Source organism: Macrococcus armenti (assembly GCF_020097135.1).
Lineage (GTDB): Bacteria > Bacillota > Bacilli > Staphylococcales > Staphylococcaceae > Macrococcoides > Macrococcoides armenti.
In genome coordinates, this window is record NZ_CP083608.1 from 1,094,312 (window position 1) to 1,151,982 (window position 57,671).

Sequence of the window (57,671 nt, forward strand, 5' to 3'; positions counted from 1 at the left end):
TAAAGTTACTCAAACCGCATTTAAATAAAGATGCGTCAATAGTAAATATTTGTTCGACTCGTGCAGCGATGAGCCAGGCTCAGACCGAAAGTTATAGTGCTGCTAAAGGAGGCGTTCACGCGCTTACACATGCTATGGCTGTGAGTTTAAGCGGCATAGCTCGTGTTAATGCTATTAGTCCTGGATGGATTGACACTACAAATACAAACTTTGAAGGTGCAAATGCATACCAACATCCTGCAGGACGTGTTGGTAAACCTGAAGATATCGCACAAATGGTCAAGTTTTTATGTTCAGATGATGCAGCATTTATAACTGGTGAAAACATTACAATTGACGGTGGTATGAGTAAATTAATGATTTATCATAATGACCAGGGATGGTCATTACAATAAAAAAACGGCTGAATCAGCCGTTTTTTTATTGGTTTAATTTAATTTTATCAGGTTCAATGATAATACGTTTATTCTTGTATAGTCTTCCAATAGCACGTTTAAAACTACCTTTACTCATATTAAACACTTCTTTAATCGCTTCAGGATCTGATTTATCAGAAAATGGAAGTTCTCCGCCATACTCACTCAGCATCGTTAAAATCATTTCAGAATCATCATCCATTCGTTCATGTGCAAGCGGTAAAAATGAGCCATTTAATGTCCCGTCTTCTTTATGACCGATGATACGAACTTCTACAGCTTCACCAAGACGTGGTTCACTGCGTCGCTCTGATTCATGAACGAAGATTTTATATCCTTCTTTTGATAATAAAAATGTCCCGACGCGTAAAAGTCGGTAAGGATGTGCAGTAATTGTTGTGTGAAGGAGTGTTTCAGGCGCTGCCGTATACATCGTATCTACAATCGTTTCACTAGCAAGACGCCCATATAACTGATCGTTTCTATCAACTCTAAGACATGCAAAAACTTCATCACCTGTTTCAGGCCAAACTTCTTTAAGTTTAGGTAAATCTTCCCACGGAATAATAATTTCACGCGGTATGCCGATATCTACAGTTACACCATCACGGTCTTTTTTTATAACTTTTACCCAATCATAACGATCTGTTGAGATATCCGGTATATTTTGAGTTGCAAATAAATCGCCGGTACGACCTGGATAAACGAAAAAGGAATAATCTTCACCGATTTCCAGTTCATCATCATCTAATACTTCTGATGCATTGAGCTTTACTTCTTCACTGTTTGGTCCTAATAAGTAATACGTAGAACCTTCCAGACGGTCTACACGAAGGAAGTCTATACTTCCTGATAATTGTTTTTGTTCCATATGTCTCTCCTTTAAGGCTTTGCCTTTATCAATTACTTATTATAACATACATTTAAATAATCGTCTGTTATTGTATAAATGAACATGAAAGCATGATATTATTGAATATGGACAGTAAAATACTGATTAAATTATGCTATAATTTATGGGAATAACAATAAAGGAGACTATAAATGTTACAAGTATCTAATGTTAGTTTACGTTTTGGTGATAGAAAATTATTTGAAGATGTAAACATTAAATTTACACCGGGCAACTGTTACGGATTAATCGGTGCTAATGGTGCCGGGAAATCAACGTTCTTAAAAATATTATCAGGTGAAATCGATTCACAGACAGGACATGTATCACTTGGGAAAGATGAACGTTTATCTGTATTGAAACAAGATCACTTCGCTTACGAAGATGAACGCGTATTAGACGTCGTATTACGTGGTAACGAAAAGTTATGGAATGTCATGAAAGAAAAAGATGAAATTTATATGAAAGCGGATTTCTCAGATGAAGATGGTATGCGTGCTGCCGAACTTGAAGGTGAGTTCGGTGAAATGGGAGGCTGGACAGCTGAAAGTGATGCTCAAGTACTCCTATCAGGTCTCGGAATTAAAGATGATCTGCATGAAAAGAAAATGTCTGAGCTTGAGAATAACCAGAAAATTAAAGTGTTACTTGCACAGGCACTATTTGGTGAGCCGGATGTATTATTACTGGATGAGCCGACAAACGGACTTGATATTCCAGCGATCAGCTGGCTTGAAGAGTTTTTAATTAACTTTGAAAATACAGTTATCGTAGTATCCCATGACCGTCACTTCCTTAATAATGTTTGTACACATATTGCAGATTTAGACTACGGTAAAATCAAAATTTATGTCGGCAACTATGACTTCTGGTATCAATCAAGCCAGTTAGCACAACAAATGTTACAAGATTCTAATAAGAAAAAAGAAGAGAAAATTAAAGAATTACAGGAGTTCGTTGCGCGTTTCTCTGCGAATGCCTCGAAATCAAAACAAGCAACAAGCCGTAAAAAAATGCTTGAAAAAATTGAACTTGATGACATTCAGCCGTCAAGCCGTAAATATCCTTTCGTAAACTTTAAGCCAGAACGTGAAATCGGTAATGAATTATTACAAATTCAAGGTTTATCCAAAACAATAGATGGTATTAAAGTGCTGGATAACATTTCGTTTACGATGAATCCAAATGACAAAGCAGTACTTGTAGGAGATTCAGAAATCGCTAAAACTACCCTACTTAAAATTTTAGCAGGCGAGATGGAACCGGATGAAGGAACTTACAAATGGGGTGTGACGACAAGTCAGACTTATTTACCGAAAGATAACTCAGAGTACTTCGATGGTAAAAATAATGATCTTGTTGAATGGTTACGTCAATATGCACCACCTGAAGAGCAAACTGAAACATTTTTACGTGGTTTCCTTGGACGTATGTTATTTTCAGGAGAAGAAGTACGTAAAAAGGCAACAGTATTATCAGGTGGAGAAAAAGTTCGCTGTATGTTAAGTAAAATGATGTTATCATCAGCAAACGTATTATTGTTAGATGAGCCGACAAACCATTTAGATTTAGAAAGTATTACTGCAGTAAACGATGGTTTAAAAGCATTTAAAGGATCTATCATCTTTACATCACATGACTTTGAATTTATTAATACGATTGCAAATCGAGTTATAGATTTAAACGTTACCGGAAGCCTTTCAAAAGAAATCACATATGAGGAATATTTACAGGAAACAGGCGTCCTGAAGTAATTCCCTACCCTCGCATTTAATGATGCGAGGGTCATTTTTTCTCTAAATTTTTAGATTATTTAAAAAAGACTTTACAATTCAGATTTATTTATATAATATATACTTCATAACTTAATAAGTAACATATGCGGCGCATCAATCATCAGTACATCACTTGTATACAAAAATAAGTCCAGAGCATACCCGGACTTGTTTTTTAATATCATTATTTAGGAGTGTATTTTATGTATAAAATTGCAGTTGTAGGTGCTACAGGTTTAGTAGGTCAGAAAATGCTGGAAGTATTAGAGCGAAAGGAAATTCCGTTTGATGAACTTGTGCTCTACTCTTCACCGAGATCGGCGGGTAAAGAAATTTCATACAAAGGTAAAAACTATGTCGTAAAAGCATTAACAGAAGAAGAAGCGAATCAAAAATTCGATTTTGTATTAATGAGTGCAGGTGGTAAAACGAGCGAACAATTCTCCCCTATTTTCGAAAATGCTGGAAGTATTGTAATCGATAACTCAAGTGCTTTCAGAATGCATCAGGATATCGATTTAGTCGTACCCGAAGTGAATCAACCAAAACTAAAAAGAAAAATCATAGCGAACCCGAATTGTTCGACAATACAATCAGTCGTACCATTAAAACCACTTCAGGATAAATACGGTATTAAACGTGTAGCATATACGACATATCAAGCAGTATCAGGTAGTGGCTTCGCTGGTATAAACGATTTAAAAAATGGTGAACAAGGCACTGAGCCTGTGAATTACCCGCACCCAATTTATAATAATGCATTACCGCATATTGATGTATTTTTAGAAAATGGCTATACGAAAGAAGAACAAAAAATGATTGATGAAACAAAAAAGATTTTGGAATTAGAAAATATACGTGTTACTGCAACATGTGTCAGAATACCAGTTCAGGATAGTCATTCAGTTGCGATTAATGTGACATTGGATAAAACTGCAACGGTTGAAGAAATTAAAGCATTATTTGAAAACAACCCACATGTAAGGCTCGTTGACAACATCGAAAAGAACGAATATCCAATGGCCATAAAAGCTACTGGTACAGACGATGTATATGTAGGTAGAATCAGACAAGATGATTCTCTTGATAATACATTTCACATTTGGTGTACGGCAGATAATTTATTAAAAGGGGCAGCGCTAAACGCTGTTCAGATTTTAGAGCAAATTCATCTCAATAAACTAAACTAATTCAATATCAGGAGTGATTATAAGATGTTTTTGAGATCCCCTATTATTATTTGGGATCTTCTATAATTATTAAGTTTACATAATATGATTATATATTAGTTTATAAATAAAAATATGAAGCCCCAACTTATGTCGGGGCTTCATATTAACGTTCATATATAATTTCTTACATTAAAATTATAATTTAACAACGTTAGCAGCTTGTGGTCCACGGTCGCCTTCAACAACTTCGAATTCCACTGCTTGTCCTTCTTCTAATGATTTGTATCCTTCTTGATTGATCGCTGAGAAATGTACGAATACGTCGTTTTCTCCTTCGATTTCGATGAATCCAAATCCTTTTTCTGCGTTAAACCATTTAACTGTACCTTGTTTCATAATAAGAAACCTCCACACTATTTAATTCAATATGTGATTATTCACATATTACAAAATAAACATGGGCGGTGTATTCAGGTACATCAACTTACATTTACTTTGTAATATGGAATAACCATATTGCTTAATTCATATTATAAATTAACAGATTTATATATGCAATACAATATACTGTAAATTTTAACTTTTTACAATTTTAACTCTTTTGTAACATTAGAATGGCATATTGTATGCTTTTTTATCTTTAAATACTATCAGACTATGAAAAATTTGAACATCTTCGCCACAATCTTCGCAATATTCCAGCTCACAGTTATTATAAAAAGCATGAATATTATATTTGCCGATTTGTTCATTTTTATATCTTTCTCTTAGTTTCTCAAGACGCTTCATATAATATAATTCGGCTGATTGGATTGAGCTGAAACACTGATGATCCGTTACACTCTCCCACAAATCATCAAACAGCCACCAACCTTCATATTCAGTACGGATTGTTACGACTTCGAACATACGATTCACCTCTAGTGATTATTATGAATGTGAAGGACAAATAATACAAGTAAATACTATTATCAATGCGATTTACTATGTATTTCACTCATTCTTACATATAATAATATTAAGGGAGTAAATAATGTTATGAACGTTTTTACTTCATAACATTAAGTCTTTTTAAATAAAATAACAAGGATTGATCAATATGAAATATAATACTTCCTATTTTTTAGGAGCAATTATTGCAATTCCAATTGCGATTATAACCGGCATTATTTCAATGAATGTGTTCCAGTTTGAAATGTGGATAGATAGCTTAATCATGTTTTTATCATACGTTGGCGCATATATCCCTATCCAGCATAAATCAGCACAATCATACTTAAAAGAAATCGGTTTAACAAAAAGTGATTATAAATATGTAAGAAAGCAGTTAAAAATTGCATCTCCTAAAATTAAGCAACTATTAATCCAGTATAAAAAGGTTCGTTCAATAAATGAATTAAAAAATGTAAATGAAATTAATAAGCTTGCACGTATTATTTATAAAACTGTTCAAAAGTCACCAGGAAAATTCTTTGTGGTAGATAGCTTTTTCTTTTCTCATCTTGATAATACTGTTAATTTACTGAATGAATATTTATATTTATCACGTATGCCTCATAAGTCAACAGAAGATCAGCAACTTTTAAGTCATGCAAAGCTTACGCTCGATGAATTGAAACGTACATTGCAGGCAGACTTACGCGCATTGAATCGTGATAATGTTGAAACGATGAAAGTAGAAATTGATCTTGCAAATAAGTTTACGTTACAGCCACAACAAAATAGAGAACAAATTGAGCATATGGAAGAAGTTCCTGTTCAATTTAAACGCTCGTCACAATATGATAAAGAAAGGAATTAATACAATGTCAGAAAATAATATTACAGACACATTACTAAATAATCCATTTGAAGAAATTAAGGATATAGATCAAATCGAAAACAAAGTTCCTACTACATACATGACACAGGAGATTTCTCCACAAAAACGTGAACAAATCAACCAGATAAAAAATCAGATTATACCTCTTGATAATGAAAAATTATTACTGTATGGTGCTGGTGCACAACAGAAATTGTCACAGTTTTCTCACCAAATACTGGATGAAGTTCAGAAAAAAGATATCGGTTCAATTGGAAATAATTTAGATCAGCTCATGAAAAAATTAAAAGAAGTTGATCCTGATGAAATACAAAATATTGACAAAAGTAAAGTAAAGCGATTATTTAAACGTGTTTCAAAATCTGTAAACGAACTCATTTCACGTTATCAATCTGTAGCAAGTCAAATAGACAGAATTTCTGTAGAATTAGATAACTCAAAAAATGTATTAATGAGAGATATTCATATGCTGGATCAGTTATATGATCAGAACAAAGCTTATTTTGAAGCGATTGATATGTTTATTATCGCAGCTGAAGAAAAACGTGATGAAATCAATCAAACGCTTCTGCCAGAACTTGAGCAAAAAGCATTACAATCCAATGATCAGATGATTGTTCAGGATGTAAATGATATGAAACATTATATAAATCGATTAGATAAACGTATTTATGATTTAAAACTTTCAAGACAAATCACATTACAATCGGCACCGCAAATAAGAATGATCCAGGACGTTAACCAGACATTAGCAGAAAAAATTCAAAGTTCAATTCTTACAAGTATTCCCCTATGGAAAAACCAAATGGCAATTGCGATGAGTTTATTACATCAGCAAAAAGCGTCTAAAGCACAACAGCAAGTGACAAATACAACAAATGAATTACTGCTTAAAAATTCGGAGATGTTGAAAATGAATACGATACGTACCGCACAAGAAAACGAACGTGGCATCGTGGAGCTTGAAACTTTAAAAATTACGCAACAGAACATTGTAGATACAATAAAGGAAACGATGCAGATTCAGGCAGATGGAAGAGAAAAACGCCGAAATGCCGAAATTGAATTAAGCAGAATGGAACAAGATTTAAAACATCAACTACTTGAATTGCAAAAAAATAAAAATTAGAAACATAAATAACGCCACCAGGTAATTGCCTGGTGGCGTTATTTTTATGTGTATTTAATTTTTTCCTGATTTTTTCCGATTAACAAGCCTATTACATAACCTATTACAGCAAATAAGAGCCATTCCATTGATTCAGCTTTCAGCGGCAGATGGTCCATAAAAGGAGCAATATTAAACTTCAATTGAAGTACAGAAAGTATCGCTACAATTGAGACAACAAATATCGGTATTTGCATCGCAAGCTGTGGTGTTGGGATAAACTTAGCAAGTAACATCGTTAATAATAATGTCATTGCAATTGGGTATAAAATTAACAGTACCGGTATACTCATTTCGATAACTGAACTTAATCCTTGATTTGCTAATATAAAACTAAATACTGTAAAGATGATTACAAATGCTTTATATGAAATTTTAGGTAAAATTTCATGAAAGTATTCAGATACAGCAACGACAAGGCCAGTCGAAGTTGTTAAACATGCAAGCGATACGATTACACCGATTAAAACTTTACCGAACGTTCCAAAAGTTGCATCTGCAACATGCGTAAGTAAGTATGTACCTAAGTCAAGTTTATGTTCAGCAATTGAAGTTAATTCACTTTGTGATAAATGATAATGACTTCCAATCCACCCTAACGAAACATAGATAAAACCTAAAGCAACAGCAGCAATCACTCCGGATAATACAGTTTGCTTAAATAACCCTGTTTCTTTCGTTATACCTTTACCCTTTATTGCAGAAATTACGATAACACTAAAAGCAATTGCTGCAATTGCATCCATCGTATTATAACCGTTCGTAAAACCGTTAAAGAAACTACTTGTATTACTTGTAAATACTTTGCTATCTGCCTGTACAGGAGTTTCACCAGTAAGTAGCATAAAACCTTTAAACACTAATGCTACGATAGATACTAATAATAACGGTGTTAATATCGATCCGATTCTATCAACCATTTTTGAAGGATTTAATGATAACCATAAAGTGACTGCAAAATATAATATTGTAAAAATTAATAATGACATTGATGAAGGTTGTGCTAAAAATGGAACAATTGCCATTTCATAAGACGTTGCACCTGTACGCGGTATCGCAAAAAGCGGGCCAATTGTTAAATAAATTGCCACTAAGAAAATGACACCAAATACCGGATTAATTTTTTTTAGTGCACCTTTATATCCACCTTCATCCAGAGAACCGACGATAATTCCTAGCAAAGGTAATCCTACCCCTGTTAAGACAAATCCAAAAATTGCCGGCCAAAAATACTGTCCGCTGGAAAAACCTAAATTCGGAGGGAAAATTAAGTTTCCTGCACCAAAGAATATTGCAAATAACATAAAACCGACGATCCAAGTGTTTTTATTCATAAGAACCTCCTACTGATTAATGTAAATTATAATAACACTTTAAATCGGTGAAAACAAGTACATTTTGTAATTTTTCTGAATATTTTAAAATTGTTTCATGCTTTGCAGTAATAACGTTTTTAATAAAGGTTGGATAACGCTCGGAAGTTTTTCTACCCCTTCAACAAATATACAGTAATCGTTATAAATATTTTTTACAGTTGCTTTCGTATTCTCATCAATTATGGATTGACTTAAAAATACATTAATAACATATATGTTTTCTTTTCTTAATTCTCCTACCGCATCATGTGTATCAATAATCCCATTGGATTCATAATCAAATGCAGATGGTTCACCGTCAGAGAAAACGATTAAAAACTTTTGTTTTTCCTTGCGCTGCTTAAGCATATGGCCCGCAATACGAATCGCCAAACCATCTCTATTATCTTCGCCATTATGATAGCTTACGATATTTGCGGAATATTTGTCGTTTAAAGAATGATCATAAGGTATGATATGTTCAAAGTAGTTCGGTTGTTTATATTGGTCTGAAGCAAAGCCATCTTCATTAAATGCGATGATTTCATGCTGAATCATAAGTTGCATTAATGTTTCATGGAATAATACAATTCCTTTCATCGTCTCTTCCATTTTATCTTCCATACTAAAAGAAGCATCAACGAGTAACATAAATGTTGCATCTAACTTATAAGAAGCCTGGTCTTCTTTATAAAACACACGTTTTCTATCATCTAAAAACCACTGAGTAAGCTTTCTACTTAATTTTCCTTTACTTAAATTTGTACGTGGCGCTGTCTGTTCGTGCTCAATACTTTTATTGATTACATTTACTAAAGTTTTAATTTCCTTATTTACTTCGTCTTTATATTGATGGTAAATAGCTTTACTATTTTCTGTCTGCACACTATTTTTCCATATAATTTCCGTATAGTAATTTTCTTCTCCGATAATGTCACTAATATCATTACCTTCAGCATCAATTTGTGGTGGTTTAGATTTACCTTTACCCATTACCATTTCCGTTACATCATCTGAAGCATCGCCTTGTCGATCATTTTCTTTTATATTGTTACTATTAGAGCCTTCCGTTACTTCTGTTTCAAGATATGCACCATTTTCAGTTTTGATATCTTTTTGTTTCGTCTGAACGCGCTCAGACTCACCCATATCATCAACATCCTGTTTTGCTTTATCGAGATTCGCCTTTTTATATGCTCGTGCATTCATATAAGCGTTTTTCGGAATATGATAATATTCATTAAGCATATCTTGTTTTATTACAGGTAATATTTGATAGTAGAGTTTAAGTGCCAGATTCATACTATCTTCAGAATCATCTAATGAAAATGCATCCTGCAAAGCGAGTTGAATTGTAAATGATAATTCAGGATTAAAATACGAATGAAATGATAATGAATTCTCAAGCAATAACGCATGTTCTATTTGTAAGAATAATTCATCCGTTGGCATAGCTTTTGTTCTATAAAATTCAATCTGTCCTTCATTATCTTTAATTTTTTCTTTTACGCGTAAATTAAAGAATTTCTTCGTGAATGGACGATTCACACGAATGAGATGCATCAACCTGAATTCTTCAATCAGCATAAATAATTGCTGCAATAATGACTTAAATTGAACATCTTCTTCAATAATTTCTTTAACTATATCAAGATTGATATAATGAAATCCGTAAGCATGTAATACACAATCACTTTTTAATAATTTTATGACATCTTCATCATTTCTGTGTTTCCACTTAAATGACACATTTATCGTATTTTCTACAAGGTCATAATATGCAAATTTCTGAAATCCAACTTTAACTTCATTATCTTCTAATAGAAGTTGTGCAAGGTCAGTTAATGTCATGATTAACGATGGATCAACAACTTCATCATTAAATAATATAAATTTTTCACTCATCAGAAATTCAATTCCATAGCATTAATGATTGCATTTTGTTCACGCTCGTCATCAAGCTTATCGATAATAGCACGTTTTGCAGCACGCTCAACAGGCATAATCGTTGTTAAATCACAAAAATCTAGTAAAGCACGTATAGAACTTGCTTCCTCACTAATTTGACCTTGACTTGCCATCGTAATTAAGTCGCGATTAAATTTAATAATTTGATTGATGAGCTGCTCATCTGAAATTAACGTTTGTTCTTTTATAACAGTTTTTAATATTTCACCTGAAATATATTCCATATCAATTACAACAAATCGATTTTTTAATGCTTCATTCATCGGCAATGTACCAACATACCCAACATTAATCGCCGCGATAACTTTAAAGTTATCGTGTGCTTTAATCACTTCACCAGTGAATGGGTTCGTCACTGTTCTTCTGTAATCCAGCACACCATTTAATATCGGCAATGTTTCTGGTTTAGCCATATTAATTTCATCAATATATAATATATTTCCTTCACGCATCGCTTCAATAACTGGGCCATCAACAAAAATAATCTGACTTTCACCATTAATATTTTCTATAGTTTTATATCCTAGTAAACTTTCAGCATCTAAATCAACAGAACAGTTAATACTGTTCATTTTTAAGTTTAATTCGTGACTTAAAGTTTCAGCTAATTTTGTTTTTCCTGATCCAGTTGGGCCCTTTAGTAACACGTTTTTCTTTAGATTAAGCATTCCAAGCGCATCATTCAATACACTTTTATCATTATTTTGATATTTTATCATTCCTGACATCCTTTCAATCATCTCATAAAAAATAGAGGATTTAGCATCCTCTATTATACTATATTGTATTATTAAGATAAACGAACCTGTTTAATTTATTAAACCTATAAGTCTTTAGTAATTACAATCTGTATTAAAAAAATATTAAAACTGTATTATAGTTCCTTAAAATATGATTTATAATATCCACCGATTTTACCACTATTGTCTTTTATTTGATAATATTCTTCGGTTTCATTTACAACATCATATACTTTGCCAATCGTAAGCATGCTATCAACTTTATATTTTTTTGCATCAACATTTATAACTTCTACTTGTTTAATTGCATTTTTGTTTAGCCATTCTTCATGTAACATATAAAAAAACTCCTTTTTATTTGAAATGCGTTTCTGTACTGATTTCAAAGATGATGCCACTTAAATCCTTGATAAAAATCGTTTCATAATATTTACGATCACTAATTTTTGAATGTGGAATATTCACTTCTTCTAACTTCTGCTTAAACGATGCTAACGCTTCACGAGACACCGTGAATGCTACTTGTTCAATATTTAATGCTTTACTTTTTTCTGTTCTCTCATATGGTATCATATGAATTTCTCCACCGTTCCCTCCAAGTCCCGATTGAAGAACTTGCACTTCCTTATTAAAGGACGGTAACATATATCGCGTAGCTGGAGATAAATTTAACACTTGCGTTAATAAACTTGCAGTCAACATTACATTGCTTAATTTAAGAAATACGGGGCCGAGACCAAGTATTTGATGTAGCGCATCTACAGCGCTATCGGGTGTTGGCTCACCTAACGGAATACCATTGTTTAATTCATCAGAAATTAAATATACTTTACGACCATCACAATCATAAAACGGCAATGCATGCTTTCCATTTATTTTGATGACAGTTTCGTACTTGACATTTGCAGCATCAAATCTCTGTTTAAATACATATAAACTGTAATCGGTTGGAACTCTGAATGAGTATGCATATATTTCGTCACTACAATCTTCAATTGTAAATGGATTTGCCACCTCGAGTACTGATAAAAGTGTGCCCGCATTCCCATTATTATCTCCGAAATATAAATGCTTCATTGCATCATTTTCAATATTCATACTTTCCTTAATAAGTTTAAGACCTAGCAATTTATTATAGAAATTATAAAACCTTTGTATATCATGTGTTGCTACTGTTACATGATGTAAACCAATCGTCTCCATATATGCCTCCAAAAAATAAGTCCACTATACATATTATACAATGTATAGTGGACTGTCGTAAATCAATATTAGCTTTCAAGCAATAAATCTTCAGGGCTTTCAATTAATTCTTTAACTGTTTTTAAGAATCCAACTGCTTCTTTACCATCAATGATTCTATGGTCATAACTTAATGCAATATACATCATTGGACGATTTTCCATTCTTTCTTTATCAATTGCTACAGGTCGTGTAACGATTGAATGCATACCTAAAATTGCAGCTTGAGTTCCATTGATAATTGGCGTTGACATTAATGATCCGAATACACCACCATTTGTGATTGTAAATGAACCACCCATCATGTCATCTAATGCTAATTTCTTATCTCTTGCTTTAACAGCAAGCTCATAAATACTTCCTTCAATTTCAGCGAAGTTTTTCTTATCGCAGTCACGAACAACAGGAACAACTAGACCTTCTTCAGTAGAAACAGCTACACCAATATCATAAAATTGTTTTAAAATTAAGTCGTCTCCATCAATTTCAGCGTTAACAGCTGGGTATTTTTTAAGTGCTGCAACTACTGCTTTCGTAAAGAAAGACATAAATCCAAGACGTGTACCGTTATGATCTTCCTGGAACTTATCCTTTTTGCGTTTACGTAATTCCATAACATTTGTCATATCAACTTCATTAAATGTAGTTAACATTGCTGTATTATTAGAAACTTCTATTAATTTTTTTGCAATTGTCTGACGACGACGTGACATTTTTTCACGAACGACTGGTTTTGCCGGATTTGATTCTGCTTGTTTTTTTGTTTCTGTTTTTTGTGCTGGAGCAGGTGCCGGTTGAGATTGTGCATTTTTAACGTCATGTGAACGAATAAGTCCTCTAGGATCTTTACTGTTTACCTCACTTAAATCAATACCGTTTTCACGTGCATAACGTCTTGCAGATGGTGTAGCAACAATACGTTCAGATTTAATTTCAGCAGTTTCCTGAACTTGTACTTCTTTTTTCTCTTCAGTTTGTACAGGTGCTGCTGTATCTTTTTCAGCTGGTTTGCTTGATGGTGCTGCACCACCTGCCTCAACGATCGCAATAACTGAACCAACTTCAACAGTGTCTCCTTCAGCAGCTTTTAATTCCGTAACAACACCTGCTTCTTCTGAAATTACTTCAACGTTTACTTTATCTGTTTCAAGTTCAACGATGTTCTCGCCCTTTTCAACGCTATCTCCTACTTGTTTAAACCATGTTGAGATCGTACCTTCTGTTATTGATTCTGCTAATTCTGGAACTCTGATTTCAGCCAATTTAATTTCCCCCTTAAATGTTTAACGCTTCGCTAATAAGCTTTGATTGTACAATTTTATGGATTTCGTTATCGCCTTCTGCCGGAGCTGCACGATGTGGACGTCCATAGTAAGCTAATTTTACTTTTTCAGGCTTAATTTCATTTAATAACGGATAAATATAATGCCATGACCCTTGATTTTGTGGTTCTTCCTGAACAAAACCGATTTCAGATAAACCTTTAATATCATCAATAATTGCCTTAATGTCTTCTTTCGGGAATGGATATATTTGTTCCAATCTGATGACATGAATTTCATCATTTGGATTTTTCGATAATTCTGTCATGAGATCAACTGCAACTTTACCACTTGCAATTAATAACTTTTTAACTTTTGTTTTCTTATACTGATTTGAAATAATTGCTTTAAATCCACCTTCAGTGAATTTATCAATTGTATCTGATACGAAATTGTTACGTAATAAGCTCTTTGGACTCATTACGATTAAAGGACGCATCTTATCAGTACCTAAATAATGTGCTTGTCGTCTTAATAAATGGAAGTAGTTTGCTGAGCTAGTTAAGTTTGCGACAGTCCAATTGTTTTCAGCTGCAAGTTGTAGAAAACGCTCTAACCTTGCCGAAGAGTGCTCAGGACCCTGACCTTCAAATGCATGCGGTAATAATACCGTTAAACCACTCTTTTCTCCCCATTTCGCTTCAGCACTACTAATGAAGTTATCAAAAATCATTTGTGCCATATTCGCAAAGTCACCATATTGTGCTTCCCAAACTGCTAAAGCTTGATGATTCTGTAAGTTATAACCATATTCAAAGCCAACTACAGCTGCTTCTGATAATGGTGAGTTATGAATATCAAATGAACTTTTCGCACCTTCAATATTTTGAAGTGGGACATATTGTACACCATTTTCAACATCGTGTAATAATGCATGGCGATGTGCGAATGTTCCACGTTCTGCATCCTGTCCAGTATGACGTACTGGATTACCATCCTGAATGATTGTTCCATATGCTAATAACTCTGCATGTCCCCAGTCGACTAATCCATCTTTTGTAAATGGGTCGTTACGTCTTTCAAGAATCTTCTGAAGCTTGTTAAACACAGTAAATCCTTCTGGTGTCGTCAGCATATTGTCATTAAGCGTTTTTAATCTTTCAAGTGAAACACCCGTATCGATTTTGTCATATCCCGTTTCTACTGTTTGTGGCATTTTCATGTCACTATCAGTATTAACTGTAGATTTATCAATTCTATCATGTGCCTGGCTTAGTTTTTCATTCACTTCTTCAAATATTGCATTCATTTCTTGTTCTGTAATTACAGATGCTTCAACGAGTGATTTACCGTAAAGTAGTTCAATACTCGGATGACCTTTAACTTCTTTATATAACATTGGATTTGTTACAGTCGGCTCATCCATTTCATTATGTCCATAACGACGGTATCCAACGAGATCGATAACAAAATCCTTATTGAATTTCTGACGATACTGCATCGCTAATTCTACTGCTTCAATACAAGCCTCAAGATCATCTGCATTTACATGAATGATTGGCAAATCATAACCTTTGGCAACGTCTGTAGCATAAGTCGTTGAACGTGAATCATAAGGCTCTGTAGTAAATCCTACTCGGTTATTCGTAATGATGTGGATAGAACCACCAACCGAATATCCATCTAAGTTACTCAAGTTCATACTTTCAAAGTTAATCCCTTGTCCAGGAAAGGCTGCATCACCATGAATTAAAATTGCTAATGCTTTATTAAAGTCCTGAACTGGTTTGTTAACGCCTTCAGTCACTTCTTGAACTGCTCTCGTTTTACCTAAAACGACAGGTGCAACGATTTCAAGATGTGAAGGGTTATTTGCTAACGAAATCATCTGTTTGTTACCAAAACGTTCAGTGATTTTAGTACCACCTAAATGATACTTAACATCTCCAGTCCAGCCTTTTGTTACTACGAGAGAACCATCTTCTGGTAAAAACTTCATAGGATCTGTATGCATGAATTCTGAAAGCATCATTTCATATGGTTTTTCAAGAATATGTGTTAATACGTTCAGGCGGCCACGGTGCGCCATTCCAATTTCAATATCAGAAATGTTATTTTCATTAGAAATTTTAATAATTTGTTCAAGCATTGGTACTAATGCATCAACGCCCTCAATAGAAAAACGTTTTGCGCCAACAAAATTTTTATGAATGTACTTTTCAAATCCTTCAACACGCGCAACACTTTTTAAAAGTTCAATTCGCTCTTCAGTTGAAAAGTCACGTTTAACATTACTTTCTATTGTAGTTTTTAACCATTCACGCTCTTCAGTATTATTAATGTGAGAAACTTCATAAGCGATAGGTCCTTGATATGTCTGCTGCATTTCAGTAATTGCTTCAAATGCGTTTGACAATCTTTCACCGTAATGGTCAGAAACTAGAGATGCCGGTAACTGTTTCAAAACTTCTTCAGTTAAGTTGAAATCTTCAAGTGTTAATTTAATTTGCTGATCACGCTTAGGTTTATATAAAGGATATATATCTGCCTTTAAATGCCCATATTGCCTGATATTATCAACTAGCCTCATTAAGTTTTTAACGACTGTTGCATCAGCATTACTTACCCCTTTTAAGTTGCTGTTCCCACTTTGAATGTTTGAAAACAGTACTTGTAGTTCATCAGAGACTGATGATGGATCATTTTGATATTCATCAAACATTTCAAGAAGAATTCCTAAATTTGTACCAAATCTAGGAGGTGCTTCCTCTAGGTTTTTACCTTTTGTCATGGTTCCACCCTCCATTTTTTATAAAACGTTTACATTTTTATTTTAACAAAGCAAAGTATGAAATTAAAGAGGTAAAACATAACTTTGTGAAATATTATGGCCTAGATGGAAATTGAATAATCACTTTAGTAAAAACATCTACTTCACTCTCTATTCTTACATTCCCAGAATAAGATTCTATAAGTTTCTTTGCAATGGATAAACCGAGCCCATTACCGCCTTTCGTTCGTGCTCTAGATTTATCAACGCGGTAAAACCGATCAAATATATTATTAAGGTCATGTTTTGGAATGCCTTCTCCATTATCAATGATTTCAATTTGAATCATCTTGCTTTTTTTACTAGTCCTGATTGTAATATGTTTATTCGTTTGATCATACTTAATTGCATTATCCAGGAAAATCGTTAATATTTGTTCAAAATGATATCTGTTTATAATTAATTCTATTTTGTCCAGCGCACTATGAAATTCAAAATTATAATCCGGCTTTAATTGAGAAAAAGCATTCATTCTGGATTTTATTTCCCCATTTATATCAATCGCTTCTATATTTGATTGGTCAACATATGAAAGGTCTTTCGACAATATTAACAACTCTTCAACGAGTTTATTAATACGATTCATCTCCTCTATAGAAATCGAGAGTGATTCTTCTAATATATCTGGATTATGCTTACCCCATCGTTTAATTAAATTAAGGTGCCCATTAATAATTTGTAACGGAGTTCTTAATTCATGTGATGCATCTTCAACAAACTGTTTTTGCTGATCAAAAGATTGTTCAAGTTGGGACATCATACTATTAAACGTATGAATTAAATCATTCGTTTCATTGTATTGTGTTTCAAGTTGCAACTTTTTCTGAAAGCCGTCACGTTTAATTTGCTGCATTTTTAAAGCAATCATTCTGATTGGTTTAGTAATCTGTCCAGAAAAAATATAACTTAATAAAGCAGTTAAAAGTAATCCCATCAAGCTTGAAAAAGTACTGATTATAATTAAAAATTCGATTATATTATTATAATTGGATAGTGAGTGCACTAATACTAAGTAACCATTAAAGTTGGCATTTCTAAATGGTGTGTAAATGGTAACATATGATTTATCATGATACCTTTCATCCCGTATAACACTTTTAGTTGTTGGATTAAATTTTACATCCACAGGATTAAGTGCATCTCCACTTATTTTAAATATTTCATCACCTTTTCTATTGAAATAAATTAAAGTATCTTCTTTCGGAAGTGCTTTAACAATATCCTCTACTTTTAATTCTGCAATGTTGCGCGACTCTAATATAACTGATATATCAGATAAATTTTTGTAAGCACTCTTTTCTTCATGTTCTTTCTGATAAACACTAATGAGGAAGATAATTAAGCAGCTAAACAACATAAAAACTACAAACGATATTGTTGTAGTCAGTAACATCCATTTAATTCGAAGAGATTGAGGTTTAATCATCGTATTACATACCCTACGCCTCTCACAGTTTCAATACGTTTATGATAACCGACTGGCTTTAACTTATTTCTTAAATAGCGAATATATACATCTACAACATTTGTTTCCACTTCGCTATCAAAGCCCCATATTGTAGTTAATATCATTTCTCGTGTCATGACGTGATTTTTATTTGCTGCAAGTAATCTCAGTAACTCAAATTCTGTCTTCGTAAGCTCAAGTGGTTGACCTTCAAAAGATACAGTAAATGCCTCCTGGTTAATTTCAAGTTCACCAATGTACAATATATTATCTTGTTCCTGATGATTTCGACGCAATAATGCACGTAACCTTGCAAGTAATTCTTCTATATCAAATGGCTTTACAATGTAATCATCAGCACCATAATCCAGTCCTTTAACTTTATCAACCGTATCTCCTTTTGCAGTTATCATGATGATTGGGGTGTTCTTCTCATTGCGAATTTTTTTACACACTTCTAATCCACTTAACTTCGGTAGCATTAGATCTAGTAATATACAGGAATATGAGCCATTAAGCGCTTCATTTAATCCACTTTCACCGTCATATACTACCGTGACATCATACTGCTCATAAACAAGTTCTAATTCTATAAATCGAGCGAGATTCACTTCATCCTCTACAACTAGAATTCGTTTCATATAGACACTTCCTATTTATTATATTTCTGTTGAATCTCAAGAATTTTTTTCTTCACATCCGGCCATTCATCATCAATTACAGAATATATAATTAAATTACGGCGCACGCCATGTAAATTACGTTCCTTTCGTATTACGCCTTCTTTCTGAAAACCCAGACGTTCTATTGCACGGTTTGAGCGCTCATTTCTTTCATCAGCCTTTATTTGAACTCTAACCATATTTAAAGTTTCAAAACAGAATTCAAGAAGTAAATATTTACTATCTGTGTTTACAAATGTTTTCTGTGCTTTAACACCAAACCATGTCGTACCTATTTCACATGCATTATTATCATAATCAATATCTTTTATTCTTGTTGAACCTACGACTTCATTTGTCTCTTTTAAGACTACGATAAAAGGTATGGTTTTTAAGGTTTCTCGTAAATGAATCGCATCAATGACCCACTGCTCCATCAGATCCATATTTGTCGCTTGAAATAGCATATAACTCCATATTGATTCATGGTTAATCTCGTGCAAATCTTTCGCATGTTCAATTTGCATTGGAATGAGTTTAATTCTGTCGTTTTCAAGTACAAGTGATTCAAAAGTATGTAAGCTCAATTCTATTATCTCTTATCATTTATTTATAAAAAAATCATACCACAATTCCTTAATTTTTATCTATATTTAAGAATTGTTCATACAAAAAAGCACCTGACCGGGCAAGTCAGATGCTAATGGGCATAAAAGGGGGGTGAAAATGCTCATCAGAGGGGGAACTCTTGTAAATGAGAATCATTTTCATTTATTATTATACCTTATTGAGAACGATTGTCAATTACTTTATTTAAAATTAATTGAGATAATAAAACACAGACGATGCCGCCAATTATACCTGCAATAATATCAGTAGGATAATGTACACCTAAATACACTCTGCTTATTGATATCATTAATATTGTAAACACACATAATCCTATAAAATAAGGTTTAAAACTACTTGAAGTGTTTTTACTTATTAATATTGCCAGACTTCCAAAAAATGCACACGATCCCATCGCATGACCGCTCGGAAAACTAAAACCTGTAATATCTATTAAGCGTAGTAATGTAGGACGCTCTCTATCAAAAATATTTTTAAGTAACGGGTTAAGAATACCAGATAATATCATAGATAATGCAAAGAAAAGTGCTTCAATTTTCATGCGTTTTAACATTAAATAACAAACGATTAATAAAGATAATAGTATCATTGACCACACTTCACCAATCTTTGTATACCCAAGCATTATTGATGTTGTAATAAAACTTTCTGACGAGTATATAAACTCATATACTTCGTTATCAATCCACTTTCCTAGTCTTGATTCATGAAAAAATGCAATAAGCCCGAATATAAAGCTGAATATTAATATAAGTGAAATTCGCTTCGCTTGTGACATAAACTACTCCTTATTTAGCATCTTGTATAATTTTATTTAATAACTCATGTGCTGTATACCTAGTTGTCATACTATTCATTGCCTGTAGAATTTCATGCTGATGATTTTTAATATAATCCAGTTGTTTAGTAAGCGTTGCATAACTAAATAATGGCTCATCAATTACTGATGCATAACCTTGTGATTTAAATTGTGCTGCATTATCAATTTGATCTCCTCGGCTCTGATCTTTACCAAGTGGCACTAGAATCATCGGCTTTTTCAAAGCTAGAAATTCGAAAATCGCATTAGATCCAGCTCTTGAAATAACGTAATCCGTTATTTTAAATAAATGCATCAGTTCTTCACCTGCATATTCAAGCTGGTAATATCCTTCTTTTTTTATTTGGTTACGATTACCTTTACCAACTAAATGTATTATTTGATATGAATGGAGCAGTTCATCAATATGGTTGAATATTATATCATTAATTACTTTAGAACCTAATGAACCACCCATAATTAATAAAATAGGTTTATTGGAATTAAATTGCGTTAATGCATAACCTTGTTGTTTGTTTCCTGCAAATAATTCATTTCTTATAATACTACCGACATAATCTCCCGAACCGTCAGGAATGTAATCCAGAGTTTTTTCAAATGTAGTATACATTTTATGTGCAAATTTAAGGGCAATCCTATTAGCAAGACCTGGCGTTACGTCTGATTCATGAATGATCGTTTTTATATTAAGTATTTTTGCAGCAATCGTTACAGGAACAGCGACAAATCCCCCTTTAGAAAAAACGAGATCAGGCTTTTCTTTTTTTAATATTTTAAGTGCATCTAATACACCTTTTTGTACTTTAAAGACGTCTTTTACGTTCTCAACAGAAATGTACCTTCGTAATTTTCCGCTCGAGATACTATAATATTTCACGTCAGGAAATTGTTTTGTAATAACTTCCTGTTCAATTCCATTTTTTGAACCTATATAAATACAAGTAATATTTTCGCGCTGTGCTTCAGGTATGATCGCCATATTTACAGCAACATGTCCGATAGTACCTCCACCGGTAAATGCTATTTTCACTATAATACCTCCTATTTTTTCTTAGCTTGTACAATTGCTTTTTTCAACTGTGTATCGTCATTTTTTATTTTATCTCGAAGTTTCGTCATAAATGTATCTGTTGTTTTCCCTGTCATTACGCCATCTACATATAATGCATTATCATTCTGAAAAGCCTGAACTGCAATTAATGTTTGTTCATCAAATGTTTCGTCTACTTTTCCTGGCTCATATCCTAACGCTTTTAATCCTTGTTCCATAGATTTAACTTTTGCACTCTTTTCATGAATTGAAATTGCATCATCAGGATCAAGAATTTGCCCTTTCGTATACGCAGGTAATTCAACAGTTACATCCGGCATGATGCCTTTTTTATGAATCCAGTCACCAGATGGTGTTAACCACTTTTGTTCCGTAAACTTTAACATTGATTTATCTTTAAATGTTGATGCTGTTTGTACGATTCCTTTTCCGAACGACTTTGTACCTACAATCTCAGTTTTATCATTATCTTTTAAAGATGCAGCAAAAACCTCTGATGCACTTGCAGACCCTTCATTCAGAATGATAACTATATGAAGCTCGCTTGTCGCACTGTCAGAATCATTTTTAGCTTTAATTGCTTCTTTATTACCCTCTTTATCCTCAGTTTGAACAATGATTTCACCTTTTTCTAAAAAAAGTTCAGCCATTTTTCTTGCCTCTTCTAAGTAACCACCAGGATTATCACGTAAATCTATGACAAGTCGCTTCATCCCTTCGTCATGCATCTTATGTAACGCTGTTTTAAATTCATCCGCCGTACCTTCCTGGAACTTTGTAACTGTTAATATTGCAGTCCCATCTTTATTTAACTTACTTTCTACACTATTCATATGTATTTTGTCGCGAATAATTTTTACATCAAATGGCTCTGCATCTCCACGTTTTAACGTTAATGTTACAGCAGTCCCTTTTTTACCTCTTACAAGCTTTACAACTTCCTGAGTTGATTTGCCTTCTACAGATTTATTATCAACAGCCTGAATAATATCACCAGACTTTACACCAGCTTTTTGAGCAGGTGCCCCTTTAATCGGACTACTTATCATAATCTTTTTATCTTTTTCTACTATTTCAGTACCAATACCTTGAAAATCTCCTTGCATTGATTCAGTAAAATCAGATTGTTCATCTTTAGTCATATACTCACTATATGGATCGTCTAAACCATTCACCATCCCTTTGATTGCACCATCGATTAACTTTTCTTTATCTACTTTCGTATAGTATTTATCATTCAAAGTATCATACACGGCGTAAAGCTTTACAAAATCCGAACGCTTCTGAGCATTATCACTAATGATCTTATTATTGCCGCTCAATATCGCAAATGCTGTCACAGCTGCAGTTATGATAATAGTTGATATTATCATCATAATAAATTTAAATGGTGATATTACGTAATTTCTCTTATCATTTTTCTTTTCGTATTTATATTGTTCGTATTCCTTATGTTCAGTCATCATTTCACATCCAAATCATCGTTATATTATTTTAGTATATAAAAAATAATATAATAAAGCACGTATCATATATGATACGTGCTAAAATTTTTGCCATTCAGTATACTTTTCATATAATTGATCAAATATTGAAAGTGACATATCTCCACTCCCATATTCTTCGATATATGTTGAAATCACATGAAAATCACTCGTATCTTTTGGGAACATTAAATCATTGAATACAGCTTCAGCAAATGTGCCGTATTCATTTTTAGCGCCTCTTTCATTTAATACGAAGTGATAAAATGATGCTTTGTTCATTACTTCATCTCAACTGTCATAACAGGTGTCTCACCTTTTGTTAATAAAGTTTGATTTTCAAATTTAATTTCAGATAATACATCTGAGTTTGTAATGATAACAGGAGAAATAATTGAAGATGCTTCTTTTTCAATCAATGCGATATCAAACTCTAATAAAGTATCTCCTTTTTGAACAATATCTCCCTGGCTTATGTGCGTTTTGAAACCTGCCCCTTTCATCGCAACCGTTTCAAGTCCAACATGGATTAATAGTTCAACACCATTTTCTGCCTTAATACCAATCGCATGCTTTGTAGGGAATACATTTACAACTTCTCCTGAAATCGGTGCAGCTACAATACCCTCAGTAGGCTTAATTCCAAAACCTTCACCCATCATTTTTTGTGCAAAAACTGGATCGGGAATATCTTCAATTGCTACATATTCACCAGTAATAGGTGAAACGATTTCTATTTTTTTACTTTGCGGCTCACTTTTACCAAACATTTTTTTAAACATAGTCTCTCTCCTTTATTTTTCGTTAAACAATTTCGTGTATTGATCATAACCGAGCTCAGTTAATTTATTATACGGTATAAACTGAATGCTCGCAGAATTTATACAATATCTTAGGCCGCCCTTATCGATTGGACCATCATTAAACACATGACCTAAATGGCTGTCGCTTATTTCACTACGTACTTCTGTCCTCGTCATACCATGTGATTTATCAACGAGTTCAATAATCTCATCATTACTGATTGCCTTAGAAAAACTTGGCCACCCACATGATGAATCGAACTTATCCTCTGAAGTAAACAACGGCTTTCCACTCAGTTTATCGACATAAATACCTTTTTCAAAATGATTCCAGTATTCATTCTGAAAAGGTGGCTCTGTACCATTTTCTTTTATTACATAATACTCAATATCATTCAGTTGTGTTACATCCTTTTTCAATTCGTATCCCCCCAGTGCTGCTCAATAAACGCCCTTCTTCCTGAACCGATTTGATAGCGTTCATAATATAATGGTGCTTTTTTATAATAATATTGATGTCCTTCTTCTGCTGGATAGAAATTACGATAAGCTATGACTGGTGTATTCACACGTTCTTTAAAAATTTTCGCTTTATTTAATTCGTCAATATATTGAATCGCCGAACATTTCTGTGAATCATCATGATAAAAAATTGCAGGAGCATAACTTTCACCACGGTCAAAAAACTGTCCTTCATTATCAGTAGGGTCAAATGTCATAAAGAAGATTTTTAATATTTCCTCAAATGATATCTTATTCTCATCAAATGTTATTTGAACCGCTTCTCTATGCCCTGTTGTATTCGTACATACTTGTTCGTACGTAGGATTTTCTACATGACCTCCACTATATCCACTAATAACACTTAATACGCCGTCAAAAGTGTCAAATGGTTTAACTAAACACCAGAAGCAGCCTCCTGCGAGTGTGGCTTTCATAATATCACTCCCCTAACTCTATATCAAATACCCACTTATTATCATCTGTAATCGATTTTAATACTAATTTCGTACCATTTTTCTTTATTATGCCCATATGATAGTATAGAGCAGATTGTTTTACACTAAGTGTTACGTCGTCCGGTAATTTACCAAACTTTTTAACGAGTTGTAATTGCTGCTTTTTGTTTAATGGCAATTGACCAATACTGATTTGTTCAATATGTAATTTTAATGTACCATCAACTTCCACATCCGGCTTCGTTATCATCGTCGTCTTTACTTCTTTGTTAAGCATATTTGTCGTACTGACAATTTTAATTTTATGGTCTTCAATAGAAAGTTTCGTATAACGATCATCTGGCAAATATTTAGCAATCGTTGACTCGTTTAAAATTAATTTATCATTAAATTGTACAGAAATCTTTTCTGAAAGAACGCTCTCTTCCTCATTTTGCGTTAGTTCATGGTTTATCAACAGGAATAAGAAAATATTACAAATTGCTAGTAATATAAATAGAACGAACCAAATCGGTTTTTTTATTATGTTAATCATTATAACCGAATACGGATAAACCAATTGCACCAGGACCTGTATGCGTTGAAACAATTGGTGTTGTTGTATGAATCGTAATTTTCTCATCTGTAAATGGAGAAAGGGCCGCTTCAACTTTCGTTAATAAGTCACCTGCATCTGCTTCAGATATACCTATTTTTAAATATTTGTATTGTTCACTCATTGCTTTAACTTCTTTCGTTAACAGTTTTACGACTGCATTTTGAGTTCTTGCATTTTGAAGCACTTGAATTTCTCCATCAATGACTTGAGCGACAGGTTTCAAATTCATTAAGCCCCCGATAAATCCTTTACCACGAGAGATTCGTCCACCTTTGCGTAAATAATCAAGTTGTGATATTACAAGAAATAATTTAGATTGTGATTTCATTATTTCAATAGCAGCGACAATTTCATCCATAGATTTATGTTTTATAATCAGTTCCACTACATTTTGAATAATAAATCCATATGATTGTGCGATAAATCCAGAATCAATGACAGTAACATTCCCATCTACCATAGATGCGGCAGTCTGCGCGCTGTTTAATGTTCCACTTAAGCGATGTGTCATATGCAGACTCAATATTTCATATCCTTCATCTATATACTTCTCATATGTTTCTACAAATTTACCAGTTGCAGGCTGGCTCGTTTTTGGGATTTCTTTAGATGCCACCAATTTATTTAAATATTCCTGTGAAGAAATTTCTTCCTGGTCTAAATAAGTTTTGCCATCCATCACGATATTTAATGGCACTTGCACAATCCCATGATCCACTAAATATTGTGCGGGTAAGTCGTGTGTTGAATCCACAATTAATTTTATTTTACTCATTTTTCATCCCTCATATTTAATTCATCTTGTATTAATGCTTTTACATAATCTGCAACTTCCTGCAAGGACTTTTCTTTAAATATTTCTGGTTCAATTGCCGGTAAAATCGATACATTCACTTCACCAGGGACCATTTTTTTATTGTTGTATTTTTCCATGATGTTTGAAGTACCACTTATTGCAACTGGAATAATCTTTACTTGTGCACTTTTAGCAAGTTTTAAAGAACCTGCCTTAAATTCATTCATTCCTTGTCCTTTACTTCTCGTCCCTTCCGGAAATATCATAATACTGTGTCCGGATTTCAATGAATTGATACCATCTTTAATCATCTGAAGTGATGAGCGACGATCTGTTCGATCGAGATATATGCAATTCATAAGCCCCATCCATTTATCTAGAAAAGGGATTTTTTTCACTTCTATTTTTGAGACAAAGCCAAAAGGTTTGTCAATGGCGTGAATCATAACGGGTATATCAAAGTTCCCTTCATGATTACATACAAAAAGTACACTTTCTTTTGGTAGTTCCTCTTTTTTTGTCACATTAACCGTAACACCAGCAGTCTTTAAAATTGCATGCGCCCACTTTTTCGGTGCTTTAAATGCTACTACATCCCTTGTATAAACATCATCATACCGATTTAGTTCACGCTCGATTTTTTTAAAACTAAGTGTGACAATTGCTGCATATCCAATAATCACACCGATTGTTTTTGCCATTCTAAACATTTTTATACCTCTCTAAATGCATAAAGTGATGTGGAATTGTATTTTTTTCATCAAGTACCCCTTCTTCAATTGACAGTACTTTAAAATCTTTAAATGTATATTCAGGGAAAAAAGCATCACCAGGATAACTTTCTTCAATCACCGTTACATACATATCGTCCACTTTATCAATCATCTGTTCGTAAAAATTCTGACCACCGAAAACAAAAACATGGCCTTTTAAATCATAAATATCATCAATATTATGAATGACCTCTGCATCTTCAGGCTGAAATGATTTATCTCTTGTTAATACAACATTTTTACGGTTCGGTAACGCTTTACCGAGTGACTCGTAAGTTTTTCTTCCCATCACGATAGTATTACCTGTTGTCAATGCTTTCACACGCTTTAAATCATTTGGTAAGTGCCATGGCATTTTATTTTCAAATCCGATTACTCTATTTTTATCATGACATACAATTATAGATAACATTTTGATTCTCCTTAAACCGCTATTGGCGCTTTTATCGCTGGATGTGCAGTATAATTAATAATTTCAAGGTCTTCATATTCTAGATTAAATATATCTTTATCAGAATTTATCTTTAATGTTGGTGCATCATAAGAATCTCTCTCTAACTGTGTTTTTACAGCATCAATATGATTCGAATATATATGTGCATCTCCAAATGTGTGGATGAATTCCCCAACTTCTAGTCCGCATTCTCTAGCAACAAGGTGTGTCAGTAGACTATAGCTTGCGATGTTAAATGGTACACCAAGAAATACATCCGCACTCCTTTGATAAAGTTGGCAGGACAATTTATTATCAATTACATAAAACTGGAACATCGTATGGCATGGCGGCAATGCCATCGTATCAATTTCGCCTGGATTCCATGCAGATACGATATGTCGTCTACTATATGGATTGTTCTTGATTTGTTCTATGACATCTTTTAATTGGTCTGTCACACGATTCTTTGTTTCAAATTGACGCCACTGCTTTCCATATACGTTACCTAAATCACCGTATTTTTTCATAAATGATTCATCTGTTAGTATCTTTTCTTTAAAAATTGCAAGTTGCTGCTGATACTGTTCATTAAATGCTTCATCTGTTAAAGCTCGGTGACCGAAATCAGTCATGTCTGGCCCATTGTAATCATCGCTTTCAATCCACTTTAAAAATGCCCACTCATTCCATATATTATTATTATATTCGAGCAAGTATTTAATATTTGTGTCACCTCGAATAAACCAGATTAATTCTGTTGCGATAAGTTTAAAGGAAACTTTCTTAGTTGTAAGTAATGGGAATCCTTTAGATAAATCAAATCGCATCTGATGACCAAATATCGATAAAGTACCTGTATTGGTTCTGTCATCTTTATCTTTACCGCTTTCTAAAATCTTTGTTAATAGCTCATGATAAGCTTGATCAAAAGAATTCATTGCGCCACCTCTTTCTATTTTTACTTATATACATTATAATACATTTATATAAGTTACATTTAAAGAATTACATATTGTAATATTAAACATGTATGTATAAAGAACGAAGGAGTGAATATGATGGATGCTTCAATTATGGTAGTTTCAGGACTATTTCTTTTATTATGCTATATGATTAGTATGTGCATTACAGAATAATCTCATTTAATAATAAACAGCACTGAAGTAAACACTTCAGTGCTGTTTATTTATTAAGTATCCATAATGTGTCACAGTATTTCGTCTTACTGACATGATAAACCCATAATCTTTAATAATTGGTGAATTATATTCTGCACGTAAAACGACTTTACCATACTTTGACGTAACGTAATCTAATAAAACATCATCATTTTGTTCATCATTATTAACAAACTTTACTAAATGGTTAATGTTCGATGTTTCAATCGTATTGTGGTAAAGACAATCGACATAATATACATCATATGCTACTTTCGAATGAACAACTGATCCATATTGAAATTGAATTCTGTCAAATGCTTGCTTTAAATCTCTATTTATATGGTTACAGTAATAGTGCATACTCCACTTTATAGTAAAATGAATATAAAAATTTTGTTCAAACGCTGTAAATTGAGCATGCGGTAACGTTAATGCCATTAACATTAAGTCGTTTCCTAACCCCATCGTACAGTCTGCAATGCGCTGTGTACAATTTTCATCTTCAGCTATCATCTGAACTAAAGGTGGCAATACGCCATTTTTTTTATATTCCTTAAATTTTATATTCATCGTACTTTCCTGATAGCTAATTTTTTCATCAGGTGAAATATATAAATATATACCGTTTTTCTGGATGATGAGTACTGGCGTTGTTGAATTTGTAAAAAGTGATTTGATTGTACGTTTTTTTCTTTCTGTTAACTGGAATTGAATGTTATATTGTTGTAAATCATTACGAATGTTTTCAACATACATCAAAACATTCGCATCAGGCTTTACACAAGTTGTAACACGCAGAAAATTAACAGTTTTCATCAAATTGTTCTTTTATGTCCATACATAGCTCTTCAACAGGACGTCCTTCTATATGCTCTCTTGGTATAAAGCCAACTAAAGTCTTTCCTTTAAATAGAGCCATTGAAGGACTTGATGGTACTTGTGCGATATATTCCCTCATCGTATCTGTAGCTTCTCTATCCTGACCCGCAAAAACTGTAACAACATGATCAGGTTTAATCGGGTTCTGAGTAGCGACTGTAACTGCAGCTGGTCGTGCAAGTCCAGCTGCGCAACCACATACTGAATTCACAACGACAAATGTCGTTTCTTCTCCTACTGAATTAAAATGGTCATTAACCGCTTCACTCGTTTCAAGTGAAATAAATCCGTGATTCGTTAATTCACTTCTCATTCCTTCAGATAATTGTTTCATATAAGCTTCATATGCATTCATAGTTATTCTCCTTTATTTCTATTTGATATTTGTTTCCATACAGATCCAACAGCTTTTTCACCATTCATTATGCGTTCATATGCCATTTTCACCTGCAGTCGTACTTCAAATGCAGCATCGTCTAAGTGAGCTTTTAAGTAAGGTAAACTTGTCTCATCACCTTCATCATATATAAACATGGCCGCACGCCATCTTACTATTGGAGATTTATCACTTAATGCATCATGCATTACTGGCAAACTTTCTTTAAATCCAAAGTCACTCAATGTATCACCTGATGTTCTTCTAACGGCGATATTTTTATCGTGCATCGCAAGATGAAGAAGCGGCAAAACGCTTTTATCCTCTATCATTCCTAGAAACATAACTGCAAGTCTTCTTAATTGAGGCGCTTCATCATTTAACACAACTTTGAAAAATTCAATATCTGTTTCATCTGGTGTTGGATATGCATCGAGCATACGATAACGCGCTTTCCAGTCTTCAGTATTTAAGTATGTCTCAATGGAAACACGACTTAATCGCTTAGTTAAATCCTCATGTTTATTTTCCTGACCTATTACAACAAGTTCTGCAAGTCGTTCATCTGTATACAAAGCATCAAGTTCATCTTTTATCGTTTTAATAATTTCTTCATCTGTACCGTAACGAACACCAAAATCAACCCATTTTCTAAGTAATATGACATTATCGTCATCATTCTGACTGTTTAACATCGCATCGATAAAACGAACATCGAGTTGTTTTCTTGTCTCATTTTCATGAGATGTTACTTTAATTTGATAAGGGATATTTTTAAAATGCAGCACTTCAACCGATTTTTCACCTGAATCAATCGTTTCTTTCATCATTTCATTCATTTCATCTGATTGATCAAACACGTTTTTTATTTGAGGTAATAACATCTCCCAGTCACTTCTCGGCTTTTTATCAACTGAAATAAAATCCATTGCCTGGAATATTGATTGAATGTCTTCTATATGAAGTAAAGCATTAATAAATTCAGGATTACTGTCACTTATTTCATTATATGTAATGCTTTTATTATCATTTTTACTTACATCTAATGTGATTTTTAAAGTGTTAGGACTCGGTGTCGGGTCTATTCTTTTTATTTGCATAAGTTCCTCCTATTGAAGTATATTTCCTAGTCGTTTTATTTCTATACCGACCGAACATTTTTTTATACAATAATGATGTGCATAATTTTTATTATATTGCTTTCGATGATATTCTTTAAGCAGACAATGCTCACAGTAATGATCATTAAGTTTATCTATTGTACGCAACGTCGCTTTCTGACTGATGTTCATATTTCCACCTCAAAATATAGTATAACAAATACACTTGTATATGAAATGTAGTTTGCCTATACATATTGCAATATCACTATATACCCCATATAATACTAAAGTTGACTTTAAAAAGGAGGTAAAATATGACGAACGAAATTTGGGCATTAATTGCGTTTTTAGCGACATTTCTATTGCTCGTTATAATGTACAAGTACTTTGGTAAAGAAGGATTATTTGTTTGGGTCGCAATCGGGACTATAATTGCAAATATTCAGGTTACGAAGTCGGTTGAGCTCTTCAGCATTTCAGCGACGCTTGGGAACGTTTTATTTGCATCTATCTATTTAGCAACAGATATCCTAAATGATAAATACGGACGACGTACTGCAAAAAAAGCTGTCTGGTTAGGATTTGCATCTGCAATTATTATGACGATTCTAATGACAATTTCTCTCCAGTTTAAACCAGGTGAAAGTGATATCGCTCAGCAAAGTTTAGAAACATTATTCGGAATAGTACCGCGTATCGTGCTCGGTTCTATTGTTGCATATATTATTGGCCAGTACGTAGATGTATATTTATTTAACAAAATTAAACAGAAGTTTTCATCGGATAAAACATTTATTATTCGTGCATACGGCAGTACAATCATAAGTTCAATTATTGATACTGCATTATTTACAGTCATTGCATTTACCGGTATATTACCTAACAATGTACTGTTCGAAATATTCATCACGACTTATTTATTCAAACTCATATCAACGTTGCTAAATGTTCCGTTTGGTTATTGGGCGAAATCATATCATAAAGAGGATATATAATGGTACAAGTTTTCATTGATGCAGCAACAAGACAATCTCCATTACAAAGTGCATGCGGCATTGTTATCAAGCACGATAGTTCTATTATAGAACATGGTGAATATCTGGGTGAAATCGATAATCATCACGCTGAGTGGCAAAGTTTAATTATTGCATTAAAAGTATGTAAGAAACATAAATTTACATCACTATTAATAAAAACAGATTCAAAAATCGTTGCGGACTCCATTCAGAAAAATTATGTTAAGAATCAAGAATATAAACAATATTTATCAGCAATTCATGAATTAGAGAAAGCTTTCGAATTATTAATTATCGACTGGATTCCAAGAAACATGAATAAACACGCAGATACGATAGCGAGAAGAACCTTAAATCAAATTCATTGATTTAAGGTTCTTTCAATAACTTCAAGTACACCACTTTTATTATTAGATGGCGCAATAAAATTTGCATGATGTTTTACATTAACATCTGCATTGTTCATCGCATAGCTGTTCTTTGTTAACTGCATCATTGAAATATCATTTTCTCCATCGCCAAACACATAAAGTTCATCAGGATTAATCTGTTGCTCGTTTATTAAATATGTTAGCATCAATGCTTTATCAACCGCTCCAGTTATATCTATGCAATGCCCTCCGCTATAAACACATGTCAAACTATTGGGAATTATCGTTCGGACACTTTCTAATTCACTTCTACGAGATGACACGGTTACTTTTAATATATCATCTTCAATTTCTTTATAATGACTTACTTTTATAAATTCAGGATAATATGGCTGAGCAATTTCAATAAAATCCTCATCTGCATTTAACGGTACATATGCATTGTATACTGATGTAGCCACAAAGTTGTAATTATTTTTTGTGAGTGCAGAAAAAGCCAAATTAAAATCATCACGATTAATCGAAACACTATTAATAACACGTTCGTCCATCTCAAGCAGCGCACCATTTTGAGAAATATAGATAATGTTGTCATACGATTCGAAATATTTTTTAAGCACGACGGAATGATTACTACTGGCAACGATAAAATAAATATTTAAACGAAGAAGCTTTTTATATAGTCGTGCAAACCTAAGTTCATCAAATGTATGCTGATCATTTAAAAATGTGCCATCTAAATCAACTGCGATTACTTTCATTTCAAAATTCCTTTCACGTGAAACAGTTATTTTAATGTATATCGGGTTGATTTCCCCTGACCTACTTTAATAATTTCATCGTCCTTCTGAAGCGCAACGAGTGCTCTTTCTATTGTTTTCCGACTAATATCTGCAAGTTTAATTTCTATATCAGATCTTGCAAGTGGTTGAAACGAACGATTTAATAAATCCAGAACACGATAATAAGGTTCATAACGTTTAGTGTTAATGAGCTGCATTTGATTAAAAAATTGTTCATAGCATTCAACTAAATGACGAAGGAAAAAAATAAAAAATGAATGAAATGACGTTGAATTCGCAGTAATTGATTTATAAATATCAATATCTGAAACAATATATGCTTCTAAATTATTATATTTTAGACCGATAAAGTTATGTTTTAAGAGTAATAACGTCATCAGAAGATGCATAAATTTTATATGATGCGTTTTAAAGGGCTTAAGTTGATTCAAATCATAAATAAACTTAAATATACATTCTAATTCATTACGTAATTTTAAGTTTGAATGATACGAATCAATTATTAAACGCATTGATTTTTCAGATTCATGATCTAAAGTTCGAATAATATCTGTATTACCTGCCGTCATCTCTAAAAACATTTTAATACATTCATCATACGTTATATCTATAAACTCATAATCACTATAAATATAAATAAGTGCATCTCTATACCCCATTAATGCTTCATCATCTGCATCAATAATCTCTCTTTTGTAATCAATCATCTGTATTACACGTGTATTTGCAAACTGTTTATTACTCAACTGCATCGTATATTTCAATGCATTTATCATCGTCACTCGATTTATTTTTATCAATGCTTTTTGATGTGGTTCACTTATTATTTCCTGCATCCCTTTATATGTGTAAATACGTGTTAATAAGTTAACTATTATTTGCTGTTCATTATTAAATATAGACATCATTACACCACCTTTATCAGTCATTTTACCATATATGACTGATAAAGTATGCATTAAATTATGTTTATGAATCTGAAAACTGAGTTGAGTTCATATTCTGAACAAACATCCATTAACACATTGTTATCTACTACGTAAGACATATTTGATACTATTTCGTCAATATTTAATGGCACTTCAGTATGGATTTCAGCGAGTTGCAGAGAGATATCGAGCGCTTTACGTGCATCATTAATTTTATTTTGCTGGCCTTTTGGTAATTCGTCGATCGATTGTAATACACCACTAACAGAATGATAATTCTGTATAAGCTTAAGTGCCGTTTTTTCACCTATACCTTTAACACCAGGGTATCCATCAGCAGTATCTCCCATAAATGCTTTTACATCAATCAGTTGAATTGGGTCAAGCTGATATTCATCTTTGAAGCGGTCTGTATCGTATTTATTATAAATATTAAAACCTTTTTTAATAAGCCAGACTTCAATATGTTCATCCAGTATTTGCAGCAAATCTCTATCACCACTTATTACGGTAATATGATAATTGTTATCCAGACTTTTCGCTAAAGTACCTATTACATCATCAGCTTCATAATGATGTACACCGATATTCAGAAAACCTAATGCTTTTGAAACACTTTGAGCCATTTCAAATTGTGGAACAAGCTCTTCCTGAGGCGCAGGTCGATGCGCTTTATAATTTTCATCAATATCATTACGGAACGTTTTAGCACCCATATCCCAACAAACGATAACGTGCTCGGCATTTGTATCTTTAATTGCACTTAACGTATGTTTTACAAAGCCTTGAACACCATTAGTAGGAATCCCTTCTGAGTTTTTCATATAATTGCCATGCAGACTCGTTGCAAAGAAATGTCTGAATAGCAATGCCATACCATCAACAATCAATATATTTTCCATACTTATTCTCCAGTCTCAATTTTTTCAGGATAAATGTTACACCATTCTGAAAAACTACCAGCATATAGTGCAACGTCTGCATCAAGCGATTTTAACGCTGCATATAGTGGTGTAGCAGATAATCCTGATCCGCAATAAACAATAGATTTCTTATTTAATACATCTCCAAATATGTCCTTTAATGCTGCGCCACTTTTTATAAAACCTTGTTCAAAAATTTTGGTGAACGGTATATTAATAGCACCCGGTATATGTCCAGCAATCGGATCAATTGGTTCATATTCACCTTTGTATCTTTCGTGATTACGGGCATCAATCAAAATTTGTTTTTCTCCATTATTAATTTCATTATGCGTCTTAAAAATCGCACAATTGTATTCGTCATTATAATTTATCGTTTCGTCAGTCATTTCATCAAATTTGACGGATGAAATATATTCGTTTATGTTAATAAATACTTTATCATCATTATTTGCAAGCGGAAATTGATTCAAATTTTCAAAACTACCGTCAATAATATAACAATTCAAATGAACGAGATGACATAAATACAGAAATCTTGTAGCATAAAATCCGTCCTTATGATCAATCGCTATAATGTGCTTACCTTTACTTAAATTGCTGACAGAATGATAAAACAAATTTAAGTCTGGCAATGGATGCCTGCCACCACTGATTTTATTATCTCCTGTTAGTAATGGATAAATATATATACTATTTTTTATATGCGAATCTAAAAAATTTTGAAATGTTGCACGTTCATCATCCATAATACCGCGACAATCAAAAATGATGGCTTCATCTGATGCATATAATTGATAAGCCTCATGCTCATCTATCCATATCTTCATCTCATCACCTTAACTTTCTAATATTTGTTTTATTTGAAGTACAGTGCGATCATCCAACTTAGTTTGAAGTTTGTCATCAATCTCTAAATTAATTTGATGATTCATATTGTTAATATGTTGCTTTATAATCAATTCGCTTTCTTTTAAGTTCTTATTCATCATTAACTCAAATTGCTTTAATATTTGCTCCATTTCATTCATTGTTAGTGCATGAATTTGTGTAAAGAGCGTATCTCTTAACTTCATGTCCTTTAATTGTTTTTCTTTAATTGCAGGTAAACTGATTTTTTCAATTTCATGCGCTATCGAACTAAATTTTATATCCTGCATCATTAATATTGGTAGTTTGAATGATACATCTTCTGTAATATTATACTTCATTAATTGTTCAGAAATTAATGCCGTTTCAGCTTTATAATACGTTTGTGCCGCCTTATTGAGCCTTGGAACAATGAATTGGAATTCAGATATTAATTTCGTTGCAACAGCGTTTTTGTATTGATTTTCCATTGCAGCATTCAATTGTGATGTATTAATTTCTGACTTGATAATATCATAGAGCTGTATTTTCATCTTATCCTTTAAATATGTAACTTGCTCATGAAGAAATCGTTCAAGATTCGTTGCAATGTTCGTGATAATATTCTCAGGTAATGGCTCATTTTGTAACCATTCATTATACTGATTTTGTTGTAACGCCTGCTGTTCTTTAAATGATTCATAGTTAGTTACCATACTTTCGGCATTTCGTAATAGTCTATGCGCATTCATGTTAAACTGTTTAATTTTTTGAACTCTACTTGTAGTTGATACAAAGTGTTCTACATCAGACACAAATGCTGAGAATCTTTCATCATATTGTGTTAAAGCTGATTTGCTAGATACAGGATAAATAGCATCATGTATGTTAAGTTGGCTTAATTCATTTTTCAAGTAATTAGTCACAAGATCAAGTTCATCATCATTTTTTCTTAAATCAACCGCGTTAATGACAAAGAAATTCTTACTTTCTTCATTCATAACTTCAATTTCATTTAAATACGTTAAAAACGCCTTATCTTTTTCAGTGTAAACATGATTATAGTAAGAAACATATATAAGTAAATCGCTGTCAGCAATTATTTCTGTCGTTTCCATCGTATGACGACTGTTTGTACTTCCTGTACCAGGTGAATCGATGATAATTTTATTTTTAAGGAATTCATTTTCTATTCCTATCTTAATTTTATTAACAAAAGCCGCATGACTATCTTCAGCTGTGTATTTTTCAATTTCATTTTTATCGATTTCAATCGTAGATGCATTGATAATATATGATTTATAAATTGAGTAATTATCAATTATCCCTTGAGCAAAGCTTTTGTCTTCATCACTTAAGATTTTAAGCTGACGCTTATTCTGTTTTATCCATTCCTGGATTGATTGATAATTTGGATGTGTAATTGATGTCATACTGTTTAACTTATTCAATAACACCTCTTCACTTTTAAATGTTACATAGTGCTTATCTCCATAATATAATTCGGTTATACTCGCCGTTGTTGGATTTGGGGATGATTTTAATATTTCTTCCTTTAACATTGCATTGATTAATGCACTTTTTCCTGCACTGAATGCCCCAAAAACGACTATTTTTGTAACATCTTCCTGTATTCTTCTGAGTTGTGCTTCTAACTTTTCTATATCAGGTTTAAAATATGCTACGTCATTAAACATTTGTAACACTTGTGTTTCAAGTTCCACCTGCTCACCTGCACCATTATTTTTGTGTTGCGTCTTATGAGGTGTTATATTTTCAGTTTTTAAGTTTAATGTCACATATGATCTATCAATCAACTTATCTATCGACTCATCGATATGTATATAGTAATGCGTATAATTCCTAGTCGTAATTGAAGTAATTAGTTTTTCATTTTCAAAATAGTCATAAAATAAACTTGATTGATGAATGTCACTATCATTATTTATTTTAGACAAATTTATACTTTTTATGAACTTTTGAAGCCACGATTTCTGATTTTGTACAATAAACTGTTCAATATATTTCTTTAATTGTTCAGAAAATATTAATACATAGTCTTTCGTAACTTCAGGTTGTGCTTTTATATGCTTTTGTACATCATCTACTGTTACGATATAACGAATTTCATTTAATAGTGATGGCGTTTCACTATACTTTGAAAACTGATCATAAAAATGCCTGAGTTGAAAATTAATTTGTTTATCGAGAATATCATTTAACATTACAACAACTTTCTCAGTTGTTGTATTACGCGCATTCTGCAGCTTAGCCTGTTTACCGAATAGACCACCAACTTTATAATTTTGTGCAAATGTCTCAAGCATCTCTGCGATTTTTTCACGGAGTTCAAAAGGCATTAAGTATGCATTTGTGATGATTTTTCTTACTTCCTCTATTATTCGTTCAGAATTGTCGTCGGCAGTAAGCAATTGAATTTGTTCATTTAATGTTTCCTGTGTTTTACTTCTTTCAGACGCATTTTCTACTTCTGATTCATCAATCTCTAATTTTGATAATAGCGCTGCTTTCTTTTCTTTAAGATATTCAGTTTGAGACGCTTCAATATAATTAATAATTCGATCATAATAAGCATCTCTATTTTTAATATTTTCATTTATTACTTCTTTTAATGTTGAATCTAATTGTAAAAATTGATTATGTTCACATTCAAATATCGATGTGTAAATGATTTGTTCAACAGCAATACCCCATAGGTTGATATTATTTTGAATCGTTTGCTCAAATGCTTCAAACGATAGTTCATTTTCATTATGCTTGTCAATTTGATTGATGACTAATATGACCGGCACTCCAAGCTTATTCATATCTTTAATCTGATTAAAATTTTTTTCTGAATTTACATGATTGTATTCAACTGTATAGAAAACAACATCGCTTATTAATAAGTACTTTAAAGTACTTTCCTCATGATTTTTAAATGTCGCATCAATTCCAGGCGTATCCTGAATAACAGTTCCTTTTTGAAATGGCAAATTATCTTTATGAATTTCAACAGATTCGATTTGAGTATTGGAAGTGTTTACTTGCTTAACGGTTTTATAATCATCAACATCCGTATACGTCTGATTTTCCATATTTATACGGATTAAAGATTTATCATCACTAATGATTTGTGCCGTATTACTCGTTGTTGGTATCGGTGAACTTGGCAGAATTTCTTCTTTACATATTTTGTTGATTAACGAAGACTTTCCTGACGAGAAATGGCCGATAAAACTAACAATATTATATTGATAATGTACTTTCTTTATCACTTCATTTATTTGGCTGACAAGTAAATGATGATCAGACTTTTCAACTTCTTTCTTTAATTGATATAACATTTTAATCGTTTCAGTATTTTTCATTTCATACCCCACACTAAAATTTATTTGTGAAAAAAATAACGAAATCTCAAAAAGTGTGATAAATATCACATTAATATATGTAACACTCTATTATTATAAAGAAAGAAAAGTTAATAAGAAAGGGTGTTCGATATGAAGGACGATAAAAATTTAAATCAAGCCAATGATCATTCAGATCATAAAGATTTAGATTTACGTGGCACAATGGCATCTGTACTTACATTAGGTGCAATTTTTGTGATTACATGGTTTGCAATTTTCATATTATTTATTGAACGAATTTAGGAGGGGAAAACATTGCATAAGTTAGAGAAAATTTGGCTTGGACTAGGTATAGGTTCATTAGTGCTGTTTCTAGGTATTATATTTGTTTCTGCGTTACATAATGGACATGAGCCTATTGCAAGTGGACGTGAATTCATCGCACCAGAACTCATCGATAAAGATGAAGTATTCAGTAAGCCAGGTTTACATAAAGTTGAAGGAAAAGAATGGGATTATGAATTAGTATTTGTAGTTTCTGCATTCAACTACAACCCTGGTAAAGTTGAAATTCCAAAAGGTTCAAAAGTAAAAATTATCGCAACAAGTCGTGACGTAGTTCACGGATTTGAAATTGCACATACAAACGTAAATATGATGATTGAACCAGGTCATATTTCTACATTTGTGAAGACGTTTGATAAAAAAGGTGAATATTTATTATTATGTAATGAATATTGTGGTATGGGACACGCTGATATGAAGTCAAACATTAAGGTGGTTGATAAATAATGAACGAATTTAAATTGGATAATGGTGCATTCGACGACAGATCTACGTTTAGAAATCACCATAAAGAAGAAATGGCAAATCGTGTAGAAATGTCAAAACAAGACGGTAAACTAGTAATGGCACACATGTATGTTGCTATCGTATGTTTAATAATTGGTGGTTTAGCAGGATTACTGCAAACACTAGTACGCTCAGGTACTTTAGAATTACCAGCAGGTATTGGTTATTATCAAATATTAACAGTTCATGGTATTATTTTAGCTTTAGTATTAACAACATTTTTTATTTTAGGTTTCCAGACTGCCGCTGTAATTCGTACTTGTGGTGAGCTTAGCCCACTACAACGTAAATTAATTTGGCTTGGTTTCTGGGTAATGTTAATTGGTACTGCAATGGCAGCTACAATGGTTCTTCTTAATAAAGCGACAGTTTTATATACTTTCTACGCACCATTAAAAGCACATGTTATTTTCTATGTTGGTATGGCACTTGTAGTTGTTGGCTCATGGTTATCAGCTGCTGGACAAGTGATGCGTTATGCACAGTGGAAAAAAGAGCATAAAGGACAGAAGTCACCATTACTTTCTTATATGGTTGCAATCAATAATGTTATGTGGTTCGTATGTTCTATTGGTGTTGCTTCTACTGTATTATTCCAGATGATTCCTTGGTCTCTTGGATTAGTTGAGCGCATTGATGTTACACTTAGTCGTACGTTATTCTGGTACTTTGGTCACGCATTAGTTTATTTCTGGCTATTACCTGCTTATATGGCATGGTATGCTGTCGTACCAAAAATTATCGGTGCAAAAGCATTCAGTGATAATTTAGCACGCATGAGTTTTATGTTATTCCTGTTCTTCTCAATTCCGGTTGGTATTCACCACCAATTAACAGAACCAGGGATTGATGTAACTTGGAAATATGTACAAGTTGTATTAACGTTTATGGTAGTAATTCCTTCATTAATGACAGCATTTAGTTTATTTGCAACATTTGAAGCATATGGACGAAATATCGGTGCAAAAGGATTGTTCGGATGGGTTAAAACGCTACCTTGGAGCGATGCACGTTTCGTATTACCATTCATTGGAATGGTTGCATTCATTCCAGGTGGTGCTGGTGGTTTAGTAAACGCATCTGCCCAAATGAACCAAGTTGTACATAATACAATCTGGATTACAGGTCACTTCCATTTAACAGTTGCAACAGCTGTAATCTTAACATTCTTTGGTACAATGTATTGGTTAATACCACATGCTACAGGTCGTGTAATGACTAAAGCAATCAACAAATTAGCAATAGCACAAGGCATCATGTGGGCAATTGGTATGTCAATTATGTCTGGTGCGATGCACTATGTTGGATTATTCGGAGCACCTCGTCGTTCAACTTACTCGACTTATGGCGGTTCAGAAATTGCTGCTGAATGGATTCCTTATCAAGTCATTCAGGCAATTGGTGGTACGATATTATTCATTTCAATTATTATGGTTGTAATCGTATTTATTCAGCTTGCATTCTTTGCACCTAAAGGTTATGAAGCATTCCCAGTTTCTGAAGCAATGGATGAAGCTGCACCAGTTTATAAATTCGTAGAAAACTGGAAATTCTTAATCGTCGTTACAATCGCACTTATTTTAGTGGCATATACTGTGCCGATTGGACAAATGTTTATGAATCCACCTCCAGGTGCTGCTGGTATGGGTGAAGGTAAACTTTGGTAAACAATTAATAATGACATAATTAATAAAAGCGATAGAAACATTAAATAGTTTCTATCGCTTTTAATTTTGTTTTATTTTTTACCCCAATATTGATAATACGTACATTCAATATAGCCATTAAATAGTTTACGACGTTTTGTCGCCTTTTGACCGATTAATGTTTCAAATGTTTTATAACTCGTCAAAATATAAAGTGACCATTCAGGATTTTTATGAATTAATTCACCTAAAAATTTGTACATTTCCTCAACTTCTTTTCGTTCACCGATACGTTCGCCATATGGTGGATTCCCGACAATTGCACCTTTCTCTCCAGTTAAAGTTAAATCATGTACATTCATTTGCTTAAACGTAATAATATCACCAAACCCAACTTCAATCGCATTGTTTTTAGCAATTTCCACCATCTTAGGATCAATATCACTTGCGGTAATTGAAATTTCCTTGTCATATTCTGCAACTTCTTCAGCAAGTGTACGTTCTTCATCAAATAATCCATCAGGAATAATATCCCACGCTTCACTTGCAAAATCTCTATTGAAACCCGGTGCAATATTTTGCGCTATCATTGCAGCTTCAATGGCAATTGTTCCAGAACCACAAAATGGATCAATAAAAGGTGTTTCACCTTTCCAGTTTGATAATAATACTAATGCAGCAGCTAAAGTCTCCTTCATCGGTGCTTCCCCTTGTGCAAGTCTGTAACGTCGTTTATGTAGTCCAGCACCTGATGTATCAATTGTGAGGAGTACTTCGTCTTTCAGTATACTTACTTCAACTTTATATAGTGCACCTGTTTCTGTGAGCCACCCTTGCTTTCCATGCGCACGTTTAAGTCTTTCAACAATCGCCTTTTTAACAATAGCCTGACAGTCAGGAACGCTGAATAATTTAGACTTTAAGCTCTTACCTTGTACAGGAAACTGACCATTTTCACTAATAAAATTCTCCCATGGAATTTCTTTCGTTTTATCGAATAACTGTTCAAATGTTGTTGCATAAAATCTACCAACAACAAGTTTAACTCTGTCCGCACTTCGTAACCATAAATTTGATTTTACTATTGCTCGCGCATCACCATTGTACAATACACGACCATTTTCAATTGTTGTTTCATACCCTAGTGCCTGAATTTCTTTTGCTGCGATTGCTTCCATACCCATAGGTGTTGTCGCTAATATTTGATACATAACATTCTCCTTGTTAACATAATATTTTTATACTCATTTAAATAATCACTCATTTTATTTTAACATTGAATCATACAATAAAAAAAGCCCTCCATATGGAGAGCTTATGCTAGAAAGATATCTCTATAAGCCATGTTCTGTACCATAGTACTACTAACGAGCCTAGTTACTCTCGTACGCCGGTGATAATCATCTGTCTGTACTTTCATACCTCTTCTATACGTTCATTTCCGCTAGAAAAGTGCTCCTACCAAATTTGGATTGCTCACTCGAGGGGTTTACCGCGTTCCACCTTCTTTATTTCTAAAGAAGCTACGTCACTGTGGCACTTTCAAACTACTTAAACCATATCATTGACTTAGGTTTGTTCATTGCCGTCAAATTAATGCCCTGGCTTATTGTTTCACCAGGCACGATCACTACAGCCATCTCAGGCATGTGTGAGCATGGACTTTCCTCTATATATTAATATAGCGATTATCCGAGATATCTTTATATTAGAACCCATTATAGCATGGATATGATTATTTCTCTAGTTAATTATTTACCAAATACAGCTTTCTCTAAATTAGAAATACGTTTTAGTAAATCAAAATTATTCGTATTTGCAGGACTTTCACTTCTACCAGTCGCAAGTCTCATTCTTAAATCTTCAATTTCACGCTTCAGCTTACTATTTTCATCCATAATTTTTAATAATTGATGATTCATATCTGACATCTTCTGATAGTCTTCTATTACATCATCTAAGAAGCTATCAACGTCTTCCGGCTTAAAGCCTCTAAACATTGTACGTTCGAATTCTTTTTCATAAATATCTTTTGCTGATAATTTTAAATTAATATCTGCCATAATTAATTCCCCTATTCTGAATGTTCTTCTATATAATTATTTACAAAATCTGATAAATCCTGCATCGTTATAATATCAATATTATATTGATTTTTTGAAGCAAAATCAACGAGCGTCTTTTTAAAATATTTCGCACTGCCTTCATATTCTTCATCATAAAACAAAAGAGTGCCTTCAGTATTATCCAGTACAAACTGATCTGTATTTCTAAATTGGTGGCCACCTTGATAAGTGCTGTCATGTGCCGATGTTACAAAGTCTGCACGTGCGCAAATCTGGCTATAATACAGTTGGTTTTCTTCATTCCATTTACTGAAGTGTTCCAAAAAAGGAGTAATGATACTCAACTTTATGTCATAATGTTTCTTTAGTCGAATGACTACTTCTGCTGCCCAAAGTTCTACCCCGAGTTGTCCTTCTATAATAACCCATTCTAGTCCTTCTTCAATGTATTCCTTAATGCGTTGCTGCAAATACAATTTAATATATTTAACTTCTTGCTGTTTATTATTGAATATATTTAATTCATATGGTTTATATCCTGTAATATAAATTGATTTCATGAGACTGTCATTCTTTTTATATAGTTAACTTCATGTTTCACTGCTTTGTATTGATCAATAAAAACTTTTTTACTCGTTTTACTGAAAAAGCAGCTGACAGAAATATCTCTTAAATGCGCAATACATAAATCGTATTTCTTTTCATTCATAAGCGGTAATGACGTAATTTCATCTTTATATTGATTAAGCAAAGTAATATGATGATCAACTTTTTCAGTAAATGGTTGCACATCCATAACGAAGTTAAATGCATGACCTGCTTTTGCTAATTCGAAGTATTTTTCAATCTTCTCTAGATCATAAATTAAGCTTTGAATACATTGTTGTAACATATATTATCTCCATTTCGCTTTTATGATACACTCATTGTATATTATATTAATAAACTTCACAAATAGGATGAGTAAAATGGTGAATTATCCAAACGGTAAAAAACATAAGTCTAAAGCATTAGTTACAAAGCAATTAAAAAATAGTAAAATAGAGTATGGTAAACGTGGAATGCGATTTGAAGAAGAAATTGACCTATCCAATCAATTTTATATGAAGGAAAATATCGCGATTATCCATAAAAAGCCGACACCTGTTCAAATTGTTGATGTATCATATCCGAAACGTTCACAAGCGGTAATTAAAGAAGCATACTTCAGAAAACCGTCAACAACAGATTATAATGGTATATATAAGGGTAAATATATTGACTTTGAAGCAAAAGCAACGCAAAATAAAACTAGCTTTCCGCTCAATAATATTCATAAACATCAAGTCACACATATGCAGCAAGTTACAGATCATGGTGCGATTTGTTTTATATTATTTTATTTTTCTTCGCATGATGAAGTATATCTTCTACCATTCACTGCATTTAAAAAATATTGGAGTGCATATTTGCAGGAGAAAACGAAATCAATACCATACCTTGATATTCAAAAAGAAGGTATACATGTAAACAGGAAATTTCAGCCAAGAATTGATTATATTCAAGCGGTTAACAGCATTTATTTTAATGGATTAAATGAAAGCGAGGAAATTTAAATGACGAGAAAGAAAAAGAAACGTAATATAAAAAGAATAATTTTGCAAATTGTTGGTGGATTATTTTTATTATTTGCAAGTTTATTTATTTGTGCGATGTTATTGTTTCTTTATTATGCTTATAAAGCACCTAAATTTGATGAAGCAGCATTACGTGATCAATTACCAACAAAGATTTATGATAAAGATGACAATCTCGTAACAGTACTTCAGATGGGTCAAAAAAGAGAACGTATTAAATTTCAGGAAGTGCCTGACCAATTGAAAAATGCAGTGCTTGCAACTGAAGATAATCGCTTCTACGAGCATGGTGCAATTGACTTTAAGCGTCTAACCGGTGCAGTCTTCAGTAATGTATCTAGTGGATTTGGTTCTCAAGGTGCATCTACTATAACGCAGCAAGTTGTTAAACGATCATTTCTAACGGATAAAAAATCCCTCGAACGAAAAGCACAGGAAGCATACTTATCATACCGATTAGAACAGGAATACAGTAAAGATGAAATATTTGAAATGTATTTAAATAAAATCTATTATTCAGATGGAATATACGGTGTAAAAACTGCAGCAAGATATTATTTCAATAAAGATTTAAATCAGCTCACTCTTGCAGAAGCAGCATATTTAGCAGGGCTTCCCCAAGTTCCGAATACTTATAATCTATATGATAATCCTGAAGCGGCAGAAAAACGTAAAGATACAGTGTTATACTTAATGAATCGACACGGTCGAATTACGAAAGCTGAAATGGAAGAGGCACAAAATCAAGATTTATCAACAAATCTTGTACAGAGAACAACAGCACAAAGACAGAATTTAGAACAAAATGATCCTAAATATGCATCGTATATTAATGTTATTAAACAGGAAATAAGAAATAATAAAGAATTTGAAGGCAAAGACTTACAGGATATATTAACGAGTGGCTTATCCATCTATACAAATATGGATAATAACGCACAAACGTCATTACAAAATAATACAGACAATATGAATATTTATAAAAATAAATATCATCAAGCAGCCTCATCTATTGTAGATACAAAGACTGGTGCACTGATAGCGATTAGTGGTGGTCGCAACTATAAAGATGTTGTTGATCGTAATTTAGCGACTGACATTCATCCTGTTGGGTCTACAATTAAACCGTTTTTAAGTTATGGACCTGTCATTGAGAATGAACAATGGTCGACCGGACATAGAATACAAGATGAAGCGGAATATGATATTCATGGTATTAAATTCAGAAACTACGACAAACAAAGTCATGGATTAGTTACAATGCGAGATGCGATTAGACGAAGCTTAAATATTCCGGCGTTGAAAACGTTCCAGGCAGTGCAACAGGAAGCTGGTAACGGTGCTCCAGCAAAATTTGCTAAAAATGTGGGATTGAACTATAAATCGTCCGATTTAGGGCCTTCAGATGCACTTGGTGGCTCGTCTAGTGAATTCTCTCCTTTACAGATGGCAAGTGCATATGCATCTTTTGGTAATGGTGGAACATATAATGAAGCACATGCAATTCGAAAAGTAGTTACACAGGATAACGAAACAATAAACTTTGAATATAATTCAAGAAAAGCTATGGAAGATTATACGGCATATATGGTGACTGATATGCTTAAAGGTACTTTTGAGCCTTACGGAACAGCATACGGCAGCCAAATTCCTGGTTTAAACCTTGCCGCAAAAACAGGTACTGGTACATATGGCGATGAAACATATATAAAATATAACTTACCTGATAATGCAGCTAAAGATGTTTGGATTGTTGGCTATTCTCCGAGATATACAATGTCTGTATGGATGGGCTTTACACAAATGGCTCAGTATGGTGAGAACTCCTTCGTAGGACCAGATGAACAGTCATTACCTAAAGAGTTGTTCAGGCAAGTTATGAGTGAAATCAGTCCGATAGATGGTGCTGATTTTGAAATGCCTGATTCAGTAGAACGTTCAGGAGGATTCCTCCAAGTTAAAGGGAATTCTGATAATAATATAACGACATCAATTAAGCCTAATAGCAATAATGAAACTGTTCGAGATGATTCTCGAGCAGTTTCTAATAATCGTTATAAAGTAATTAGATCGCAACCGACAACGGAAGAACCGGTAACGACTGAACGTAAAACTATAGAAAAACCGACGACTGAGGCAAAAACTGTAGAGAAACCGACGACTGAACGTGCTACTACAGAGCCAACGACAACACAACCAGCAACAACACAGCCGGCAACGACACAGCCTGCAACGACACAACCAGCGACGACACAGCCAGCAACTACTCAATCACCTTCATCTAATTCGACACGTCCATAAAATAAACCAGAGCAATGCATTATCCCATTGCTCTGGTTTATTTATTTTTCAAATTATATATTGCTTTAAGTTTTAATACTTCCTTCATCATCGTTTTTAACTGTTCATATCCCATATAGTGATACTTTCTACCTTCAATATAATGTATTCTATCATCAAAGTTTAATGGACACTTTTCATAATTATGCATTTCACTATTTTCTTCGTATCCATTAATTTCGTTAAGTAAATTAATGAGTATATTAAAATATTCATCAATAAGGTTTCGGACGTCCTGCTGCTTTAGTCTTCTATCCTTTACCGCTAAATCTATTTTCGTCTCTAACTGTTTAATTTGTGCTTTCATTCGACAATCACCTTATGACGCTTTTTTCCTTCACGACAGTCATTTAATAAAGGACAGTCCAAACATTTAGGGTTTCTGGCCGTACAATGATACCTTCCAAAAAATATAAGTTGGTGATGTGTTTTATTCCATCTTGATTTAGGTATTTTTTTGCACAATGTTTCTTCTACTTGCTTTACGTTATCTTTCCACCTGCATATACCAAGGCGTTTAGAAACTCTTTCTACATGAGTATCTACTGCAAGTGCTGGTATTCCAAAAGCAACAGATACAACAACATTCGCAGTTTTCTGCCCAACACCAGGTAACTTAACGAGTTCAGCATGTGACTCTGGAATCTCCCCATTATATTTTTCTAATAGTATTTTGCATAATGCCTGAATGTTTTTCGCCTTATTTTTATATAAACCTATCGATCTGATATCTTCCATTAATTCTTCTAATGGAACTGCCAGGTAATCTTCTGGTGTTTTATATTTCTGAAATAAGTTTTTAGTCACTTTATTTACGAGTACATCCGTACATTGTGCTGATAATAATACTGCAATTGTAAGTTCAAATGGATTTTCATGAATCAGTTCGCATTCAGCATCAGGAAACATGTCATCAATTACATCAAGCATTTGCAATGTCTTCTTCTTACTTATCATATGGACTCTCTCCGTTCACCCAGTCAAATACAGGAATATCTGGTATTTCTTTTACTAAACTTTTATTTTTGAAATGCTGACTTACTGTTTTCGAATCAACAACTGTCTTTACATTTTTCTTCTTCCAGTTTAATAATATGCGATCAATATATTTAATACTTAGTTTATTATGCGCAGCTGCTTCATTTAAAGCTTCATTGATTAATTCAATGCTATGGCGGTCTTTATCAATCCAATGACTTATTGTTTCAATTTCAAGCGGTGTCATCGGTCTGGCAAATGTTAATTCAAATCTTTCAAATACTTTTTCAAAATTTAAATCATCATTTTTTGTCTTTTTCTCAAACATTAGTTTTGATTTATACGCTTCAATCTTTGTCTCTAAAGGAGATAAATCATAAATTTCATTAAATTGTGCATGACTATCCTTTTCTACAGTAATTTTAAGAATATCTTTACTAATAAGATTTTGAATAATCATCATTATCTCACTTTGGTTAATGCTCATATGATCTGCTAATACTTCAAATGATGGCAATTGCTGGAATTCAGACAACTCAATGATTTTTAATATGACAATGAGTTCAGTTTCACTCATATTAATTTTATGATAATAAATAAATAAATCGCTTGGAATAATTATCGGTTTACGAAAAAGCGACATACGTAGTCCTCCTTATAAGTTTCTTTAATTATTTCAGACTACATTAAAATCCGGACAAAATTAGAAAACAAATTTCATTTTCATAAATTGTCCGGATTGAAATTTAGTAATTAATATTAACAGTATTACGGATATAAGCGGTTTAATAGTCGTGGGAACGGACTCGTTTCACGAACATGTTCAACACCTGATAACCAAGCTACCGTTCTTTCTAATCCAAGTCCGAAACCTGAATGCGGTACACTACCATACTTACGTAAATCTGTATAATAACTATAAGCAGCTGGATCTAAACCATGTTCTTTAATGCGTTCTTCAAGAAGCGCTAAGTCATCAATACGTTCTGATCCACCGATGATTTCACCGTAACCTTCTGGCGCAATCATATCTGCACATTTAACCGTACCCTCTTCATCAGGATTTGGCTGCATATAGAAAGGTTTAATACTTGTAGGATAATTAATAATAAATACTGGCATATCATAGTGATTTGCGATTGCAGTCTCATGTGGTGCACCGAAGTCATCACCCCATTCAATATCATCGAAACCTTGTTCTTTAAGGAATTTAATCGCATCTGTATAAGTAATTCTTGGGAATGGTGTAGAAATTTGTTCTAACTTCGAAGTGTCACGTCCAAGAATTTTTAAATCTAATTGACAGTTTTTAAGTACCGATTGAACAAGATGCGTTACATACTGCTCCTGCACTTCTAAACTGTCCTCATGCGTATAAAATGCCATTTCTGGTTCTATCATCCAGAATTCAATTAAGTGACGGCGTGTTTTCGATTTCTCTGCTCTGAACGTTGGCCCGAAAGAAAAAACTTTACCATGAGCCATAGCTGCTGCTTCCATATATAATTGACCACTTTGAGATAAAAATGCATCTTCATCAAAGTATTTAGTATGGAATAATTCACTCGTTCCTTCAGGTGCTGAACCAGTTAAAATTGGTGGATCAATTTTAGTGAATCCTTCTTTGTTAAAAAATTCATATGTAGCACGGATAATTTCATTTCTGATTTTCATTACTGCATGCTGGCGTTTTGAACGTAGCCATAAGTGACGATGATCCATCAGGAAATCTGTACCATGTGCTTTAGGTGTAATAGGATAGTCGACCGCTTCGTGTATTACTTCAAGGTTCGTAACTTCCATCTCATAACCAAAATCAGAACGTTCATCTTCTTTAATTACACCTGTAATATATAAAGAAGATTCCTGTGTAATCCCTTTTGCAACTTTAAATAAGTCTTCACCAATTGATTCTTTTACAACGACAGCCTGCATAAAACCTGTACCATCTCTCAGTTGCAGGAACGCAATCTTACCGCTTGAACGTTTGTTTAAAATCCAAGCACCAATCGTCACTGTTTGACCGACAAAGTTCGGTGATTGATTTATTGTAATTTTCGTCATGTTAATATCTCCAATCATAGTGTTTATAATAATATTTTACCAATTATCCATTAGAAAGATAAGTGGTGTGTATTAAATTTTTTGATTTATTTCATCAATAACTTCTGTGAATGTATTAATATTGCCACTTTCTACATGAAATGACTTTAAAATATGAGAAAAGTGCGAAGAAAACTTCCCTTCAAGTATCCTTCTGTCAAAACAAATAAGCATTCCCCTATCATTTTCATTTCGAATGAGCCTACCTGTTGCCTGGTGCAACTTATTAACTGCACTTGGTAACTGATAATCCATAAACACATCATTTACTTCATCTCTCATGAGCATAATGTTTAAATCGTCCGGATGCATAAACGGTAAGGAGATGATCATCACCGTTTTAAATCCATCATATTTAAAGTCTACTCCTTCATAAAATGTCTGCGTTGCTAAAAATACACCTTTATCAAGTAAATTAAACTGCTCGTTCAACTTAACAGTATTAACATCTGACGTTTGAGAAATAATTAATGAAGGATCAAATAGTTCAACGAGATAACTTCGTAATAATTCAATTTGACCGTAGCTGTTCATTAAAATTAATACTTTAGATGAAATATGTTCTAAATAATAATGTATATATTGCATACAGCTTTCTATATATTGTTCAGTATGCCTGTAATTAAACTGCGGGACATCATTTGGTACGAACAGCGTCGCTTTATATTTTGAAAACGTGTTTTCATATTTATAGAAATGCTCTGCATCTGGATTAAACTGCTCTAGAAATGATAAAGTCTGCATCGTTCCGGATAGAAATACTTTAGATGAAAATTTATTAAAGATTCTATTTGTCAGTAAATCGTTTATGGATATCGATTTACTGATGAGTGACATGCTTGCTTTATTATTATTTTTCATCTGAATATATAATTCTTTATATACTTTGATTTGTATCCAGACAGTCAAAAAGTACTGATGCAGCATTGCAAGTTTTGTTTTTACGACGTCTTCTAGTTTCCCGCTTTGTAACTGTGTTAAAATATCATTTATCTCTTTAAAGAGCGCATAAATATGACTGTGTTCTTCAATGGTAACTCTAATGACATATTTACCTTCATAATATAATGATAAGCGTTCAAATAAATCATCAATTTTTTGATTTAATAAAGTAATTTCATAATCACTATTATGAATATCATTCAAAGATTGAACCTTGCTGTCGGGTAAAGATTTTATCGTTTGACCGATTATATATTTAATGTTCTGGTAATTTAATGTGTCATACGCATTATTTAATGCATAATCCAGCAACTGATGTGCTTCATCTACTATTAAGTGATCGTACGATTTAAATATATCGTTTTTTCTACGACTTAATAAATGCGCGTGATTCGTAATACCGATATGAGGTGTATTAGAAATATCATGATATATATAATACGCATCACGATTGTAGTCATATAATGCATACATTAAATCAAAATATATTTTTCTTCCACCATTCAAATTGAGTCGATCAATATCACCGCCATGTGGCTCAAGTATAAACGTTAAAAGCTGCATTTTTAAAAGTAATATATCATGATTCTCTTTTTCATCATTTAAAATTTCATTAATAAATTGCAATGATAAATAATGGCGTTTGCTTTTAATAAATTGCACTGGCACTTGAATATGTAGTGCTGCTTCAAGTTGCTTTAAATCATCATTAATAATTTGTTTTTGCAGAAATATAGTTGAAGTTGATAATAAAACTGATGTTTGTTGGTTACTCAAATAATATATTAATGCGATTAAGTAGCTTACCGTTTTCCCACTTCCTAAATCCGCTTCAATCGTCAACGTATTATGCTGCATCAATTGATTATAAATACGTTGTGATAATTCAAATTGTTTCTCACGATATGTAAACCCGAGTTTCATAATCGTATTTTCAAAAAATTGATCAAATGATTGATGTATAGGTGGTAACGTATCAAACGACTGCTGTTTCTTATAAAAATACAACCCAGAGTGATTTTCGAAATGTTTTTCAGCCGAATATTCCATAAGTATTTCAAAGATGAGTTCTTCCATGTTGTAGCGCATAATTTTGGCATACTTATACAGTCTTTTTAAAGTATCGGTCGGATATACCGATACTTTATTTATACTTGCAATCAACACTTCTGCCGTCGCGACTGCATCATCTATTGCTCTATGTGCAAGATCCAGATTAATATTCAGTTCATCTGTTATGGATTTAAGCTGGTAGCGCTCTAAAGATGGATAGACAATTTTAAACCAATCTACCGTATCAATAATATAATTCGGATGATAATCCATATGCATTCGTCTAAAATATTTCTGTAAAAATCTTAAATCGAATTGTACATTATGTGCTACAAATACACAGTCTTCTATTAATGCGTATACGTCTGATGCAATTTCGCTGAACTTTGGCGCATTTAATAAGTGTGCTTCATCAATTTTTGTCAGTGATTGAATAAATGCAGGTATTTGCTGATTACACGCTATAAATGAATCAAATGTTTCAATAATTTTCTTATCCTGAACAATTGCGATTCCAATTTGAATCATTTCATCGCTATCAATATTGTTACCTGTCGTTTCTATATCAACGACTGCATATTTCCGCTTCATTTTATCACCTACAATTCTATATCTGCACTAATAAATCGATACGTTTTACCATCTTCACCCATTACATTTAAAGTTCCATTTTCATTCATTGATGTTGCCTTTCCATATACAACATTATTACCTTCTGTATACTTTAAAGTTCTGTCGAACATTAATGCATATCGCTCATAGTCTGATTTTACATCTTTGAATTCACTGTGCAAAAATTTGTTATAATATTTTTCTAAGTTACAAATCAGCAATTTAAAAAACTGATAACGATCAATATACAGACCCGTTTCAACACTTAAGCTCGTAGCTGTTTGCTGTAACGCTTCAGGAAATTGTTTCACTTCTGTATTTAAGTTGATACCAATGCCACAAATGATTTGATTAATTTGATCCTGGTTCCCTTTAATTTCCGTCAAAAACCCACTAAGTTTCTTGTCATTTATAAATATATCATTCGGCCACTTAATGTTTACATCTTCGTAGTAATGATGCATCGTTTCTGCGAGCGCAAGTGCGATAAATAAATTAAATGTCGTTAGCTTATGAAGCGCTATATCTGGCTTTAATACGACGCTCATCCATAAACCTGTATCCGGTAATGAAGACCAATTACGTCTAAAGCGTCCTCGACCATCCGTCTGGACTTCACTTAATACGATAAAAGGGTCGCTTTCATTTAGTGCTAATTTTTCAGCCTCATCCTGTGTGGACGTCAATGATTCATAAATGAAACCTTTATGAAACAGTTGTGAATCTTCTAAAATTAAATTAATGAGATGCGCATCCCATCTTTTAGGAAACTGAATTAACGTATAACCTTTATTACTAACGGAAGTAATGTGATATCCCTTTTCCTTTAGCGCATCAATTGCTTTCCATACAGCAGTTCTTGAAATGTTTAATTGTTCAGCTAACTTTTGGCCAGACACTGCTGACGCTGAACGATATAAAACTTTAACAATATCATATTCATATTTTGACATGCTTATCAATCCATTCTAATATCGCATTCTTTTCATTTTTTAACGTATTGTGAATAACAGCATTCTCAACAGACTCGATGACCGTTTTAACCCATGGACCACCCTTTTTGTTAAAATGCTTCATTAACATTGTACCATTTATTGCGAGCATTGCTCTTGATTGTATTTGAAGCGCATCCTTTACACGTAGTATTTCTGATGCATTAAATTCTCTATATGCGTCACTTAATTCAATCTCTTCAATCAAATTAATAATATGAGCTAAATTAATGAGTTGTTCCTGACGATAATGATAGACAAGATACGGTAGTGACTTGTCTCCACGTGACAAAGTTGATAGCAATGTTACATTATCTTTGATGCTCTTTTTCTGATTATTAGACAACTTTAATATATTTAATTTATTTAATAGTGTCAGATCAATTAAATATATGTATAAGGATATATAATCAGTAAAAGACATTGGTTGATCTACAACAAAGTTTTCCATCTCTTTAAAAAATGGAATATGTTTATGAAGCTGAATTGAAAAAAATGTATTTAGTGCACCAGCAACATTTATGCCTTCAGTTAGTTTACATAATTCGATTATGATTCTCTCGATTGATACGTGTGACAATAACGGTGCATGTTTTTCCATCGCCTTCAATGTCTCGTCCTCAATTGAAAAATTAAGTACACTCATAAATCTTAATGCACGTATAATGCGCAATGCGTCTTCATAAAAACGTTTATCCGGGTCTCCTACAGCTTTAATCAAGCGTTTTTCGATATGCATCTCACCATTAAAGTAATCATATAATGTATTATGTTGAATCGCCATCGCATTGACTGTGAAATCTCTTCTTTCTAAGTCTGTTTTTAAAGATTTAACAAACGTTACACATTCCGGTCGTCGATGGTCTTCATATTCACCATCTTCGCGGAATGTTGTAACCTCAAATGGCATATCATCCTGTAATACGATTACTGTACCATGTTCTATCCCAACTGGAATTGTTTTATCAAATAATTCAACGATCTTGTCTGGCATGCAATCGGTCGTTATATCTATATCGTTGACCGGAATATTCATTAATAAATTTCTCACGGCGCCACCAACAATATATGCTTCATAGCCATGTTGATTCAGTAAATTGATAATTGATTGCGCACGTTGAAACATTAACTTTTTATCTTCGTCCAACCCACTTATCATATTTTTAATATTATTCATTTATCTTCTTACTTTCTATCAAACTTCTATAAATTTCTTCATACTGATCCGTAATATGATGTGAAGCGAATCGTTCATTTATATCATCCAGCATTTTTGTTTGAAATTGTTTGTACAGTACATCGTTCGTCAGTAAATCTATCGCATATTGACTCGCTTTTTTCGTATCTCCAATATCAACGATATATCCCGTCTCACCGTTCTTAATCACTTCTTTTATTCCACCGGCAGTAGTACCAATACATACAACTCCCGAATGCATTGCTTCTAATAATACAAGCCCAAAACTTTCTTTTTCACTCATTAATAAAAATAAGTCTGCCATTTGATATAATGGTGCAACTCTTTCCTGTTTTCCTAAAAATAAAACATGATCACAAATATTTAATGACTTCGCATAGTCTCTCATCTTAGAAAGTTCTGGTCCATCCCCAATCAATACAAGTTTTGCAGATACTTCATCCAATATACCTTTAAACGTTTTAATGACATCCTGAATGCGTTTAACTTTCCTGAAATTCGAGACATGTACGATTACTTTTTCCTCATCAGAAATACCGTAACACTGTCTTAAATATGGATTACTTTTATTTTCAAAATCTGATTCATTAATAAAATTATAAACTGTCTGTATATCTTTATCGGGTCCGATTATTTCATACGTTTCATTCGTTAATGAATTACTTACACTTGTTACGATGTCACTTTCTTCAATTCCAAACTTTATTGCTTCTTTAAGGGTAGAATCATAACCTAGTACTGTAATATCTGTACCATGTAAAGTCGTTACAATCTTTACATCTTTACGTGCAATTTGACGTCCTAAAATGCCACATATCGCATGTGGTACCGCATAATGCATATGCAGTACATCAAGGTCATATACATTTATAACTTCTGCAATTTTTGTCGCTAAAGTAATATCATATGGTGGATATTGAAATACTGAGTATTGATTCACATCCACTTGATGCACTGTTATATTGGGCATTTGAAAATGAATTCGAAATGGTGTATTCGATGTAATAAAATGAACATCATGACCTCGTTTAGCCATCATTATGCCAAGTTCTGTTGCAATGATGCCCGAACCGCCCATCGTAGGATAACATGTGATACCTATTTTCATATTATTCCTCCTCTATTCTTTCAAATCTATCATGGTCTCTCGTATTAAATTTCTGCATCGTCATATTGAAATATTCTGTCAGATCAATATCCATTGAGTTTGCAAGAGAAATTAATACGAATAAATTATCGGCGAGCTCCATGCCAATTTCTTTTTCCTGTTCTGTAAGTTTCTTTTGTTTCGGTCCATAAACATGGTTAATTTCTCTCGCAAGTTCACCTACTTCTTCCGTAAGTCGGACCATATTTTCCATTGGTGTAAAGTAACCAACTTTAAACTGACGAATATATGTATCCACTTCGTTCTGCATTTCGTGTAAAGTATTCATTTTTCTCCTCCAAATAAACAGAATATTATGTATAATAATGGTTAAGAAAGGGGATTTTATATGAATCAGCAACTTAAGATTATCAACATTTTATTTATTTTACTCGGTGCATTTATTTTTAGTTTCGGAATTGTCAATTTCAATATGGAAAATGAGCTGACTGAAGGTGGATTCACCGGTATCGCGTTAATATTATATCATTTATTTGGCACAAGTCCTGCTCTATTGAACTTGATATTTAACATTCCATTATTTTTTGTAGGGTATAAATTACTAGGGAGACTGTCTTTCATCTATACGATCATCGGAACTGTAAGTGTATCATTTTTCTTATGGTTATGTGAATTATTTCCGATGCACATTGCCCTTAAAAATGATTTACTGCTTGCTAGTTTATTCGGTGGTGTGTTCATCGGAACTGGTCTTGGTATAATATTCCGTTTCGGAGGTACGACTGGTGGAGTGGATATTGTTGCACGGCTAATGAAAAAATTCTTTGATGTCCCAATCGGGAGAACGATGTTCGCATTTGATTGCCTGGTACTTATCGCTACGTATATAACGATTGGTGATTATATCATTACTATGTATACACTCGTATGTGTGTATGTCGGTGCACGCGTTATCGATATCATTCAGGACAGTGGATATTCTGCACGTGGCGCTATGATCATTTCAGAATATCATAATGAAATATCTGATGAAATTAATCATTTATTAGAACGTGGCGTAACGATTATTTCAGCGCATGGCCATTATTCAAAATCAAATCGTCCAATTATATATTGTGTCGTTTCAAGAAATGAAATTCCACGTTTAAAGCAAATCATCAATACAATCGACCCTCATGCATTCGTATCATTACTTGACGTTCACGATGTCCTCGGTGAAGGATTCACGCTTGATGAGTTTAAAAAACCTATAGAAAGATAAAAAGTGAGGCATTTGCCTCACTTTTTTAATCACTATTTCTA

The 57,671-nt window shown here is 33.1% G+C and carries 61 protein-coding genes and 1 other RNA gene (2 of these 62 running past the window's edge); 13 read left to right on the plus strand and 49 right to left on the minus strand.

The window, feature by feature from the left end; genetic code table 11:
• Positions 1-395, plus strand: partial view of an SDR family oxidoreductase gene (locus tag LAU42_RS05625; RefSeq protein ID WP_224184696.1) — the 3' portion only. It extends 307 nt beyond the left edge of the window; the window shows 395 of its 702 coding nt (coding positions 308-702); its start codon lies beyond the left edge, outside the window; it ends in the stop codon at positions 393-395.
• 25 nt (positions 396-420) lie between these two features.
• On the opposite strand, the gene LAU42_RS05630 is transcribed toward LAU42_RS05625, so the two are convergent.
• On the minus strand, positions 421-1,287 hold the full coding sequence (locus LAU42_RS05630) for a CvfB family protein (RefSeq protein WP_224184697.1): 867 nt from the start codon (positions 1,285-1,287) through the stop codon (positions 421-423).
• A 173-nt stretch (positions 1,288-1,460) separates the two neighbouring features.
• Here LAU42_RS05630 and LAU42_RS05635 point away from each other — a divergent pair, with 173 nt between their 5' ends.
• Both LAU42_RS05635 and LAU42_RS05640 read left to right on the plus strand, forming a co-directional pair.
• On the plus strand, positions 1,461-3,062 hold the full coding sequence (locus LAU42_RS05635) for an ABC-F family ATP-binding cassette domain-containing protein (RefSeq protein ID WP_224184698.1): 1,602 nt from the start codon (positions 1,461-1,463) through the stop codon (positions 3,060-3,062).
• Positions 3,063-3,286: 224 nt separating this feature from the next.
• Positions 3,287-4,273 carry an aspartate-semialdehyde dehydrogenase gene (locus LAU42_RS05640; protein ID WP_224184699.1) on the plus strand — a complete coding sequence of 329 codons (987 nt, stop codon included), beginning with the start codon at positions 3,287-3,289 and terminating at the stop codon, positions 4,271-4,273.
• A gap of 177 nt (positions 4,274-4,450) precedes the next feature.
• Here the strand turns inward: LAU42_RS05640 and cspA are convergent, their stop codons facing one another.
• Positions 4,451-4,651, minus strand: coding sequence for a cold shock protein CspA (gene cspA, locus LAU42_RS05645; protein WP_016912585.1), 201 nt, complete (start codon positions 4,649-4,651; stop codon positions 4,451-4,453).
• 213 nt (positions 4,652-4,864) lie between these two features.
• Positions 4,865-5,164, minus strand: a complete 300-nt coding sequence (locus tag LAU42_RS05650) for a DUF1033 family protein (RefSeq protein WP_224184700.1) — start codon at positions 5,162-5,164, stop codon at positions 4,865-4,867.
• Positions 5,165-5,354: 190 nt separating this feature from the next.
• Between LAU42_RS05650 and LAU42_RS05655 the strand changes: the two genes are divergently transcribed.
• Both LAU42_RS05655 and LAU42_RS05660 read left to right on the plus strand, forming a co-directional pair.
• Positions 5,355-6,056, plus strand: a complete 702-nt coding sequence (locus LAU42_RS05655; protein ID WP_224184701.1) for a 5-bromo-4-chloroindolyl phosphate hydrolysis family protein — start codon at positions 5,355-5,357, stop codon at positions 6,054-6,056.
• Positions 6,057-6,060: 4 nt separating this feature from the next.
• Entirely contained in the window at positions 6,061-7,206 is a 1,146-nt protein-coding gene (locus LAU42_RS05660) for a toxic anion resistance protein (protein ID WP_420908082.1), read from the plus strand.
• Positions 7,207-7,250: 44 nt separating this feature from the next.
• Here LAU42_RS05660 and brnQ read toward each other — a convergent pair whose 3' ends face one another.
• From brnQ to LAU42_RS05790, 26 genes are all read right to left on the minus strand, one after another.
• The gene (gene brnQ, locus LAU42_RS05665; protein WP_224184702.1) at positions 7,251-8,579 is read right to left on the minus strand and encodes a branched-chain amino acid transport system II carrier protein; all 1,329 of its coding nucleotides are present in this window, start codon (positions 8,577-8,579) and stop codon (positions 7,251-7,253) included.
• 84 nt (positions 8,580-8,663) lie between these two features.
• A complete protein-coding gene (locus LAU42_RS05670; protein ID WP_224182681.1) occupies positions 8,664-10,505 on the minus strand; it encodes a vWA domain-containing protein in 1,842 nt (613 codons plus the stop codon).
• Positions 10,505-11,296 (minus strand): ATP-binding protein, encoded by a 792-nt coding sequence (locus tag LAU42_RS05675; protein ID WP_224184750.1) that lies wholly within the window; start codon positions 11,294-11,296, stop codon positions 10,505-10,507. The genes LAU42_RS05670 and LAU42_RS05675 overlap by 1 nt, the downstream gene beginning before the upstream one ends.
• A gap of 146 nt (positions 11,297-11,442) precedes the next feature.
• Positions 11,443-11,646, minus strand: coding sequence for a DUF6501 family protein (locus LAU42_RS05680; protein ID WP_224182682.1), 204 nt, complete (start codon positions 11,644-11,646; stop codon positions 11,443-11,445).
• Between the two features lie 16 nt (positions 11,647-11,662).
• Entirely contained in the window at positions 11,663-12,511 is an 849-nt protein-coding gene (locus tag LAU42_RS05685) for a VOC family protein (RefSeq protein WP_224182683.1), read from the minus strand.
• Between the two features lie 68 nt (positions 12,512-12,579).
• A complete protein-coding gene (gene odhB, locus LAU42_RS05690) occupies positions 12,580-13,812 on the minus strand; it encodes a 2-oxoglutarate dehydrogenase complex dihydrolipoyllysine-residue succinyltransferase (RefSeq protein WP_224182684.1) in 1,233 nt (410 codons plus the stop codon).
• A gap of 13 nt (positions 13,813-13,825) precedes the next feature.
• Positions 13,826-16,603: a 2-oxoglutarate dehydrogenase E1 component gene (locus LAU42_RS05695; RefSeq protein WP_224182685.1), complete on the minus strand. Its 2,778-nt coding sequence runs from the start codon at positions 16,601-16,603 to the stop codon at positions 13,826-13,828.
• A gap of 94 nt (positions 16,604-16,697) precedes the next feature.
• A complete protein-coding gene (locus tag LAU42_RS05700; protein WP_224182686.1) occupies positions 16,698-18,068 on the minus strand; it encodes a sensor histidine kinase in 1,371 nt (456 codons plus the stop codon).
• Complete coding sequence (locus LAU42_RS05705) at positions 18,065-18,730, minus strand: response regulator transcription factor (RefSeq protein ID WP_224182687.1); 666 nt, start codon at positions 18,728-18,730, stop codon at positions 18,065-18,067. Before LAU42_RS05705 ends, LAU42_RS05700 begins: the two co-directional genes overlap by 4 nt.
• A gap of 11 nt (positions 18,731-18,741) precedes the next feature.
• Entirely contained in the window at positions 18,742-19,338 is a 597-nt protein-coding gene (locus LAU42_RS05710; RefSeq protein WP_224182688.1) for a GNAT family N-acetyltransferase, read from the minus strand.
• A 197-nt stretch (positions 19,339-19,535) separates the two neighbouring features.
• Complete coding sequence (locus tag LAU42_RS05715) at positions 19,536-20,159, minus strand: phosphatase PAP2 family protein (RefSeq protein WP_224182689.1); 624 nt, start codon at positions 20,157-20,159, stop codon at positions 19,536-19,538.
• 10 nt (positions 20,160-20,169) lie between these two features.
• Positions 20,170-21,234, minus strand: coding sequence for an undecaprenyldiphospho-muramoylpentapeptide beta-N-acetylglucosaminyltransferase (locus LAU42_RS05720; RefSeq protein WP_224184751.1), 1,065 nt, complete (start codon positions 21,232-21,234; stop codon positions 20,170-20,172).
• An 8-nt stretch (positions 21,235-21,242) separates the two neighbouring features.
• Positions 21,243-22,718, minus strand: a complete 1,476-nt coding sequence (locus tag LAU42_RS05725) for a S41 family peptidase (protein WP_224182690.1) — start codon at positions 22,716-22,718, stop codon at positions 21,243-21,245.
• Between the two features lie 78 nt (positions 22,719-22,796).
• Positions 22,797-23,018, minus strand: coding sequence for a YozE family protein (locus LAU42_RS05730; RefSeq protein ID WP_224182691.1), 222 nt, complete (start codon positions 23,016-23,018; stop codon positions 22,797-22,799).
• On the minus strand, positions 23,018-23,518 hold the full coding sequence (locus LAU42_RS05735; RefSeq protein ID WP_224182692.1) for a PTS sugar transporter subunit IIA: 501 nt from the start codon (positions 23,516-23,518) through the stop codon (positions 23,018-23,020). The genes LAU42_RS05730 and LAU42_RS05735 overlap by 1 nt, the downstream gene beginning before the upstream one ends.
• Before the next feature lie 12 nt (positions 23,519-23,530).
• Positions 23,531-23,959 (minus strand): peptide-methionine (R)-S-oxide reductase MsrB, encoded by a 429-nt coding sequence (gene msrB / locus LAU42_RS05740; protein ID WP_224182693.1) that lies wholly within the window; start codon positions 23,957-23,959, stop codon positions 23,531-23,533.
• Positions 23,956-24,477 carry a peptide-methionine (S)-S-oxide reductase MsrA gene (gene msrA / locus LAU42_RS05745; protein WP_224182694.1) on the minus strand — a complete coding sequence of 174 codons (522 nt, stop codon included), beginning with the start codon at positions 24,475-24,477 and terminating at the stop codon, positions 23,956-23,958. Before msrA ends, msrB begins: the two co-directional genes overlap by 4 nt.
• 4 nt (positions 24,478-24,481) lie before the next feature.
• Complete coding sequence (locus LAU42_RS05750) at positions 24,482-25,033, minus strand: DUF2140 family protein (RefSeq protein WP_224182695.1); 552 nt, start codon at positions 25,031-25,033, stop codon at positions 24,482-24,484.
• The gene (locus tag LAU42_RS05755) at positions 25,026-25,871 is read right to left on the minus strand and encodes a DegV family protein (RefSeq protein WP_224182696.1); all 846 of its coding nucleotides are present in this window, start codon (positions 25,869-25,871) and stop codon (positions 25,026-25,028) included. Before LAU42_RS05755 ends, LAU42_RS05750 begins: the two co-directional genes overlap by 8 nt.
• On the minus strand, positions 25,868-26,602 hold the full coding sequence (locus LAU42_RS05760; RefSeq protein ID WP_224182697.1) for a lysophospholipid acyltransferase family protein: 735 nt from the start codon (positions 26,600-26,602) through the stop codon (positions 25,868-25,870). Before LAU42_RS05760 ends, LAU42_RS05755 begins: the two co-directional genes overlap by 4 nt.
• On the minus strand, positions 26,595-27,077 hold the full coding sequence (locus tag LAU42_RS05765; protein WP_224182698.1) for a dihydrofolate reductase: 483 nt from the start codon (positions 27,075-27,077) through the stop codon (positions 26,595-26,597). The genes LAU42_RS05760 and LAU42_RS05765 overlap by 8 nt, the downstream gene beginning before the upstream one ends.
• A gap of 11 nt (positions 27,078-27,088) precedes the next feature.
• Entirely contained in the window at positions 27,089-28,039 is a 951-nt protein-coding gene (locus LAU42_RS05770) for a thymidylate synthase (RefSeq protein ID WP_224182699.1), read from the minus strand.
• 234 nt (positions 28,040-28,273) lie between these two features.
• Positions 28,274-29,077 (minus strand): hypothetical protein, encoded by an 804-nt coding sequence (locus tag LAU42_RS05775; RefSeq protein ID WP_224182700.1) that lies wholly within the window; start codon positions 29,075-29,077, stop codon positions 28,274-28,276.
• Positions 29,064-29,495 carry a BrxA/BrxB family bacilliredoxin gene (locus LAU42_RS05780; protein WP_224182701.1) on the minus strand — a complete coding sequence of 144 codons (432 nt, stop codon included), beginning with the start codon at positions 29,493-29,495 and terminating at the stop codon, positions 29,064-29,066. The genes LAU42_RS05775 and LAU42_RS05780 overlap by 14 nt, the downstream gene beginning before the upstream one ends.
• Before the next feature lie 2 nt (positions 29,496-29,497).
• Positions 29,498-30,616 (minus strand): virulence factor, encoded by a 1,119-nt coding sequence (locus tag LAU42_RS05785; protein ID WP_224182702.1) that lies wholly within the window; start codon positions 30,614-30,616, stop codon positions 29,498-29,500.
• A gap of 9 nt (positions 30,617-30,625) precedes the next feature.
• A complete protein-coding gene (locus LAU42_RS05790) occupies positions 30,626-30,808 on the minus strand; it encodes a zinc-finger domain-containing protein (RefSeq protein ID WP_224182703.1) in 183 nt (60 codons plus the stop codon).
• A gap of 125 nt (positions 30,809-30,933) precedes the next feature.
• Between LAU42_RS05790 and LAU42_RS05795 the strand changes: the two genes are divergently transcribed.
• Together LAU42_RS05795 and LAU42_RS05800 are read left to right on the plus strand one after the other, a co-directional pair.
• The gene (locus tag LAU42_RS05795; protein ID WP_224182704.1) at positions 30,934-31,614 is read left to right on the plus strand and encodes a queuosine precursor transporter; all 681 of its coding nucleotides are present in this window, start codon (positions 30,934-30,936) and stop codon (positions 31,612-31,614) included.
• Positions 31,614-32,003 carry a ribonuclease HI family protein gene (locus LAU42_RS05800; RefSeq protein ID WP_224182705.1) on the plus strand — a complete coding sequence of 130 codons (390 nt, stop codon included), beginning with the start codon at positions 31,614-31,616 and terminating at the stop codon, positions 32,001-32,003. Before LAU42_RS05795 ends, LAU42_RS05800 begins: the two co-directional genes overlap by 1 nt.
• Here the strand turns inward: LAU42_RS05800 and LAU42_RS05805 are convergent.
• Genes LAU42_RS05805 through LAU42_RS05825 form a run of 5 tightly spaced genes read right to left on the minus strand, consistent with a single transcriptional unit; the run spans position 31,997 to position 38,881 of the window.
• Positions 31,997-32,767 carry a Cof-type HAD-IIB family hydrolase gene (locus LAU42_RS05805; RefSeq protein WP_224182706.1) on the minus strand — a complete coding sequence of 257 codons (771 nt, stop codon included), beginning with the start codon at positions 32,765-32,767 and terminating at the stop codon, positions 31,997-31,999. The two genes, LAU42_RS05800 and LAU42_RS05805, sit on opposite strands and share 7 nt — an antisense overlap.
• Before the next feature lie 26 nt (positions 32,768-32,793).
• On the minus strand, positions 32,794-33,768 hold the full coding sequence (locus tag LAU42_RS05810; RefSeq protein WP_224182707.1) for a Fic family protein: 975 nt from the start codon (positions 33,766-33,768) through the stop codon (positions 32,794-32,796).
• The gene (locus LAU42_RS05815; protein WP_224182708.1) at positions 33,768-34,640 is read right to left on the minus strand and encodes a 5'-3' exonuclease; all 873 of its coding nucleotides are present in this window, start codon (positions 34,638-34,640) and stop codon (positions 33,768-33,770) included. The genes LAU42_RS05810 and LAU42_RS05815 overlap by 1 nt, the downstream gene beginning before the upstream one ends.
• Before the next feature lie 2 nt (positions 34,641-34,642).
• On the minus strand, positions 34,643-35,491 hold the full coding sequence (locus LAU42_RS05820) for a sulfurtransferase (RefSeq protein ID WP_224182709.1): 849 nt from the start codon (positions 35,489-35,491) through the stop codon (positions 34,643-34,645).
• Between the two features lie 9 nt (positions 35,492-35,500).
• On the minus strand, positions 35,501-38,881 hold the full coding sequence (locus LAU42_RS05825) for a dynamin family protein (RefSeq protein WP_224182710.1): 3,381 nt from the start codon (positions 38,879-38,881) through the stop codon (positions 35,501-35,503).
• 132 nt (positions 38,882-39,013) lie between these two features.
• Here LAU42_RS05825 and LAU42_RS05830 point away from each other — a divergent pair, with 132 nt between their 5' ends.
• The 3 genes from LAU42_RS05830 (at position 39,014) to LAU42_RS05840 (ending at position 41,382) form a co-directional block, all read left to right on the plus strand.
• On the plus strand, positions 39,014-39,166 hold the full coding sequence (locus LAU42_RS05830) for a cytochrome c oxidase subunit 2A (protein ID WP_224182711.1): 153 nt from the start codon (positions 39,014-39,016) through the stop codon (positions 39,164-39,166).
• Positions 39,167-39,178: 12 nt separating this feature from the next.
• Positions 39,179-39,655, plus strand: a complete 477-nt coding sequence (locus tag LAU42_RS05835; RefSeq protein WP_224182712.1) for a cytochrome c oxidase subunit II — start codon at positions 39,179-39,181, stop codon at positions 39,653-39,655.
• Between the two features lie 71 nt (positions 39,656-39,726).
• Positions 39,727-41,382 (plus strand): b(o/a)3-type cytochrome-c oxidase subunit 1, encoded by a 1,656-nt coding sequence (locus LAU42_RS05840; protein ID WP_224184752.1) that lies wholly within the window; start codon positions 39,727-39,729, stop codon positions 41,380-41,382.
• Between the two features lie 71 nt (positions 41,383-41,453).
• Here LAU42_RS05840 and LAU42_RS05845 read toward each other — a convergent pair whose 3' ends face one another.
• The 5 genes from LAU42_RS05845 to LAU42_RS05865 form a co-directional block, all read right to left on the minus strand.
• Entirely contained in the window at positions 41,454-42,572 is a 1,119-nt protein-coding gene (locus LAU42_RS05845) for a THUMP domain-containing class I SAM-dependent RNA methyltransferase (protein ID WP_224182713.1), read from the minus strand.
• Positions 42,573-42,693: 121 nt separating this feature from the next.
• Positions 42,694-43,061, minus strand: an RNA gene (gene rnpB / locus LAU42_RS05850) — RNase P RNA component class B.
• Positions 43,062-43,112: 51 nt separating this feature from the next.
• Positions 43,113-43,424 (minus strand): cell division regulator GpsB, encoded by a 312-nt coding sequence (gpsB, locus tag LAU42_RS05855; RefSeq protein WP_224182714.1) that lies wholly within the window; start codon positions 43,422-43,424, stop codon positions 43,113-43,115.
• An 11-nt stretch (positions 43,425-43,435) separates the two neighbouring features.
• Positions 43,436-43,987, minus strand: a complete 552-nt coding sequence (locus LAU42_RS05860; protein ID WP_224182715.1) for an SLOG family protein — start codon at positions 43,985-43,987, stop codon at positions 43,436-43,438.
• On the minus strand, positions 43,984-44,319 hold the full coding sequence (locus LAU42_RS05865) for a DUF1798 family protein (RefSeq protein WP_224182716.1): 336 nt from the start codon (positions 44,317-44,319) through the stop codon (positions 43,984-43,986). The genes LAU42_RS05860 and LAU42_RS05865 overlap by 4 nt, the downstream gene beginning before the upstream one ends.
• A 79-nt stretch (positions 44,320-44,398) precedes the next feature.
• Between LAU42_RS05865 and recU the strand changes: the two genes are divergently transcribed.
• Complete coding sequence (gene recU, locus LAU42_RS05870; RefSeq protein ID WP_224184753.1) at positions 44,399-45,022, plus strand: Holliday junction resolvase RecU; 624 nt, start codon at positions 44,399-44,401, stop codon at positions 45,020-45,022.
• Entirely contained in the window at positions 45,023-47,344 is a 2,322-nt protein-coding gene (locus LAU42_RS05875) for a transglycosylase domain-containing protein (protein ID WP_224182717.1), read from the plus strand. It begins immediately after the preceding gene.
• A 37-nt stretch (positions 47,345-47,381) separates the two neighbouring features.
• Here the strand turns inward: LAU42_RS05875 and LAU42_RS05880 are convergent, their stop codons facing one another.
• The 9 genes from LAU42_RS05880 to LAU42_RS05920 form a co-directional block, all read right to left on the minus strand.
• Positions 47,382-47,690: a YpoC family protein gene (locus LAU42_RS05880; protein ID WP_224182718.1), complete on the minus strand. Its 309-nt coding sequence runs from the start codon at positions 47,688-47,690 to the stop codon at positions 47,382-47,384.
• On the minus strand, positions 47,687-48,340 hold the full coding sequence (nth, locus tag LAU42_RS05885; RefSeq protein WP_224182719.1) for an endonuclease III: 654 nt from the start codon (positions 48,338-48,340) through the stop codon (positions 47,687-47,689). The genes LAU42_RS05880 and nth overlap by 4 nt, the downstream gene beginning before the upstream one ends.
• Positions 48,330-49,004 carry a DnaD domain protein gene (locus LAU42_RS05890; protein WP_224182720.1) on the minus strand — a complete coding sequence of 225 codons (675 nt, stop codon included), beginning with the start codon at positions 49,002-49,004 and terminating at the stop codon, positions 48,330-48,332. Before LAU42_RS05890 ends, nth begins: the two co-directional genes overlap by 11 nt.
• Before the next feature lie 125 nt (positions 49,005-49,129).
• A complete protein-coding gene (gene asnS / locus LAU42_RS05895; RefSeq protein ID WP_224182721.1) occupies positions 49,130-50,425 on the minus strand; it encodes an asparagine--tRNA ligase in 1,296 nt (431 codons plus the stop codon).
• A gap of 72 nt (positions 50,426-50,497) precedes the next feature.
• Positions 50,498-53,050, minus strand: a complete 2,553-nt coding sequence (locus LAU42_RS05900; protein WP_224182722.1) for a helicase C-terminal domain-containing protein — start codon at positions 53,048-53,050, stop codon at positions 50,498-50,500.
• 8 nt (positions 53,051-53,058) lie between these two features.
• Positions 53,059-54,024 (minus strand): biotin--[acetyl-CoA-carboxylase] ligase, encoded by a 966-nt coding sequence (locus LAU42_RS05905; protein WP_224182723.1) that lies wholly within the window; start codon positions 54,022-54,024, stop codon positions 53,059-53,061.
• Positions 54,011-55,240, minus strand: a complete 1,230-nt coding sequence (locus tag LAU42_RS05910) for a CCA tRNA nucleotidyltransferase (protein WP_224182724.1) — start codon at positions 55,238-55,240, stop codon at positions 54,011-54,013. Before LAU42_RS05910 ends, LAU42_RS05905 begins: the two co-directional genes overlap by 14 nt.
• Positions 55,233-56,369 (minus strand): N-acetyl-alpha-D-glucosaminyl L-malate synthase BshA, encoded by a 1,137-nt coding sequence (bshA, locus tag LAU42_RS05915; RefSeq protein ID WP_224182725.1) that lies wholly within the window; start codon positions 56,367-56,369, stop codon positions 55,233-55,235. The genes LAU42_RS05910 and bshA overlap by 8 nt, the downstream gene beginning before the upstream one ends.
• Before the next feature lies 1 nt (position 56,370).
• Complete coding sequence (locus LAU42_RS05920; protein ID WP_224182726.1) at positions 56,371-56,697, minus strand: nucleotide pyrophosphohydrolase; 327 nt, start codon at positions 56,695-56,697, stop codon at positions 56,371-56,373.
• A gap of 60 nt (positions 56,698-56,757) precedes the next feature.
• On the opposite strand from LAU42_RS05920, the gene LAU42_RS05925 reads away from it, so the two are divergent.
• Positions 56,758-57,630 carry a YitT family protein gene (locus LAU42_RS05925; protein WP_224182727.1) on the plus strand — a complete coding sequence of 291 codons (873 nt, stop codon included), beginning with the start codon at positions 56,758-56,760 and terminating at the stop codon, positions 57,628-57,630.
• Between the two features lie 25 nt (positions 57,631-57,655).
• Here LAU42_RS05925 and LAU42_RS05930 read toward each other — a convergent pair whose 3' ends face one another.
• Positions 57,656-57,671, minus strand: the final stretch of a protein-coding gene (locus LAU42_RS05930) for a zinc metallopeptidase (protein ID WP_224182728.1). It continues 680 nt past the right edge of the window; 16 of the gene's 696 nt are visible here — the last part of the coding sequence; its start codon lies off the right edge, out of view; it ends in the stop codon at positions 57,656-57,658.

Coding starts and splice junctions, on each gene's coding strand:
- LAU42_RS05795 (WP_224182704.1), top strand. CDS start 30,934: ATGACGAACGAAATTTGGGCATTAATTGCGTTTTTAGCGACATTTCTA.
- LAU42_RS05775 (WP_224182700.1), bottom strand. CDS start 29,077: ATGAAAACTGTTAATTTTCTGCGTGTTACAACTTGTGTAAAGCCTGAT.
- LAU42_RS05825 (WP_224182710.1), bottom strand. CDS start 38,881: ATGAAAAATACTGAAACGATTAAAATGTTATATCAATTAAAGAAAGAA.
- LAU42_RS05840 (WP_224184752.1), top strand. CDS start 39,727: ATGGCAAATCGTGTAGAAATGTCAAAACAAGACGGTAAACTAGTAATG.
- LAU42_RS05905 (WP_224182723.1), bottom strand. CDS start 54,024: ATGTCAAAATATGAATATGATATTGTTAAAGTTTTATATCGTTCAGCG.
- LAU42_RS05810 (WP_224182707.1), bottom strand. CDS start 33,768: ATGCATACTTTATCAGTCATATATGGTAAAATGACTGATAAAGGTGGT.
- LAU42_RS05750 (WP_224182695.1), bottom strand. CDS start 25,033: ATGATTAACATAATAAAAAAACCGATTTGGTTCGTTCTATTTATATTA.
- LAU42_RS05630 (WP_224184697.1), bottom strand. CDS start 1,287: ATGGAACAAAAACAATTATCAGGAAGTATAGACTTCCTTCGTGTAGAC.
- LAU42_RS05925 (WP_224182727.1), top strand. CDS start 56,758: ATGAATCAGCAACTTAAGATTATCAACATTTTATTTATTTTACTCGGT.
- LAU42_RS05900 (WP_224182722.1), bottom strand. CDS start 53,050: ATGAAGCGGAAATATGCAGTCGTTGATATAGAAACGACAGGTAACAAT.
- LAU42_RS05755 (WP_224182696.1), bottom strand. CDS start 25,871: ATGAGTAAAATAAAATTAATTGTGGATTCAACACACGACTTACCCGCA.
- LAU42_RS05705 (WP_224182687.1), bottom strand. CDS start 18,730: ATGAAACGAATTCTAGTTGTAGAGGATGAAGTGAATCTCGCTCGATTT.
- LAU42_RS05700 (WP_224182686.1), bottom strand. CDS start 18,068: ATGATTAAACCTCAATCTCTTCGAATTAAATGGATGTTACTGACTACA.
- LAU42_RS05770 (WP_224182699.1), bottom strand. CDS start 28,039: ATGAATTCTTTTGATCAAGCTTATCATGAGCTATTAACAAAGATTTTA.
- LAU42_RS05655 (WP_224184701.1), top strand. CDS start 5,355: ATGAAATATAATACTTCCTATTTTTTAGGAGCAATTATTGCAATTCCA.
- gpsB (WP_224182714.1), bottom strand. CDS start 43,424: ATGGCAGATATTAATTTAAAATTATCAGCAAAAGATATTTATGAAAAA.
- LAU42_RS05815 (WP_224182708.1), bottom strand. CDS start 34,640: ATGGAAAATATATTGATTGTTGATGGTATGGCATTGCTATTCAGACAT.
- LAU42_RS05760 (WP_224182697.1), bottom strand. CDS start 26,602: ATGTTTAGAATGGCAAAAACAATCGGTGTGATTATTGGATATGCAGCA.
- LAU42_RS05865 (WP_224182716.1), bottom strand. CDS start 44,319: ATGTTACAACAATGTATTCAAAGCTTAATTTATGATCTAGAGAAGATT.
- LAU42_RS05805 (WP_224182706.1), bottom strand. CDS start 32,767: ATGAAAGTAATCGCAGTTGATTTAGATGGCACATTTTTAAATGATCAG.
- LAU42_RS05660 (WP_420908082.1), top strand. CDS start 6,061: ATGTCAGAAAATAATATTACAGACACATTACTAAATAATCCATTTGAA.
- LAU42_RS05910 (WP_224182724.1), bottom strand. CDS start 55,240: ATGAATAATATTAAAAATATGATAAGTGGGTTGGACGAAGATAAAAAG.
- LAU42_RS05785 (WP_224182702.1), bottom strand. CDS start 30,616: ATGCAAATAAAAAGAATAGACCCGACACCGAGTCCTAACACTTTAAAA.
- LAU42_RS05640 (WP_224184699.1), top strand. CDS start 3,287: ATGTATAAAATTGCAGTTGTAGGTGCTACAGGTTTAGTAGGTCAGAAA.
- LAU42_RS05670 (WP_224182681.1), bottom strand. CDS start 10,505: ATGAGTGAAAAATTTATATTATTTAATGATGAAGTTGTTGATCCATCG.
- LAU42_RS05650 (WP_224184700.1), bottom strand. CDS start 5,164: ATGTTCGAAGTCGTAACAATCCGTACTGAATATGAAGGTTGGTGGCTG.
- LAU42_RS05680 (WP_224182682.1), bottom strand. CDS start 11,646: ATGTTACATGAAGAATGGCTAAACAAAAATGCAATTAAACAAGTAGAA.
- LAU42_RS05820 (WP_224182709.1), bottom strand. CDS start 35,491: ATGAAGATATGGATAGATGAGCATGAGGCTTATCAATTATATGCATCA.
- nth (WP_224182719.1), bottom strand. CDS start 48,340: ATGATAAGTAAGAAGAAGACATTGCAAATGCTTGATGTAATTGATGAC.
- LAU42_RS05920 (WP_224182726.1), bottom strand. CDS start 56,697: ATGAATACTTTACACGAAATGCAGAACGAAGTGGATACATATATTCGT.
- LAU42_RS05830 (WP_224182711.1), top strand. CDS start 39,014: ATGAAGGACGATAAAAATTTAAATCAAGCCAATGATCATTCAGATCAT.
- bshA (WP_224182725.1), bottom strand. CDS start 56,369: ATGAAAATAGGTATCACATGTTATCCTACGATGGGCGGTTCGGGCATC.
- cspA (WP_016912585.1), bottom strand. CDS start 4,651: ATGAAACAAGGTACAGTTAAATGGTTTAACGCAGAAAAAGGATTTGGA.
- asnS (WP_224182721.1), bottom strand. CDS start 50,425: ATGACGAAAATTACAATAAATCAATCACCGAACTTTGTCGGTCAAACA.
- LAU42_RS05715 (WP_224182689.1), bottom strand. CDS start 20,159: ATGTCACAAGCGAAGCGAATTTCACTTATATTAATATTCAGCTTTATA.
- LAU42_RS05845 (WP_224182713.1), bottom strand. CDS start 42,572: ATGTATCAAATATTAGCGACAACACCTATGGGTATGGAAGCAATCGCA.
- LAU42_RS05685 (WP_224182683.1), bottom strand. CDS start 12,511: ATGGAGACGATTGGTTTACATCATGTAACAGTAGCAACACATGATATA.
- LAU42_RS05875 (WP_224182717.1), top strand. CDS start 45,023: ATGACGAGAAAGAAAAAGAAACGTAATATAAAAAGAATAATTTTGCAA.
- LAU42_RS05730 (WP_224182691.1), bottom strand. CDS start 23,018: ATGAACAAAGCATCATTTTATCACTTCGTATTAAATGAAAGAGGCGCT.
- LAU42_RS05860 (WP_224182715.1), bottom strand. CDS start 43,987: ATGAAATCAATTTATATTACAGGATATAAACCATATGAATTAAATATA.
- LAU42_RS05695 (WP_224182685.1), bottom strand. CDS start 16,603: ATGACAAAAGGTAAAAACCTAGAGGAAGCACCTCCTAGATTTGGTACA.
- LAU42_RS05790 (WP_224182703.1), bottom strand. CDS start 30,808: ATGAACATCAGTCAGAAAGCGACGTTGCGTACAATAGATAAACTTAAT.
- LAU42_RS05890 (WP_224182720.1), bottom strand. CDS start 49,004: ATGTCGCTTTTTCGTAAACCGATAATTATTCCAAGCGATTTATTTATT.
- msrA (WP_224182694.1), bottom strand. CDS start 24,477: ATGAAAGCCACACTCGCAGGAGGCTGCTTCTGGTGTTTAGTTAAACCA.
- LAU42_RS05675 (WP_224184750.1), bottom strand. CDS start 11,296: ATGTCAGGAATGATAAAATATCAAAATAATGATAAAAGTGTATTGAAT.
- LAU42_RS05635 (WP_224184698.1), top strand. CDS start 1,461: ATGTTACAAGTATCTAATGTTAGTTTACGTTTTGGTGATAGAAAATTA.
- LAU42_RS05725 (WP_224182690.1), bottom strand. CDS start 22,718: ATGATGACTGAACATAAGGAATACGAACAATATAAATACGAAAAGAAA.
- LAU42_RS05735 (WP_224182692.1), bottom strand. CDS start 23,518: ATGTTTAAAAAAATGTTTGGTAAAAGTGAGCCGCAAAGTAAAAAAATA.
- brnQ (WP_224184702.1), bottom strand. CDS start 8,579: ATGAATAAAAACACTTGGATCGTCGGTTTTATGTTATTTGCAATATTC.
- LAU42_RS05780 (WP_224182701.1), bottom strand. CDS start 29,495: ATGAATGCATATGAAGCTTATATGAAACAATTATCTGAAGGAATGAGA.
- LAU42_RS05880 (WP_224182718.1), bottom strand. CDS start 47,690: ATGAAAGCACAAATTAAACAGTTAGAGACGAAAATAGATTTAGCGGTA.
- LAU42_RS05765 (WP_224182698.1), bottom strand. CDS start 27,077: ATGTTATCTATAATTGTATGTCATGATAAAAATAGAGTAATCGGATTT.
- LAU42_RS05800 (WP_224182705.1), top strand. CDS start 31,614: ATGGTACAAGTTTTCATTGATGCAGCAACAAGACAATCTCCATTACAA.